General features: G+C 69.3%; 53 protein-coding genes (2 of these 53 only partly in view). 22 read left to right on the plus strand and 31 right to left on the minus strand.

The genetic code is table 11. The features are described from left to right. The 3 genes from dnaX to WC969_11030 form a co-directional block, all read right to left on the minus strand. Positions 1–275 carry the 5' end (the start) of a DNA polymerase III subunit gamma/tau gene (gene dnaX, locus WC969_11020; protein MFA6030376.1) on the minus strand. It extends 1,450 nt beyond the left edge of the window, so 275 of the gene's 1,725 nt are visible here — the first part of the coding sequence; its start codon is at positions 273–275; the stop codon falls past the left edge of the window. Between the two features lie 75 nt (positions 276–350). Continuing rightward, entirely contained in the window at positions 351–737 is a 387-nt protein-coding gene (locus WC969_11025) for a hypothetical protein (GenBank protein ID MFA6030377.1), read from the minus strand. 48 nt (positions 738–785) lie between these two features. Continuing rightward, complete coding sequence (locus WC969_11030) at positions 786–2,954, minus strand: hypothetical protein (GenBank protein MFA6030378.1); 2,169 nt, start codon at positions 2,952–2,954, stop codon at positions 786–788. Positions 2,955–3,127: 173 nt separating this feature from the next. Here WC969_11030 and WC969_11035 point away from each other — a divergent pair, with 173 nt between their 5' ends. The 17 genes from WC969_11035 (at position 3,128) to WC969_11115 (ending at position 18,701) form a co-directional block, all read left to right on the plus strand. Next, the gene (locus tag WC969_11035) at positions 3,128–3,775 is read left to right on the plus strand and encodes a hypothetical protein (protein MFA6030379.1); all 648 of its coding nucleotides are present in this window, start codon (positions 3,128–3,130) and stop codon (positions 3,773–3,775) included. 15 nt (positions 3,776–3,790) lie between these two features. Next, positions 3,791–5,275: a beta-N-acetylhexosaminidase gene (nagZ, locus tag WC969_11040; protein ID MFA6030380.1), complete on the plus strand. Its 1,485-nt coding sequence runs from the start codon at positions 3,791–3,793 to the stop codon at positions 5,273–5,275. Beyond that, on the plus strand, positions 5,272–6,447 hold the full coding sequence (locus tag WC969_11045; protein ID MFA6030381.1) for a HEAT repeat domain-containing protein: 1,176 nt from the start codon (positions 5,272–5,274) through the stop codon (positions 6,445–6,447). Before nagZ ends, WC969_11045 begins: the two co-directional genes overlap by 4 nt. Then, complete coding sequence (gene mtgA, locus WC969_11050) at positions 6,444–7,253, plus strand: monofunctional biosynthetic peptidoglycan transglycosylase (protein MFA6030382.1); 810 nt, start codon at positions 6,444–6,446, stop codon at positions 7,251–7,253. Before WC969_11045 ends, mtgA begins: the two co-directional genes overlap by 4 nt. 63 nt (positions 7,254–7,316) lie before the next feature. Continuing rightward, positions 7,317–8,570, plus strand: a complete 1,254-nt coding sequence (locus tag WC969_11055; GenBank protein ID MFA6030383.1) for an HD domain-containing phosphohydrolase — start codon at positions 7,317–7,319, stop codon at positions 8,568–8,570. Further along, on the plus strand, positions 8,570–9,274 hold the full coding sequence (gene rsmI / locus WC969_11060) for a 16S rRNA (cytidine(1402)-2'-O)-methyltransferase (GenBank protein MFA6030384.1): 705 nt from the start codon (positions 8,570–8,572) through the stop codon (positions 9,272–9,274). The genes WC969_11055 and rsmI overlap by 1 nt, the downstream gene beginning before the upstream one ends. Continuing rightward, positions 9,264–9,884, plus strand: a complete 621-nt coding sequence (locus WC969_11065; GenBank protein ID MFA6030385.1) for an L-threonylcarbamoyladenylate synthase — start codon at positions 9,264–9,266, stop codon at positions 9,882–9,884. The genes rsmI and WC969_11065 overlap by 11 nt, the downstream gene beginning before the upstream one ends. After that, positions 9,881–10,354 carry a low molecular weight protein arginine phosphatase gene (locus WC969_11070; GenBank protein ID MFA6030386.1) on the plus strand — a complete coding sequence of 158 codons (474 nt, stop codon included), beginning with the start codon at positions 9,881–9,883 and terminating at the stop codon, positions 10,352–10,354. Before WC969_11065 ends, WC969_11070 begins: the two co-directional genes overlap by 4 nt. Continuing rightward, complete coding sequence (gene glyA / locus WC969_11075; protein ID MFA6030387.1) at positions 10,326–11,591, plus strand: serine hydroxymethyltransferase; 1,266 nt, start codon at positions 10,326–10,328, stop codon at positions 11,589–11,591. Before WC969_11070 ends, glyA begins: the two co-directional genes overlap by 29 nt. After that, complete coding sequence (locus WC969_11080; protein MFA6030388.1) at positions 11,588–11,968, plus strand: response regulator; 381 nt, start codon at positions 11,588–11,590, stop codon at positions 11,966–11,968. The genes glyA and WC969_11080 overlap by 4 nt, the downstream gene beginning before the upstream one ends. 11 nt (positions 11,969–11,979) lie before the next feature. Then, complete coding sequence (mtnP, locus tag WC969_11085) at positions 11,980–12,855, plus strand: S-methyl-5'-thioadenosine phosphorylase (GenBank protein MFA6030389.1); 876 nt, start codon at positions 11,980–11,982, stop codon at positions 12,853–12,855. A 3-nt stretch (positions 12,856–12,858) separates the two neighbouring features. Beyond that, positions 12,859–13,365 carry a cytidine deaminase gene (gene cdd, locus WC969_11090; GenBank protein ID MFA6030390.1) on the plus strand — a complete coding sequence of 169 codons (507 nt, stop codon included), beginning with the start codon at positions 12,859–12,861 and terminating at the stop codon, positions 13,363–13,365. Between the two features lies 1 nt (position 13,366). Continuing rightward, positions 13,367–13,738 carry a biotin/lipoyl-containing protein gene (locus WC969_11095; GenBank protein MFA6030391.1) on the plus strand — a complete coding sequence of 124 codons (372 nt, stop codon included), beginning with the start codon at positions 13,367–13,369 and terminating at the stop codon, positions 13,736–13,738. Between the two features lie 23 nt (positions 13,739–13,761). Beyond that, complete coding sequence (locus tag WC969_11100) at positions 13,762–16,008, plus strand: hypothetical protein (protein MFA6030392.1); 2,247 nt, start codon at positions 13,762–13,764, stop codon at positions 16,006–16,008. Next, complete coding sequence (gene accC / locus WC969_11105; protein ID MFA6030393.1) at positions 15,998–17,338, plus strand: acetyl-CoA carboxylase biotin carboxylase subunit; 1,341 nt, start codon at positions 15,998–16,000, stop codon at positions 17,336–17,338. The genes WC969_11100 and accC overlap by 11 nt, the downstream gene beginning before the upstream one ends. Positions 17,339–17,614: 276 nt before the next feature. Beyond that, positions 17,615–18,223, plus strand: coding sequence for a D-sedoheptulose 7-phosphate isomerase (locus WC969_11110; protein ID MFA6030394.1), 609 nt, complete (start codon positions 17,615–17,617; stop codon positions 18,221–18,223). After that, complete coding sequence (locus WC969_11115; protein MFA6030395.1) at positions 18,204–18,701, plus strand: adenylyltransferase/cytidyltransferase family protein; 498 nt, start codon at positions 18,204–18,206, stop codon at positions 18,699–18,701. The genes WC969_11110 and WC969_11115 overlap by 20 nt, the downstream gene beginning before the upstream one ends. Before the next feature lie 510 nt (positions 18,702–19,211). Here the strand turns inward: WC969_11115 and WC969_11120 are convergent. From WC969_11120 to WC969_11175, 12 genes are all read right to left on the minus strand, one after another. Further along, complete coding sequence (locus WC969_11120) at positions 19,212–19,760, minus strand: hypothetical protein (GenBank protein ID MFA6030396.1); 549 nt, start codon at positions 19,758–19,760, stop codon at positions 19,212–19,214. A gap of 162 nt (positions 19,761–19,922) precedes the next feature. After that, positions 19,923–21,053: a hypothetical protein gene (locus tag WC969_11125; GenBank protein MFA6030397.1), complete on the minus strand. Its 1,131-nt coding sequence runs from the start codon at positions 21,051–21,053 to the stop codon at positions 19,923–19,925. 310 nt (positions 21,054–21,363) lie between these two features. Further along, positions 21,364–22,014 (minus strand): hypothetical protein, encoded by a 651-nt coding sequence (locus WC969_11130; protein MFA6030398.1) that lies wholly within the window; start codon positions 22,012–22,014, stop codon positions 21,364–21,366. Between the two features lie 51 nt (positions 22,015–22,065). Then, complete coding sequence (locus WC969_11135; protein ID MFA6030399.1) at positions 22,066–22,413, minus strand: trypco2 family protein; 348 nt, start codon at positions 22,411–22,413, stop codon at positions 22,066–22,068. A gap of 17 nt (positions 22,414–22,430) precedes the next feature. After that, complete coding sequence (locus WC969_11140; GenBank protein ID MFA6030400.1) at positions 22,431–23,546, minus strand: alpha/beta hydrolase; 1,116 nt, start codon at positions 23,544–23,546, stop codon at positions 22,431–22,433. 13 nt (positions 23,547–23,559) lie between these two features. Then, positions 23,560–24,549 carry a hypothetical protein gene (locus WC969_11145; GenBank protein ID MFA6030401.1) on the minus strand — a complete coding sequence of 330 codons (990 nt, stop codon included), beginning with the start codon at positions 24,547–24,549 and terminating at the stop codon, positions 23,560–23,562. Positions 24,550–24,577: 28 nt separating this feature from the next. Continuing rightward, complete coding sequence (locus WC969_11150) at positions 24,578–25,582, minus strand: hypothetical protein (protein ID MFA6030402.1); 1,005 nt, start codon at positions 25,580–25,582, stop codon at positions 24,578–24,580. 59 nt (positions 25,583–25,641) lie between these two features. Then, the gene (locus tag WC969_11155; protein ID MFA6030403.1) at positions 25,642–25,809 is read right to left on the minus strand and encodes a hypothetical protein; all 168 of its coding nucleotides are present in this window, start codon (positions 25,807–25,809) and stop codon (positions 25,642–25,644) included. A gap of 4 nt (positions 25,810–25,813) precedes the next feature. Continuing rightward, positions 25,814–27,805 carry a hypothetical protein gene (locus tag WC969_11160; GenBank protein MFA6030404.1) on the minus strand — a complete coding sequence of 664 codons (1,992 nt, stop codon included), beginning with the start codon at positions 27,803–27,805 and terminating at the stop codon, positions 25,814–25,816. Next, positions 27,786–30,734, minus strand: coding sequence for a DUF2339 domain-containing protein (locus WC969_11165; protein ID MFA6030405.1), 2,949 nt, complete (start codon positions 30,732–30,734; stop codon positions 27,786–27,788). Before WC969_11165 ends, WC969_11160 begins: the two co-directional genes overlap by 20 nt. Before the next feature lie 219 nt (positions 30,735–30,953). Beyond that, positions 30,954–31,727: a hypothetical protein gene (locus WC969_11170; protein ID MFA6030406.1), complete on the minus strand. Its 774-nt coding sequence runs from the start codon at positions 31,725–31,727 to the stop codon at positions 30,954–30,956. A 116-nt stretch (positions 31,728–31,843) separates the two neighbouring features. Beyond that, positions 31,844–32,455, minus strand: a complete 612-nt coding sequence (locus tag WC969_11175) for a hypothetical protein (protein MFA6030407.1) — start codon at positions 32,453–32,455, stop codon at positions 31,844–31,846. Between the two features lie 130 nt (positions 32,456–32,585). Between WC969_11175 and WC969_11180 the strand changes: the two genes are divergently transcribed. Beyond that, the gene (locus tag WC969_11180) at positions 32,586–33,986 is read left to right on the plus strand and encodes a hypothetical protein (GenBank protein MFA6030408.1); all 1,401 of its coding nucleotides are present in this window, start codon (positions 32,586–32,588) and stop codon (positions 33,984–33,986) included. Here WC969_11180 and WC969_11185 read toward each other — a convergent pair. From WC969_11185 to WC969_11195, 3 genes are read right to left on the minus strand one after another with little or no spacing between them, the layout of a single operon-like run. Further along, positions 33,976–34,626: a phenylalanine--tRNA ligase beta subunit-related protein gene (locus WC969_11185; GenBank protein ID MFA6030409.1), complete on the minus strand. Its 651-nt coding sequence runs from the start codon at positions 34,624–34,626 to the stop codon at positions 33,976–33,978. The two genes, WC969_11180 and WC969_11185, sit on opposite strands and share 11 nt — an antisense overlap. Positions 34,627–34,631: 5 nt before the next feature. Next, positions 34,632–35,663: a squalene/phytoene synthase family protein gene (locus tag WC969_11190; GenBank protein ID MFA6030410.1), complete on the minus strand. Its 1,032-nt coding sequence runs from the start codon at positions 35,661–35,663 to the stop codon at positions 34,632–34,634. Next, entirely contained in the window at positions 35,660–36,409 is a 750-nt protein-coding gene (locus WC969_11195) for a class I SAM-dependent methyltransferase (GenBank protein MFA6030411.1), read from the minus strand. Before WC969_11195 ends, WC969_11190 begins: the two co-directional genes overlap by 4 nt. Before the next feature lie 70 nt (positions 36,410–36,479). On the opposite strand from WC969_11195, the gene WC969_11200 reads away from it, so the two are divergent. Then, positions 36,480–37,697 (plus strand): MFS transporter, encoded by a 1,218-nt coding sequence (locus WC969_11200; GenBank protein ID MFA6030412.1) that lies wholly within the window; start codon positions 36,480–36,482, stop codon positions 37,695–37,697. Here the strand turns inward: WC969_11200 and WC969_11205 are convergent. The 6 genes from WC969_11205 to WC969_11230 are packed head-to-tail and all read right to left on the minus strand — an operon-like array spanning position 37,654 to position 43,237. Further along, positions 37,654–38,436, minus strand: coding sequence for a L,D-transpeptidase (locus tag WC969_11205; GenBank protein MFA6030413.1), 783 nt, complete (start codon positions 38,434–38,436; stop codon positions 37,654–37,656). The two genes, WC969_11200 and WC969_11205, sit on opposite strands and share 44 nt — an antisense overlap. Next, positions 38,436–39,203 carry a L,D-transpeptidase gene (locus WC969_11210; protein ID MFA6030414.1) on the minus strand — a complete coding sequence of 256 codons (768 nt, stop codon included), beginning with the start codon at positions 39,201–39,203 and terminating at the stop codon, positions 38,436–38,438. The genes WC969_11205 and WC969_11210 overlap by 1 nt, the downstream gene beginning before the upstream one ends. Before the next feature lie 20 nt (positions 39,204–39,223). After that, complete coding sequence (locus WC969_11215) at positions 39,224–39,928, minus strand: hypothetical protein (GenBank protein MFA6030415.1); 705 nt, start codon at positions 39,926–39,928, stop codon at positions 39,224–39,226. Next, on the minus strand, positions 39,925–41,334 hold the full coding sequence (locus WC969_11220; protein ID MFA6030416.1) for an MFS transporter: 1,410 nt from the start codon (positions 41,332–41,334) through the stop codon (positions 39,925–39,927). Before WC969_11220 ends, WC969_11215 begins: the two co-directional genes overlap by 4 nt. Then, positions 41,331–41,765 (minus strand): hypothetical protein, encoded by a 435-nt coding sequence (locus WC969_11225; GenBank protein ID MFA6030417.1) that lies wholly within the window; start codon positions 41,763–41,765, stop codon positions 41,331–41,333. Before WC969_11225 ends, WC969_11220 begins: the two co-directional genes overlap by 4 nt. Continuing rightward, the gene (locus WC969_11230) at positions 41,762–43,237 is read right to left on the minus strand and encodes a hypothetical protein (protein ID MFA6030418.1); all 1,476 of its coding nucleotides are present in this window, start codon (positions 43,235–43,237) and stop codon (positions 41,762–41,764) included. The genes WC969_11225 and WC969_11230 overlap by 4 nt, the downstream gene beginning before the upstream one ends. A 303-nt stretch (positions 43,238–43,540) precedes the next feature. Between WC969_11230 and WC969_11235 the strand changes: the two genes are divergently transcribed. Beyond that, complete coding sequence (locus WC969_11235; protein MFA6030419.1) at positions 43,541–44,215, plus strand: thiamine pyrophosphokinase; 675 nt, start codon at positions 43,541–43,543, stop codon at positions 44,213–44,215. 75 nt (positions 44,216–44,290) lie between these two features. Further along, the gene (locus tag WC969_11240) at positions 44,291–45,493 is read left to right on the plus strand and encodes a FecR family protein (protein ID MFA6030420.1); all 1,203 of its coding nucleotides are present in this window, start codon (positions 44,291–44,293) and stop codon (positions 45,491–45,493) included. A gap of 54 nt (positions 45,494–45,547) precedes the next feature. Here the strand turns inward: WC969_11240 and WC969_11245 are convergent, their stop codons facing one another. Then, on the minus strand, positions 45,548–46,867 hold the full coding sequence (locus WC969_11245) for an aminotransferase class III-fold pyridoxal phosphate-dependent enzyme (GenBank protein MFA6030421.1): 1,320 nt from the start codon (positions 46,865–46,867) through the stop codon (positions 45,548–45,550). Between the two features lie 44 nt (positions 46,868–46,911). On the opposite strand from WC969_11245, the gene WC969_11250 reads away from it, so the two are divergent. Beyond that, the gene (locus WC969_11250; GenBank protein MFA6030422.1) at positions 46,912–48,117 is read left to right on the plus strand and encodes a radical SAM protein; all 1,206 of its coding nucleotides are present in this window, start codon (positions 46,912–46,914) and stop codon (positions 48,115–48,117) included. 153 nt (positions 48,118–48,270) lie between these two features. Here WC969_11250 and WC969_11255 read toward each other — a convergent pair whose 3' ends face one another. The 6 genes in view from WC969_11255 to WC969_11280 are tightly spaced (at most 13 nt apart) and all read right to left on the minus strand, a layout consistent with a single transcriptional unit that may run on beyond the window. Continuing rightward, the gene (locus tag WC969_11255; GenBank protein MFA6030423.1) at positions 48,271–48,732 is read right to left on the minus strand and encodes a hypothetical protein; all 462 of its coding nucleotides are present in this window, start codon (positions 48,730–48,732) and stop codon (positions 48,271–48,273) included. A gap of 13 nt (positions 48,733–48,745) precedes the next feature. Continuing rightward, entirely contained in the window at positions 48,746–52,234 is a 3,489-nt protein-coding gene (locus WC969_11260) for a tetratricopeptide repeat protein (GenBank protein ID MFA6030424.1), read from the minus strand. Further along, a complete protein-coding gene (gatB, locus tag WC969_11265) occupies positions 52,231–53,670 on the minus strand; it encodes an Asp-tRNA(Asn)/Glu-tRNA(Gln) amidotransferase subunit GatB (protein ID MFA6030425.1) in 1,440 nt (479 codons plus the stop codon). The genes WC969_11260 and gatB overlap by 4 nt, the downstream gene beginning before the upstream one ends. Next, positions 53,667–54,092, minus strand: coding sequence for an NUDIX domain-containing protein (locus WC969_11270; protein MFA6030426.1), 426 nt, complete (start codon positions 54,090–54,092; stop codon positions 53,667–53,669). Before WC969_11270 ends, gatB begins: the two co-directional genes overlap by 4 nt. Then, positions 54,089–55,546, minus strand: a complete 1,458-nt coding sequence (gatA, locus tag WC969_11275; protein ID MFA6030427.1) for an Asp-tRNA(Asn)/Glu-tRNA(Gln) amidotransferase subunit GatA — start codon at positions 55,544–55,546, stop codon at positions 54,089–54,091. The genes WC969_11270 and gatA overlap by 4 nt, the downstream gene beginning before the upstream one ends. After that, positions 55,543–56,606, minus strand: the 3' portion of a protein-coding gene (locus tag WC969_11280; GenBank protein MFA6030428.1) for a tetratricopeptide repeat protein. 127 nt of this gene lie beyond the right edge of the window; 1,064 of the gene's 1,191 nt are visible here — the last part of the coding sequence; its start codon lies off the right edge, out of view; its stop codon occupies positions 55,543–55,545. Before WC969_11280 ends, gatA begins: the two co-directional genes overlap by 4 nt.

Consider the following 56,606-nt stretch of genomic DNA (forward strand, 5'->3'; position numbering starts at 1 on the left):
CCGGCGGCGATCTCCGTGCAGGCGGGGCACTCGCCGCAGGGCTTGGGCGTCGGGGCCGCGCCCGCGCGGCAGTTCAGCGCCTTGGCGAGGATGCGCGCGGTCGTCGTCTTGCCGCAGCCCTTGGGGCCGAAGAACAGGAAGGCGTGCGCGACCTGGCCGGAGCCGACGGCGTTCTTGAGCGTCGTCGAGACCGTCTCCTGGCCGACGAGGTCCTCGAAGTGCTGGGGCCGGTACTTGCGGGTGAGGGCGAGATGGGGGGCGTTGGTCTTCTTCACGGGGATAGAATATCAAACTTACCCGGACTCCGTGACCGAAGCCCCGGACGATCGGGGCGGCGAGCCGGGGCCCTCTTACCTCTGGGCGGCGAGGACCTCCTTGGTCTCGACGTCCTCGATCATGAACACCTTGCGGCTGCCGTAGCGGGCGTCCTCGACCTCGCCGGCCTTCAGACGGTAGCGGTGCCCGGCCGAGCAGACGAAGGAGATGCTCACGGCCTCGTGCGCGGTCCAGAGCGTCGTATGGCGGCCGGGCGCGAGCTCGGCGAGCCCTTCCTCGGCGAGGAGTCCTCCGCGCGCCTTGGGCGGCGCGCCGTCGACCGCCTGCAGGGGGTTGCGTCCGGCTCCCTCGAGGATGCAGACGTCGGCGGCCGGGGTCCCGGAGCCGGCGAGCTTGAGCTCGGCGCAGCCGGCGAGGAGAGCGAGGGAGACGATCAGAAGGGCGCGGGGCATGGGCTTCATCGGAAAACCTCCGTCATGGAGGAATGATAGACCCGCGCGCGGCGTCCGTCAAGGCAGGCGCCGCACCCCCTCGAGGATGCGCGCGCGGCTCTCCTCCTCCATGCGGATGGTCTCGAGCGCCCAGTCCACGGTGTAGTCCCGCATGAGCGCGTTCGTCCGCAGCGGCTTGTAGTCCGGGGAGAACGCGCAGATCCAATCGATCTTGAAGTCCTGGTCCACGACGATGAACTGGAAGCCCAGGAGGAAGCGCATGAGCGCGCGCTTGAGCGCCGCGAAGACCCCGCGCCCGGCGAGCTCCCACTCGATCTGCGCCGAGAGCCGGGCGACGTGGGCCAGCCGGACGGCAAGCACCGAGCGCAGCGAGGGGACCCCGGAGTAGGCCATGCGGACCTGGGAGACCAGCTCCCCGAACCCCGCCCTCAGCATCCGCACCAGGGGCTCGCTGAGCTCCATCGCTTCCTCCGGATAGCCCTTCCCCTCCGCTTTCTCGAGAGCGAAAAGGGACTCGGTCGCCATGGCCTCGATCTCCTCCTCCTGAGAGTACAGGCGGACGAGCGCGCGTGCGTCGGTCCGCCGCACCTGCTCGTGATGCGTCCCCTCATGAACGAAGCTCGAGGCCAGCCAGCGCGCCAGCGCCCGCTGGACGCCGGGGTTCTCGTCGAGCGCCCGCGCGTCGAAGCCGTGCACGCGCAGCCAGGATTCGACGGACTTCCGGTCGAAGCGGATGAGGCCGGTCGCCTCGCTGTAATCGGCGAGCGCGCCGTCGAGCTCGGCGAGCCGCACGCCCCCGAGCGGCGAGCGCACGCGCCCGTGACGCGTACCCTGCAGCTCCTTGTCGAGAGCTTTCAGGACCCCGAACGGCAGTTCCTCCCGTCCACCGAATCCTTCGCCCTCGCGGGAAGGCCGCTCCCGTTCGATGGCCTTGACGAGTCTGCGGCTGAAGGCGGGGCTCTTCCCCGCGTCGCTCAGGGCCTGAAGGTACTCGAGCTGCACCGCAGGGGTCTCCCAGCCGAGGCGGTCGAGCCCCTCCAGCGCTTCCCGGGCCCGCGCGTCCTCCCCGCGCGAGAGGAGGCGCCGGAGCTCCACGCGGGCGAGGACCACCGGCCGCGACCGATTCATATGCTCCCAGAGGATCCAGCGCTTCTGAGGGGCGAGCCCGCGGAAGGCCTCCTTGAACGCATGCATGAAGACTCTCCAGCCGTGCGCGTCCTCCGGGACCGGCGTCGACTGCAGGCGCTCGGACTCCCGCTCGGACCACCGGAAGAGGTCGCGGTCCTTGAGCTGCCGCAGCGCCCACGATTCCTCGCCGGGGCCCAGACTCTCCTGCTGCTCGGGGCTCAGGGTGTCCCAGGCGAGGACGGCGGCGCGGACCCGCCGCTCGCGCTGCGGCCGGTAGCGCCGGACCCAGGCGAGCAGGGAGGCTTCGTCGTCGAGTCCCAGCCCTTCGAGCGACCCTTCCCTCTGCAGACGCAGGCCGAGCGCCTCGTGCAGGCGCCCGGGCTTGCTCATCTCGTCGACGAGCTCCGCCAGGTCGCTGAGCGCGTAGGCCTTGGCGAGCGTCGCGGCCGCCGCGCCGGGATCCGAAGACAGCAGGCGCCGCATCCGCGGGTCCCGCACGCAGCGCTCGGCCGCGTCGGGGTCCAGGTTCGCCAGCTCCTGCTTGTAGCCCAGCGCCGCGGCGCGCGCGTCATCCTCGAATAGGGTCCCGCTCCGGAGCTTCTTCGCGAGCGAGCCGAGCAGGCGGCGGAGCTTCCCGCCCTTGCGCCCGTTTTCGCCTTCCGGCGAGGACGCCTCTTGGCCGGAAAGCGAGGAGGGGGGCGCGACAACGGAGGCCGGAGCGGCCTCCTGGACGACGCCCGCGGGGACATCGGGAACAGCCCCCGCCGCGACCTGCGCCGCGGAGACCTCGGCGGAAGGCGCGGCGTCCTTCACTGCGAAGGCGGGGATCAGCTTCGCCGACGGCGTCGGGGCCTGGACGACGGGCGCGGGGAGCAGCAGCGTGGGTCCGGGCGCGACGAGCATCGGGCCGGAGAGGAGACTCTCTCCGAGCCCCTGGACGCCGACGGGGAGGACGGCGACGGGGAGGTTCGTCCCCGCGGCGGGGACCTCGACGCGCACCGCGACGGGCCCGGCGAAGGCCCGCCCGGCGGCGAGCGCGAGCGCCAGCGCCGCCGCCGCGGAAGAAAGCCGCCTCTTCAGTCCTCGTATCCCGGTCATCAAGGATAGGGTAGCCGTCCCTCCGCCCGGCGCCCTGAGCCCGACGGGCCGTCCGCTGCGTCTTTGCGTCCTATCCAGGGGTGTTTACATACGGGCGCGAACGATAACCTGCGGCGCTCATCAGGGAATCCCTGCGGGCTTCCCTGCTGGCCATCTTTGCTAGACTATGGGCGATGAGAGCGGCTTGGCTCCTGGCGCTGCTGGCGTTCTGCGCGGCCCCCGCTTCGGCGAACTCCTTCGCCGAGGCCCGGCTCTGGCAGGAACGCTACTACTGGGACGGCCTGCTCCAGGCCCGCGACCGCGCCGCCCGCGTCTCCGCCGACCCCGCGACCCTCGACGTCGTGAAGGCCCTCGCCCACCAGGTCGCCCAGCAGGCGGTCAACATCGAGCAGATCCAGTCCTACACGAAGGCCCAGAGCGAGAACCTCAAGTTCGCCTTCGCTCAGCAGGACCCCGGCCCCAGCCTCGCCGTCATCCAGAACAACTTCGCCACCCTCTCGCGCGGCGCCGAGCAGATCCGCAACAACCTCTATTTCCTGACCGCGCGCACGCGCCTGGCCTCGACGCAGGCCCTGCCCGACCCCAAGCTCACCGAGATGGCGACGCTGCTCATCGCCCAGATCCAGAACGTCCAGCTCAAGCTCAACACCCTCTACCTCGACTCCGTCGACGTGGCCGGGACCGTCCGCAAGGAGACCTGGTTCGCCGACGACTTCTTCCGCTACGGGGCGGAGGACCTGCTCTCGTCGGTCGTCTCGGTGCAGGACTCCGTCCTCACCATCTACAACTCCTCCTACGAGCTCTACCTGCTCTCCAGGTAGCCGGGAGACGCACGAATGAACGAACGCACCCCGCTGATGATCGGACTCGAAGGCCCGCGCGCCGACCGCGCCGCCGTCTCCCAGCTGCGCGAGACCGGCGCCGTCTCCGTGCTCCTGCTCGCCCGCAACATCGAGAGCCCGGCCCAGGTCCGCCGCCTTTGCGCCGAGCTTCAGGACAAGCTCGGCCGCCCCCTCCTCTTCGCCATCGACCACGAGGGCGGCTGGGTCCTGCGCTTCCAGGACGGCCTCACCGCCTTCCCCGGCAACGCCGCGCTCGGCAAAGCCGGGGAGACCGCGCTCGCCCGCCGCGTGGGCTCGAGCATGGGCCGGGAGCTGGGGGCCCTCGGCATCGGTCTCAACCTCGCTCCGGTGCTCGATGTGCTGGGGGAGAAATACAACCCCGGCATCCACATCCGCTCCTTCGGGCGGGACCCGGAGGTCGTCGATACGATGGGTCGGGCCTTCGTCCGTGGACAACAAGTCCACAGAGTCGCCGCCTGCGCCAAGCACTTCCCCGGCAAGGGTGCGGCCCGCCAGGACGCGCACCTCACCCTTCCGACGGTCTCGCTGCCCCGCGCCGAGCTCCTGCGCCGCCATGTGGGCCGCTTCGCCGCCGCTTCCCGCGCCGGCGTCGCCTCCATCATGAGCTCCCACGCCGTCTTCCCCTCCCTCGACGCGAGCCGCACCCCGGCCACCTTCTCGAAGCCCATCATCACCGGCCTCCTGCGCCGGCGCATCGGCTTCAAGGGGGTCATCATCTCCGACGACCTCTGCATGGGGGCCGTGACCGAGAGCCGCGGCATCCCGGAGTCGGCGGTCGAAGCCTTCATCGCCGGTCACGACCTCCTCATCGTCGCGCACCTGCCCCCGGCCCAGCTCGAGGTCGCCGAGACCCTCCGCGCCGAGCTCGCGGAGGGCCGCATCCCGCGCTCGCAGTGGAACGCCTCGCTGCGCCGCGTCGAGGCCCTGCGGCGAAAGGCCTCCCCGCGCCCCGGCCCCCTCCCTGCGCCCGACGAGAAGACCGCGCTCGAAGTCTCCCGCAAGGCGCTCGAGCTCGCGCGCAAGGGCGAAGTCCCCCTGCCGCTGCTCCCCGGGACCCGCATGGCCGCCGTCTTCCCCGACCTGCGCGAGGTCCGCGACCGCTTCACCTTCGAGGGCGGGCCGGAAGCGGCCATCGCCCGCATGCGCCGGCGCCTGGGGGCCTGGCCGGAGAAGCCCTCTTTGACGCTGGCCCCGGTGACCTCGGAGAAGAGCGTCGAGCCCGCGCTCCGCGCCGCGCGGAAGGCCGAGGTCGTGCTCTTCTTCTGCTTCGAGGCCATGCGCTTCCCCGGCCAGATGAGGACTCTCAAAGCCCTGCGCAAGGCGGCCGGCCGCAAGCTCGTGGCGGTGCTCCTGCGCAACCCCTGGGACAAGGACCTCCTCGGACCGGAAACCACGGTGCTCCACGCTTACGGCTACCGGGACTGCCAGCTCCAGGCCCTGTTGGAGGCCCTGCGATGAACCCCGCTTCCCTGCTCGCCTTCGCCCTCGCGGCGGCCCCGGCCTGGGCCGTCACCGAGAACCTCCAGGCCGTCCAGAAGGGGACCGAGATCGTCATCACCGGACGGGAGGACGCCCCCCCGTCCGAGGCGGAGCAGGAGGAGCTCGACCTCTCCTCCAAGTCTGTGGCCGATTTGGCCACACTCTACTTCTCCGCCGGGGACGCCGACAGCAAGCTGCGGGTCCTGCACCGGCTCTCCCTCACGGAGCCCCGGACCGGGGAGGACATGCGCCGCCTCCTCGACCTCCACGCCCGGGACGCCGCCGCCCGCTCCGCCGCCGACGCCTGCCTCGAGCGGCTCTCCCCCGCGGCCCAGGGGTTCGGCCCCTACTTCGCCGCGCTGCTCGATGACGAGGACCCCCTCCTGAGGATCTTCGGCCTGGCCGGCTTGCGCCGCCTTCGCTACGCCCCGGCCCTGCCGGCCGTGCGCAAGCTCGCCGAGGGCCGCTTCCCCCAGCGCCGCCCCTCCATGCTGATGGACCCCGCGCAGAACGCGGAGTGGCGGACCCGCTTCGAGGCCCTGGGCGCCCTGGCCGTCTGGGAACGGAAGGACGCTCTGCCGCTCCTGCTCAAGAAGACCGCCGAGGCCCCCGCCGTGGCCTCCATCGTGGCGGCGCTGTTCTGGGAAGAGGCCTTCGACCGCATCGTCGCCTGGTCGAAGTCGAAGAAGGCCGAGGACCAGGAAGCCGCCCAGGCCGCCTGGGGCGCCGACGTCGCCCCGGAGCAGCTGCGCCCCACCTGGCCGAAGCTCCTCGCCCTGGCCTTGGACAAGCGCGCCGACCCGCAGACCCGCCACCGCGCGGCCGTGAAGCTCGGGCTCGCCGCCGGGGAAGCCGAGGCGAAGACCCTGCTCGAGAAGCGGGAGGCGGCGCTCAAGGACAAGGACGAGCGCACCCGCCTCCTGCTCGAATCCGCCCTCTTCGCCTCCGGCAGCCCGCTCGCGATCCCCCTCCTGGAGGAGCACGCGCGGAGCAACCCCGCCCCCGAGGGCCGGGCCGGCGCCCGCCTCCAGCTCAAAGGCATGCTCCCGCGCGGACGCTACCTCGAGCTCCTGCGCGAGGCGGCCGAGAAGGACCCCGACGGTGAGAACCGCGCCGCCGCCCGGCGCGAGCTGGACGCCGAGGGGAAGTGACCCGGCGCCGACGCGAGCCGCTCTCGAAGCCCTTCGTCCTCGCGTTCGCCGTCCTCGCCGTCGTCTCCGCCTTCTACCTCTCGTCTTTGCCCGAGGTCGAATACCTGCGCCGGGAGAACCCGAAGACCACCGCCTTCATGGAGCGCTACAAAGAGCGCGAGCGCTCCAAGGGCCGCCGCCCCGCCCTGCGCTGGAGCTGGACGCCGATCTCGGCGATGTCGCCGGACCTCGTGCACGCCGTCCTCATCTCGGAGGACGACATGTTCTACCAGCACAAGGGCGTGGACTGGGACTCCGTGCGCGAGGCCGCCCGCTACAACTGGGAGAAGGGCCGCTTCGCCCGGGGAGCCTCGACGATCACCCAGCAGCTGGCGCGCAACCTCTACCTCTCGCCCTCGAAGAACCCCCTGCGCAAGGTCAAGGAGTTCCTCATCGCCCGGCGCCTGGAGGACCACCTCTCCAAGCGGCGCATCCTCGAGCTCTACCTGAACGTGGCCGAGTGGGGCCCCGGGATCTACGGGGCGGCCGAGGCCAGCCGCGCCTACTACGGGAAGGAGCCCGGGGCGCTCGGCCCCGACGAAGCGGCGGCCCTCGCGGCCGCGCTCCCGAGCCCCCGGCGCCTGAACCCCGCCCGGCCGGCCGGCCCCAAGCTCCTCCAGCGCCGCCAGGTCATCCTCGAGCGCATGCGCGGCGCCGGCTACCTTCCCTCCCAGACCGACCCCCCCGCCTCCGAGCTCTCCCCCTCCCTGCCGGCGATCCCCAGCGGGGAGTCCAGGGGAAGCAAGCAGAGCGGGAATCCCCTCTAAGCCGCTTAATATACGCGCGCGTACGTAACCACGCGCGAATATTGCTAAACTCCCTACCTGCTCATGGCCACGGCCCTTCTCGGCTTCCTCTGCGCCGTCCTGCTGGCCGCGCTGTGGTGGGCGCTCTCGGAGGTCTACCGCCTGCGCGTGACCCGCGCCGGACCCGTCCCCTCGGCGGGAGCGCGCATCCCCATCGAGCGCTTCGACCAGCTCCTGACGATGCTGCTGGCCCTCCACGAGTACGGCGTCTCGCGCACCGGCGACGTCTCCCACGAGGAGTTCTGCGGGCTCTTCCTCGAGAAGGCCTGCGCGCTCGCCGGCTCGACGCGGGGCACGGTGATGCTCCTCGACGAGGAGAACGGCACCCTCTCCATCGCGGCGGCGAAGAACCTCCCCCGCTCCACCAACGCCCTGCGCCTGAAGCCCGGCGAGGGCCTCGCCGGCCGCGCCATCGCCTCCGGCCGCCCCATCTTCCTGCCTGAGCCGCGCAAGGACCCGCGCTTCCTCATCGGCCCCGAGGGCGCTCCGCCCGAGCCCATCCTCTCGGTGCCGCTCATGCTCAAGGGCAAGGCCATCGGCGTGCTCAACATCCACGACACCGCCGCCCGGCTCGGCGCCGACGACTCGACTCTGCGCGCGCTCGCGCTGCTCGCCGGCGAGGCGGCCGCGGTGCTCCACCACCAGCAGCGCTACGACAGCCTCCAGTCCTTCTACCTCGAGATGGTGCAGACCCTCGCCCGCGCCGTCGACGCCCGCGACCAGTACGCGCAGGACCGCGTCGAGCGTTCCCGGACCTGGGCCCGGGAGCTCGCCCGCGAGCTCGGCCTGCCCGAGCAGATGGAGCGCTACGTCGAGTTCGCCACGATGCTGCAGGGCGTCGGCAAGATCGGCATCGACCAGGCCATCCTCTCGAAGCCCGGCAAGCTCACCCCCGAGGAGTTCGAGCAGATCAAGAAGCACACGACCATCGGCTACCGCATGCTCGCGCCGGTCAAGTTCCTCGGCCCCGTCGCGCAGATGGTGCTCTACCACCAGGAGTGGTACAACGGCCGCGGCTACCCCGAGGGTCTCAAGGGCGAGGAGATCCCGCTCGGCTCGCGCATCGTGGCCGTCATCAACGCCTGGGAGGCGATGAACGCCGACCGCCCCTACCGCAAACGCCTGCCCCGCGAGACGGCGCTCGCCGAGCTCCAGAAGTGCGCGGGCACCCAGTTCGACCCTCAGGTCGTCGCCGCCTTCACCCGCCTCGAGGCCCGCACGCACGAGGAAGAGCAGGCCGCCGCCGCGGCGAAGGCCGCCGAAGCCCCGAAGGATTGATGCTCTACATCGTGCCCACCCCCATCGGCAACCTCGAGGACGTCACCCTGAGGACGCTCACGACCCTCGGCGCCGTGAAGGCCGTCTACTGCGAGGACACGCGCCGCACGCGCATCCTCCTCGAGCGCCACGGCATCGCGAAGCCCCTGGTGCGCTACAACGAGCACGACGAGCGCAGCGTCTCGGCGCTCCTCGAGCGCCTCGCGGCCGGCGACGACCTCGCCCTGGTCTCCGACTCCGGCACCCCCGTGCTCTCCGACCCGGGCTCGCGCGCCGTCGCCCGCGCCCGCGCGGCCGGGATCCCCGTCACCGCGCTGCCCGGCCCCAGCGCCGTGGCCTGCGCGGTGAGCGGCTCGGGCCTGCCCGGAGACTCCTTCGTCTTCCTGGGCTTTCTGCCCCGCTCGGCGGGCCGGCGCCGCCGCGCGCTGGCCGAGGCGGCGAAGCTCGGGCGCACCCTCGTCGTCTACGAATCCCCATTCCGCGTGCTCGACCTCCTGCGCCAGGCCGAGGAGGCGCTCGGCCCCGACGCCCAGGCGGTCTGCGCGCGCGAGCTCAGCAAGGTCCACGAGGAGTACCTGCGCGGGACCGTCCGGGAGGTGCGCGCGGCGCTCGAGGCCCGCGGCGGAGCGCCCGGCGAGTACGTCGTGCTCTTCCATCCCGGCGCCTCGCCCGACGCGCCGGCGAAGGAGTCCGATGAAGACTAGGATCGTCCCCCTGGCGACGGCCCCCGAGCCGGAGCTCCTGCGCGAGCTCGCGGGCGCCCTCCAGCAGGGACGCCTGTTCGTCTTCCCGACGGACACGGTCTACGGGCTCGGCACCACCGGACTCATCCGCGCCGCCGTGCGGCGCATCTACGACGCCAAGGGGCGCGACGCTATGAAGCCCCTGCCGGTTTTGATACATTCCACCGACGAGGCCCGCCGCTGGGCCGAGTGGACGCCGGCGGCGGAGGCCCTGGCCCGGCGGTTCTGGCCCGGGGCCCTGACGCTGGTCCTGCGCCCCACCCTCGAGGGGCGCCGGCTCACCACCTCGGAGCAGCCGACGGTCGCGTTCCGGGTGCCGGGCCACCCCCTGCTGCGCGAGCTCATCGAGGCCTCGGGCGTGCCCTGGGCGAGCACGAGCGCGAACCGCTCGGGACGGCCGGCCATCGCGGACGGGGCGCAGGCCGCCGCGGAGTTCGACGGTCGGGCCGATTTCATCCTGGACGGAGGCCGCACCGGGGGCCTGGAGTCCACGGTGGTGGACGCGACCGGCTCGCCGCGCGTGCTGCGCGAGGGCGCGATCCCGTCCGCCGACATCTTGAGGAGCGCATGAAAGTCCTTTTCGTCTGCACCGGCAACAGCTGCCGCAGCCCGATGGCGGAATACCTCTTCAACCACCATGCCCGTCTGCGCGACCTGCAGGGCTGGACCGCCCGCTCGGCCGGCACGGCCGCGGAGCGGCACTTCGGCCTCTCGAGCGGGGCCCGGGTGGCCCTCACCGAGAAGGGCATCCTGAAGATCGACCACGTGCCCCAGCTCGTGACGCGGGACCTCATGGCCTGGGCCGACCTCGTGCTCGTCATGGCGCAGGCGCACCGCGAGGTCCTCGCGGACCGCTTCCCCGAGCACCAGACGAAGACCCACCTCTTTCTGGACCGCGCCGGTCTCGGCGCGCGCGACGTCGCCGACCCCATCGGCGGGAGCGACGACCAGTACCGCCGCACCCGCGACGAGATCGAGGCCGGCATATTGGCCGTATTGGAGAAGGAATCCCATGGAAAACCTGAGCAAGCAAGACCCTGACCTCTACAAGGCGATCTCCGCCGAGGAGCGCCGCCAGGCGGAGAACCTCGAGCTCATCGCCTCCGAGAACTACGTCTCGCCCTCCGTCCTCGAGGCGCAGGGCTCGGTCCTCACCAACAAGTACGCCGAGGGCTATCCGGGCAAGCGCTACTACGGCGGCTGCGAGCACGTGGACGTCGTCGAGTCCATCGCCATCGAGCGCGCCAAGAAGCTCTTCGCCGCCGAGCACGCCAACGTCCAGCCCCACTCGGGCACGACGGCGAACATCGGCGTCTACCTCTCGGTGCTCAAGCCCGGCGACACCGTCATGGGCCTCAACCTCGCCCACGGCGGGCACCTCTCGCACGGCCACCCGCTGAACTTCTCCGGCCTCTACTTCAAGATCGTCTCGATGAACGTGCGCAAGGACGACGAGCTCCTCGACTACGAGGAAGCCGAGAACCTCGTCGCCCAGCACAAGCCGAAGATGATCCTCGCCGGCGCCTCCAACTACTCGCGCGTCTTCGACTGGGAGCGCCTCAAGAACATGGCCGACTCCGTCGGGGCCTACTTCGTCACCGACATCGCCCACTACGCGGGGCTCATCGCCGCCGGCGTCTACCCCTCGCCGGTGCCGCACGCCGACTTCGTCACCACGACGACCCACAAGACCCTGCGCGGTCCGCGCGGCGGCATGGTCCTCTGCCGCGAGCCGCACGCCAAGGCGCTCGACCGCACGATGTTCCCCGGCATCCAGGGCGGCCCGCTCATGCACGTCATCGCCGCCAAGGCCGCCTGCTTCGGCGAGGCGCTCAAGCCCGAGTTCAAGGCGTACCAGCGCCAGGTCGTCGCCAACGCCCGGCGCCTGGCCAAGGGCCTGCAGGACCGCGGCCTGCGCATCGTCTCGGGCGGCACGGACTGCCACCTCTTCTCGGTGGACCTGCGCCCGAAGAACTGCACGGGCAAGGACGCGGAGATCGCGCTCGACAAGGCCGGCATCACGGTCAACAAGAACGCCATCCCCTACGACCCCCAGAAGCCCTTCATCGCCAGCGGCGTGCGCATCGGCACCCCCGCGGTGACGACGCGCGGGATGGGCGAGGGCGAGATGGATGCGATCGCCGACCTCATCGACGAGGCGCTCAGCCGGCGCGCCGAGGATTCCGGGCTCGCCGAGGTGCGCCGCAAGGTGCGCGCCCTGACCGCCCGCTTCCCGGTCCCGACCGACAAGCAGGGAGTCGCCGGAGCCGCGCGTTGATCGCGCAGATCCTCCTCGTCGACGACGACGAGGGCGTCCGCTCGTCGCTCAAGGCCCTGCTGGAATCCTGGCACCACCGGGTCCTCGAGGCCGAGGACGGGGCGCAGGCGTTCGCGGTCGCCGACAAGGAGGTCCCGCACCTCATCCTCATGGACGTGGTGATGGGCAACCTCTACGGCACCTCGGCGCTCGAGCGCCTGCGCGAGAACCCGCGCACCGCGAAGATCCCCATCATCCTCATGAGCGGGACCGCGGACAAGCGCGCGCTGGGCGTGAAGGAAGGGAAGAACATGCGCTTCATGAAGAAGCCGCTCGACCCCAAGGAGCTCGAGAAGGTCCTCCGCGAGCTCCTGCCGGAAGGCGGCTACACGCCGTAAAAGGGGAAATGATGGCAAAGACAAAGGTTCGCATCGGCATTATCGGCGGCTCCGGCCTCTACCACATGAAGGGCATCTCCGAGACCGAGGAGCTCCGCGTCGACACCCCCTTCGGGCCGCCCTCGGACGCCCTCATGCTGGGGACCGTCGCGGGCGTGCGCTGCGCCTTCCTCCCCCGCCACGGCCGCGGCCACACGATCCTTCCCTCCGAGATCAACGGCCGGGCGAACATCTGGGCGCTCAAGTCGCTCGGCGTCGAGACCGTCGTCGCCTTCGGCGCGGTGGGCTCCCTGCGCGAGGAGCTCGCGCCCGGACACTTCGTCGTCCCCGACCAGATCGTCGACAAGACGACCCTGCGCCGCTCGACCTTCTTCGGGCACGGCGTCGTCGGCCACGTGGCCTTCGCCGACCCCTTCTGCGGCGGGGTCGCGAAGGTCCTGAGCGCCGCCGCGAAGGCCCTGGACATCCCCGTCCACCCGAAGGGGACGCTCGCCTGCATGGAGGGCCCGGCCTTCTCCACGCGCGCCGAGTCCGAGGTCAACCGCAAGCTCGGCTGCGACCTCATCGGGATGACGGTCGTCCCCGAGGCGAAGCTCGCCCGCGAGGCCGAGCTCTGCTATGCCCTCGTCGCCATGGTCACCGACTACGACTGCTGGAAGGCCGGCGAAGAGGTCGGCGTCGAGAAGGTCATGGCGGTCATGAAGGCCAACTCGGAGAACGCCCAGCGCCTGCTCTCGCGCGCCCTGCCGGAGCTCGCGAAGCTCCCCTCGGGCGCCTGCGCCTGCAGCCGCGCGCTGGAGCACGCGATCATGACGGACCCCGCGGCGATGCCGAAGGAGACCGCGGAACAGCTCGCCCTCATCATCGGGAAGCGCATCCGGAGGTAGACCATGGCCAAACCCCTCACGAAGGTGTACCGGCGGCTCGTCGAGGCCGCCAAGCTCGCGCGCAAGCGGGCCTACGCCCCGTACTCGCACTACCCGGTCGGGGCCGCGGTGCTCACCGAGTCGGGCCGCATCTTCTGCGGCGCGAACGTCGAGAACGCGTCCTACGGCCTGAGCATCTGCGCCGAGCGCGTCGCCATCTTCAACGCCGTCGTGCGCGGCGAGAAGGTGCTCAAGGCCGTCTGCGTGGCCGGCCGCTCGGCCCGCCCCTGCGGCGCCTGCCGCCAGGTCATGGTCGAGTTCAGCGGCAAGGAGACCGACCTCCTGCTCGTGGACCTCGACCCCAACCAGGGCCGGGACTCCGTGAAGAAGACCCGCGTCTTCGCGATGCTGCCCGGGGCCTTCGACCCGCTCGACTCCGGCCTGCTGCCCCAGCACCCCCAGAACCTGCTGCGCCACCGCAAGACCGCCGCGAAGAAGCGCCGCCGCCCGACGCAACGCAAGGAGGCTTGAGATGAAACTGCTCGAAGACGTACTGCGCTGGGCGCGGGGCACCGACCTCGCCGAGGTGGAGTTCCGCCGCGACGGCGACGGTCTCGGCTTCCGCCTCGAAGGCGCGGCCCTCAACCCGCCGCCGCTGCCCTCCTGCTCGCTCGTCCCCGTGCGCTCGCCGGGCGTCGGTCTCTATCGCGCCGGCGCGCTCGGGAAGGCCGGCGCCGTGCTGGAAGGCCGCGCGGTCGCCGAAGGCGAGAGTCTCGGCCAGGTCGAGGCGCTCGGCAAGGCCGAACCCGTGAAGGCCCCCTGCGCCGGAAAGCTCGTCTCCCCGCAGGTCGAGGACGGAAAGCCCGTCCAGTACGGCCAGGCGCTCTTCTTCATCGAGCCCTAGGGAGACAGCGCCGAGAACCGTCCATGCCCTCCGAACTGAAGTGTTCGAAGTGCTCCAAGCCCGCCGAGCCGGGCGCGCCCAAGTGCGCGTCCTGCGGCGCGCGCGTCGTGCGCGTCTGCGGCGGCTGCGGAGGGCAGAACTCCCCGGCCAAGATCTTCTGCGACAGCTGCGGCAAGCCGCTCGGCGCCGACGCCGGGCCGGCCCGCCCCTCCGCCGCGCACGGCCCGGTGCAGGAGCTCTCCGTCGAGCGCTTCGAGAAGGTGCAGTCCCCGGCGCCGGAACACCGGGGCGTTCCCGAGGCCGAGCCGCCGAAGCCGGCCCCCGAGGTGAAGGCCCCGGCGCCGGTGGAGCTCCCGAAGATCGAGCTCCCCGCCGAGGCGCCGAAGGAAGCCCCCAAGGCCGAACCCCCTGCGCCGGCCGAGAAGAATGCGGAACCCCGGACCCCGGGCGGCGTCAGCGGCGCGCTCCCGCGCGTCGACGGCATGTCGCTGCGGGGCTCCGCCGAGGACGCGGAGGCGGAGCGCAAGGCGCGCGACGAGGAGCGCCGGCGCCGCATCGCCGAGTTCGAGATGCCCAAGACCGGCATCATGCGCATCTCCGACCTGCACAAGGCCGAGCCTCCCAAGGAGCCGCCGAAGGCCGAGCCCCCGAAGGAGGAGCCGCCCAGGCCCAAGTCCCTGCGCGAGGCGCTCACCAAGCCCCCCGCTCCCGAGAAGCCCCGAGAGGAGCCGAAGGCTCCCGAGCGCCCGAAAGAGAACGCGAAGCCCCCTGAGAAGCCGAAGACCGAGCCCCCTCACGCCCGGCACACCCCCTCTCCCAAAGGCCGTACGCCCTCCCCTTTCGGCAAGAACCGCACTCCGGCGCCACGGCCCATCGACAAGAAGCACACCCCCGCGCCGGAGAAGCCCAAGGAGACGCCGAAGGCCCCGCCGCCCGAGCCCAAGGTCTACAAGGACCCCGCCGACCGCTTCCGCCGGCCCGAGGAGCGCGAGCGGGAGCACGCCGCGCCCAAATCCCCGCCGCCGGCGCCCGCGAAAGCGGCTGCGAAGCCGGCGCCGAAACCCGCGCCCCAGCCCGCGTCCCGGCCCGCGCCGGCGCACTCGAAGACCTCGGTCACCGCGAAGCCCTCGCCGTTCTCGACGGTGGCCGGCCTCGTCCTCCTCGTCGCCGGCCTGCTCGTCTACGGCGGCTACTGGTGGCGCTTCAAGCACAACCCGGCCAACCGGCTCTCGCGGGTCGCGACGCGCTTCGTGACGACGCTCGTCGCCGGCAACCCCGACGCCGCCTACGAGCTGCTCAGCCCGAAGAGCCGCGCCGAGATCACGCTCGACGAGTTCAAGCGCAGCGTCCCGCCCGCGGGCGGCGCGCTGGGCCCGGCGCAGATCGAGGTCATGGAAGAGGACTGGGCGCTCGTGCGCTACGACTCCGCCATGCCCGGCGCCGTCGCCTCGACCGAGCGCATCTCCTTCGTCCGCGAGGACGGCAACTGGGTCCGCGCCTTCGAGTGGCCGCTGCTCCTGCGCGCCGACGCGATGCTCGCCGCCGGCGACGCGATCGGGGCCGGGACGCTCGCGTCCAAGGCGGCCGCCATCGACCCCCGCGACCCGCTCCCCAAGGCCTACCTCTGCGAGAGCGCCTACGCGCGCAGCGCGATGCCCGAGGCCTACGAGGCCTGCCGCGCGGCCGTCGACCTCGCGAAGCGCTATCCCTCCGCCCTCGATGAGCGCGACCTCTTCCGCCTCCACGAGCTCACCGCCGACCTCCTGCGCAACTTCCTCGGCAAGCCCGCGGAGGCCGTGCGCGAGTACGGCATCCTCCTCGCCCTGCCCAGGCTCGAGCCGGCCGAGCGCTGCGGCATCCTCCTCGCGCGCGCCGACGTGCGCGCCGAGCAGAACGAGGCGAAGGCCGCGCTCGCCGACTACCAGGAGGCCGCCGGCGCCTGCCCGGCCGGCGACGAGGCCGCCTACGCGAAGGGCGCCGTCGCCCTCTTCTCCGGCGCCGCGGGCGACGACGCCGTCGCCATGGTCCAGCGCAGCCGGACCTCCGACGACGAATCCACGATCCTCGAGTGGCGCGCGAAGACCGCCGCCGACATCAAGCGGCATTTCGGCTCGAAGAGCACGCTCAAGGCCGTCGCCGACGCCTGGACCTCGGAATGGCTGGGCGGCTCGCTCTACCGCGTCTCGCTGCGCAGCGCGCAGATGCAGATCCTCGACGCCAAAGTCGACCTTTGGAACCAGACCCTCAAGGTGGAACTCCATGTTCAGTAAAGTCCTCGTAGCCAACCGCGGCGAGATCGCCGTGCGCGTCTTCCGCGCCTGCAAGGAGCTCGGCCTGCGCACCGTGGCCGTCTACTCCGAAGCCGACCGCGAATCGCGCCACATCGCGCTCGCCGACGAGGCCGTCTGCATCGGCCCCGGCCCCTCGCGCGAGAGCTACCTGCGCGTCGACCGCATCCTCGCCGCCGCCGAGCAGACCGGAGCGCAGGCCGTGCACCCGGGCTACGGCTTCCTCTCCGAGAACGCCGCCTTCGCCAAGGCCTGCCGCGACCGGGGCCTGACCTTCATCGGTCCGCCGCCGGAGTCCATCCACGCTCTGGGCAACAAGATCGAGGCCAAGCGCCTCGCCGAGAAGGCCGGCGTGCCCGTCGTCCCCGGCGCCTTCGGAGGCCTCAAGGAGCTCTCCGCGGCGGCCGCGCGCGTCGGCTTCCCCGTCATGGTGAAGGCCGCGGCGGGCGGCGGCGGCAAGGGGCTGCGCTTCGTGCGCGAGCCCGGCGCCCTCGAGACCGAGATCGAGAAGGCCGGCAGCGAGGCCAAGGCCAACTTCGGCGACGGCACCCTCTACCTCGAGAAGTTCGTCGAGAAGCCGCGCCACGTCGAGATCCAGCTCTGCGCCGACGTGCACGGCGGCGCCGTCGCCTGCGTCGAGCGCGACTGCACGGTCCAGCGCCGGCACCAGAAGCTCATCGAGGAGTCTCCCTCCCCGGCGGTCTCCCCGGAGACCCGCCGCAAGATGCAGGAGGCCGCCATCCGCCTGGCCAAGGCCTGCGGCTACTCGAACGTGGGCACCGTCGAGTTCCTCCTCGGCGCCGACGGACACTTCTACTTCATGGAGGTGAACACGCGCCTCCAGGTCGAGCACCCGGTCACCGAGACCGTGGTCGGCATCGACCTCGTCGTCGAGCAGATCCGCCTCGCCGCCGGCGAGAAGCTCTCCTTCGACCAGGCGCGCGCCTCCGAGATCCGCTGCCACGCGATCGAGCACCGCATCAACGCCGAGGACTCCACCCGCGGCTTCGCGCCCTGCCCGGGCCTCATCTCGAACTGGACCGTCCCCGGAGGGCCGGGCGTGCGCGTCGAGTCGCACATCTACGCGGGCTACACGGTGCCGAGCTACTACGATTCGCTCATCGCCAAGCTCATCACCTCGGCGCCCGACCGGAAGTCCGCCCTCGCGCGCTCCGTGCGGGCGCTCTCCGAGTTCGAGGTCGGGGGCATCCACACGACGATCCCCTTCCACCTGCGCGTGCTCGCGGACAAGCGCTTCCAGAGCGGCGTCTTCGACACGAGCTTCGCGGACATCCTGCTTGGGAGCAAGTAACGGAATCTATGGGGGCCTTGGCGGGGCGTAATCTGGGTCGAATGCAAGGCGCGAGGAGCGAGGATAGTTCGAACTATCTGAGCGACGAGCAACGCCGCAGACGACCCGGAGAAGGCCCCGCCCTGAAAGGGAAGCCCCGATACCGGCCGATTCCTTCGTCGCTCCTCGGTTACAGTGCACAGAGGCACTGCGCCCTCGTCGCTTCTCGGACTCAGCTCGGTCTCGGGGCTTCCAAGGCCCCCATAGATTCCGTTACTTGCTCCAGGGAGGGCCACCATGTCGGAACGAACGGTAAGACTCGCTGAGCGCGCCGCCCGCCTCTACCTCGCCGAGAGCGCGAAGGCCGTCGAGGGCACCGCGAAGCAGGCGCACCTCATCGGGGGGATGGCCGAAGCCCTCATCGACTCCTTCCGCCGAGGCCACAAGCTCCTGAGCTTCGGCAACGGCGGCTCGGCCTGCGACGCCCAGAACTTCGCCGACGAGCTCGTCGGGCGCTTCGAGCGCAACCGCCCGCCGCTCCCCGCGCTCGCGCTGACGACCAACACCTCGGACCTCACCGCCATCTCCAACGACTTCGGCTTCGAGCACGTCTTCGAACGCCAGGTCGAAGCCCACGGCCGGCGCGGCGACGTGGCCGTCGCCATCTCCACGAGCGGCAACTCCATGAACGTCCTGCTCGGGGCGAAGAAGGCCCGCGAGCTCGGCATGACCGTGCTCGGCTTCAGCGGCCGCAGCGGCGGGCGTCTGAAGCCCCTCTGCGACTACTGCCTCTGCGTGCCCTCGGAGAAGACCGCGCACATCCAGGACGCGCACATCGCCGTCATCCAGGCCCTCTGCGGCGTCATCGAGGACGCCCTCTTCGCCCATGCCCCGAAAGCCCATTGAGACCGCCGGGAAGGTCTGCTCGCTCAAGGACCTCCTCGCCCAGCGCGAGGCGTGGAAGAAGGAGCGCGCGAAGGTCGTCTTCACCAACGGCGTCTACGACCTCCTCCACGCGGGCCACGTCGAGTACCTCGAGAAGGCCGCGGCGCTCGGGGACCGGCTCGTCGTCGGCGTGAACACCGACGCCTCGGCGCGGCGCCTGGACAAGGGCCCGGAGCGGCCGCTCAACGCGCTGGAAGACCGCGCGCGGCTCATCGCGGCACTGGCCTGCGTCAGTTGCGTCGTCGCTTTCGACGAGGATACGCCGGAACAGCTCGTGGCCGCACTTAAACCCGAAGTCCTGGTGAAAGGCGGCGACTACAAGCCCTCGCAAGTCGCGGGCCGCAAGCACGCCGGCCGCGTCGTCATCATCCCCCTCAAGCGCGGCTACTCCACGACGAATCTCGTCTCAAAGATTCGCCGCGCGAATCGGAAAGCCTAGATAGCGCGTCGGGTCCTGCCGCCGATGGGGCCCATCGCCCTCTGCGCGCGCTGCCTCTACCCGTCCCGGCGCGCACACCCGGGCGATCCGACCCATCGTCGTCACCCGACGCGCATTCCTCCGCGGCCGTCTTCCTCCTCGCCAGTCCTCGATCTCTTATCCCTCTCCCGCTTGCGGGAGAGGGATAGGGTGAGGGGCCGGGGCGCCAGCGAAGGCCGGGGGAGAGGGCACTCCTTACCGCGTTATCCTCTCGCAGCGGCCCTCTCCCCCGCTATCCCGCTACGTCGCCGCTGGGGGGTGTCGACGCCTGAAGATGGGAGAGGGAAGTCGGGCCCACTAGTGGTGTCCGCACCCCTGGATCAAGGTTGCGCCGCACCGTGGGCTCGAGGCCGAGGCGACGCCTCGGGGACCTAATGAAATGGTCGCAGAATGCGACCACCTCGGGCTATCCGAACCCTACCCCAACTTGAAGTCACAAACTGTGACTTCAACGAGTTGAGGAAAGGTTCCCTACTTTTTCAGCTTGAAGGACTTCAGGAAGGCTTCCCAGCTGGGGCGGCTGGGGGCGGAGGGGTCGGGGACGCCTTCCTCGGCGTAGCTCAGCACGAAGAAGGCCTTCCCGGCGGGGACGATGCAGAACTCCTCCATGACCATCCGCGGCGCCTTCTCGGAGCGCTGGTGCGGGTCGCCCGAGGGTTCGGGGTAGGCGTGCCGGTAGACGTAGGCGCGCGCGCCGGCGACCTTCACGACGGCGTCCTTCTGGGCCGGCCGCCCCATCGTCGTCGCCGCGGGGCTCCGGAGGAACGCCTGGGAGGTCTTAAAGCGCGTCCCCGGCCCGCCGAAGAGAGTCACGCGGATGCGGTCGCCGCCCTTCGTGAAGGTCACCGACGGGTCCTTCTCCCCTTCGGGGCCGACCTCCGCATCCCAGCCCTCCGGCGCCGTCAGCTGAGCGGCGGCGGCGATGGCGGGCGGGATCGGGTCGGCGGGCTTGGGCGGGGGCGCGTCCTGCGCGAGGACCGCGCAGGCGAGGAGGAGCGAAGGCAGCGAGAACGCGTTCATTCCAAGCCCAGTCTACATCATCCGAAACCGCTTTCAGCGGCTCCGAATGACCCTAAGTAGCCGCCGTGTACCTGCACGGTGGGTGGGTGGGTCGAGACGCCACTCGGAGGTATGCGCTCCGCGCATACCTCCGAGTTCCAGACCCCACGCCTTAAACCAAGACTACTTGGCCCGAATGTTTTTCTCGAACAGTGCCTGGAAGTACGCCCGCCACCCCTCCGACCGGTAGGACGCCACCGGCTTGGGCCGGTTGCCGTAGGGGTTGCTGCCGGCGGGCGCGAGCGAGAGTTGATAGACGTCGTAGCCGTCGGGGAGGAAGACGAAGACGATCTCCTCGCCGGTCTTGGCGGTGGCCTCGTAGTCGTCCTCGCTCGGCGGATAGTCGCCGACGAAGCCCTCCGCGGCCGCGTCGGGCGGATGGCAGTGCCACGTCCCCGCGTAGCGGCCGGACCAGTCCGAGGTGAGCATGTCCTTGAGTTGAGTGGACGCGTCGCCGGAGTAGTGCCCGGCGGCGAGCTCGGCCACGGTGTCCACGACCATGCGCAGGATCTGGTCGCGCTTCTCCTGCGAGAGCTTCCCCTCGGCGTCCCATTGCCGGCGCTTCACAAGATGCTTCTTGAGGATCTCCTGCGGGTCGAGCAGGGCCATCTTCGCGGGCTCTTCGTCGAAGAGGCGCTGAAGCGCCGCGGGGTCGTCGCCGCGGGCGACGAGCTCGCGCAAGAGCGGCCGCACGAGGTCGTCGTGGAAGTGGAAGGCGACGCGGCCCGCGTCCAGGGTCAGCTCCCCGCCCAGCTCGGGCATGTAGGGCTTGCCCTTCACCACGATGCGCTCCGACAAGGTCCGCTCGAAGACCCCGCGCACCGAGACGACCGCCTCGGGCGTCAGCAGGGCCGCGCGGAACTCCTCGGTGGTGATGGGATGGGCCAAAGTCGGCCCGGTGAGCCCGAAATACGCGTTCATGCGCCGCAGGGCCACCCCGAGCTCAGGACTCAACGGGAAGGCCGCGCCCTTGTCATCGATGAGGCGCGGGCTTCCCGCCTCCCCGGCGATGCGGAGCCCGCTCCTGCCGGCGCGCCAGGCCTCGACACGCTCGGCTTCGGCGCCCAGCCCGAGGACATCGTGCTTCGCCAAGAGCTCGATCCCCGGCTCCAAAACCTTCTCATCCAGCGCCTCGCCGACCGGCTGGACCGCGACCCCCTTGAAGTCTAGTTTGGGAAGAGGAGGAGGCCAGACCTGCTGCCCCCACGCCGGAAGCGCAGCCAGGAAGGCCGCCAGAACAAGCACAGAGCGCATCACACCTTAAGTGTACCGGGGACCGGGGCGAGTCGAGAGGGCCTTCAGGGACCTATAAATGCGGCGTTAAGCCTAGGCCATTTTAGGCCTCTAGCCGTCGGCCTGGATAGCCACCGGGAACCTGCACGGTGTCGAGTGGCAGGAGCCGTAACAGCTGTTCCTCAAGCAACCGCCGCGTACCGCTGTGGTGGGTGGGAGGGGTGGTGACGCCGCAGGGAGGTTTGCGCTCTGCGCAAACCTCCCTGCTCCAGACCCCACGCCATGAATTAGTTCGATTAGTTAAGTGCCTGGCTCCGTAAGGCGCAGCGACTCAATCCACACGCGGCTGATACGAAGTAAATTCCTTGCAGAACCAGGCGACGAACTCGCGCTCATCCGCAGGGAGGTCCCTGTTCACAGCAAAGGACCAGCTATTATTCGAGGCCTGGCCCTTTGCCTTGATGACGTATTCCTTCAGCCTTTCCTTCTCGAAGGGAGGCAGCCTTTTAAAGTAAATGATGGCGTTATCCTTATCGAGCGCCCGCATCGTCTTATAATCAAACTCCTTTAAATCTTTTTCTTGCTCGATTACCTTCACAGATGATGTTTGGCCGATTGCTTCAAAGTAACTATTGGCCTTCAAATTCGTGTATCGGATCGCGGTACCTGTGACGCGCACTTCGCATCCTCCCCAAATTGCGGCCCAAGGTGCCGGGAAACCCCAACACGACTGATCGACGAATACATTCACCAATGTATGCGCCTTCGTGTTTGTAATCGCATCTTCGATAGCAGCTTTCAAGGATAGGTCCGATTGCCCGATAAGAATCCCGAATAGAACAAAGTTGCTGGATTTCCCTGTCGCGATTCCGACCACCTCCTCTTGGCCGGGCCCCAGGGAAGCACCAGAGTATAGAAGCGGGCGGCTGACTACGCAGCCCGATAGGCTCAACGCAATCAAAATCAGGACAAGGTGTCTCATGGTTACTCCATCCTTACGGTGCCATGCCTCAACTAATTGAACCAACTCCTACTATGGCTTCTTCATAATCACCGGCTTCAGAAAGACGGGCGAAAGTCCCTTGAACTTCAGCTTCGGTCCCTTCCGCTTCCCCTCTTTAGGCACGCCCAGCGCCTTAAAAGTCAGCTTGATGCTCTGCACCGCCTCCTTCTGATAGCTCAGTTCGCCGTCCGCCGAAACAGGACAGGCCAGGAACTTGAGCCCCGCCTTCCCGCTGCCGCCTTTCGTCACGACGAACTTGATCTCGAGCTCGAGCTGGTCGAGCGCCATGATCTTGCGCTCGCCTTCGGACTTCTTCTCGGCGTCGAGGATCTCTTTCTTGATCTGCGCGATGAGGCCGGATATATCTAGAGAATCCATCCACACACTCCGTTGCTTCAGCGCCAGAACTTTTTCAAATCGTCCGACATCGTCTGCAATGCCGTGCGTTCTGGATGCCCAAAGGTGAGATCGTGCTCATCGGACCGGACGTCCAGCGCATGCCCGAGCTTCGGGAAATACCGGAACATGATGTTCGTCTTCTTCCATTGCGTACGGTTCGCGATGTCGGCAGCTTTCGCCTGATAGGAGGGAACCTGATTGTCCCATTCCCCCTGGAAGATCGCGACCTTCGTCTTGCAATTTCGCAGGAGCGTCGCAGTTTTTGGTAATTCCGCTTCTTTGCGTCGGAATGCATCTACGCCCGGAGGATCATCGGCCAGCAGATTGGAAAAGTTACCCGCCATGAACTCGGAGCTCTCCATTACACCGTCCCCATCGATATCCAACAGCGCCAATTGCCGGCTGAGGCTCTTCGAGATGATGTCCTCACCGGACAACTCTCCCGGACTCAGAGCGCCATCACGATCCCGATCAAGCCCGTCGAATATTGACAACGGACGATACGTGGTCTGTTCGAAAAGGAGCGCATCCTGCGACACCGCATAGAATGAAATCAACCCCACGCCGGAGACGTCCTTCTCGCGATCTGCAATCTGGAGCGCGATATAACCGCCCTCACTGTGTCCTAGCAAGTAAATCTTCGCGTTGGGATACTTCTTCTTCGCCCACTTCGCAAAATGTATCGCATCTTTGATGTAGCACCCTAAGGGGTCGCTCAACAACTCATGGATAACAGGACTTTTCTTAAACGCCGGATCTTTTCGCAGAGTGTCGACTACCTGGAAAGAGCGCTTGTTATAGCGAAGGACGGCAAAGCCGGATTTCGTAAGCGCATCCGAAACATCTACGAAAAAACGATTCTTAGCCGTCCCTGTCGACACCGGCCCCAGGTCCTCATCCATACTCTGAGGCCCGGATCCGTGCAGAAGGACCACGACTTTCTCGACCTGCGCGGGTGCAACGCCCGTCGGAAGATCGACGACCATGTCCAGGCCATAGCCGTCGTAGCTCGGCACCATTTGCCGCAGAGGGTGCGACATCGCACCAATGGATGAGCCTGCCGTAAGGCAGAGCCCTGCGAAGATAATTATTCCCTTGATCGGTCTGTTCATAACCCTTCTCATATCACATTCGATAAGTGTCTTTCAGTACGCGTTGGACCAATGTGGACAAGTCTTCTTTCTTCAGTACCGTCTGCCCTTTGAATTGCGACAGCCCCTCGATCCCAGAAACGATTCGAGCGGAATATTCGCGCACGAACTCCTCCGAAACTCCTTTGGCGAATTCCGCTCCGCCCATGTAGGAAGCCATCTGGAAGGCATCCACATTACGCATCTTGTAGGACATGCCGATAGGACTGCTGCTGCTTGAGGATATCGAGCTGTTGTCCGGGTATGGCCCGCTTGGATTCGCGTTCAAGCTGCTGCTTGAACCCGCCTCAGAATCCGTTGCCACGTTCGAATGCACTGCGACGTTCGTCTCCACTGCCACATTCAGCACCGCAACGACGTTGTAAGCGACGGCGGCCTGCGATGCCACTGCAGCGATGACATATGCGGCTGCCACTGCCGCCGTAACCTGCTCATCGGAATCCGAGACCTTCATGAGTTCGTCTTTGAAGGCTATCAGGAAATGGGACTTCTCTGGATAGGTGAATAACCCACGGCTCTCAAGAGCAGTCAAAAAGGCCTTCGGATCGCGCGTCTCAAGAGCGCTGCGCACCGAGGCGTCTCCCAGCGCCATGACGATTCGCACTTCCATGGCATCCAAGCGCAATTTAACGTCTTCGCACCCGATCTTCTTCAGATACTTCATCGGATCCTCTGAGAACTCTCGCGCAACCTGGGGGTCCTTGTATATCTCATCGGCGAGGATCGATAGTGCCAGGGCGTCATTCCACATCTTCGAAGGGACGTTCGTCCTCGCCATCTTCAAGCGGAACAACTCCCGACCCTGGGCCGATTTCAAATCAATCACCTTCGATACGTCTGGAACCTCCGATCTGACGCTCCCATCCGACGGGTACGACATCCCCGCGCCGACCGCGCCGGATGATTCAGCGCCCAAAAAGAAAGCGAGCGCTGTGGAAAGGAATTTCTTAAGTCTGCTGGTCATATGCATCCCCCTCTGCCGTATGGTCCGCTTAATTCCGACGACGCTGCGCTTCGCCTGAACGCATGCGCTCCATCAACTGTAGACGGAATAGCACCTCGGGAATCTTCTCTCGATAAGTCTCCTCAAGAACTGTCCTCAAACTCTTCTCATTAAAGATGGCCCGGCAGGCCTCGCAGGGATGCACCAGCGGCGCAGCCTTTGCGAAATCAGCTCCTTTTTGCACGGCGTATTCCAGAATCGCCATCGGGCCTTCGACTCTCAGCCATAAGCGCAGGAAATCCGAACACTGCTCCCGGTACTTCTCGACGACATCAGAAGCATCCTCGATCCTGCCCATATCGAACTCGGGGATGTGAGAGACCGTCAGGCCACAACAGGAAAGAAGATGCTCATCGGGCGTGAACACTAATGTCTCCATCACATGCTCACAGCCATGACATTTGGGCTCTTTTCGAGCCGCTGACCGCCCATCCCTAGTGGAAATCCAGGGAGCCGTCAACAAATCGAGGTTTTTGCCTTTCTCCGTGCGCAAGAATTCCGTCAAAAGCGGATGTGCACGCGCCTGCTTCTCCGTGAATTCCACCGGACCCGGATGCCCTTCGATAACCAGGAGTGTGTTTATCCCCTCTTCGGCACAGTGTCTTGCGCCAATAGCGACTCGTTCGAAGGGGATATATTTCTGGTGCTCATTCCCTGTACTGAAATTTATGTCTCCAAGACCTGCTGCCTTCAGTTCCCTGGCCCACTCGGAAGCCGTATTATCGTCCGTCGCCCAATACCCATTCGTTACGCATCGAGTCAACAATCCCTTCTCAGTCGCCGCCCGAATGACAGTCAGCAAATCCTTGCCCCGCAGGAAGCACTCCCCTCCGGTAAAGACAACGAGCTTAATGGTTGGGAAACTCTCAGGGACCCGTTCGATGATCCGGAGAAGTTTGGGAAGCGGGAATTCACCTTCTGATTGAGGACTGCATTTGAAGCAGCAATCTCCACATGAAATCGAGCACTTGAAGGTTGTAAGGAAGACCATCACTGAAGGTGAATATCCATATGCTTCATCTCGACGAAGAGATCTTAATTTAGACGAATCACTCACGCCGCCCTCCTGCTGAAGAACCCACACATGATCTCGCGCTCGACAATCTCCGCGGGCATCTTGTGACCGTAGCACTTGCCCTCCGAGTCGAGGTGGGCGCAGTCGGTGCAGCGGACCTTCCATTTGCCGGTGAGGAGACCGAGGAGCATGCAGAGGTAGCGCATAGCTCTATTTCCACGCACCGCCAGCCGGCTCCTCGGGCAACAGCCTGGCGATGACGAAGAGCAGCGCGACGACCACGAGGGCGAGGGCGCCCCAGAACAGCCACTTGCCGACGCCGCTGGGGGCGGCGACCTCCCACCAGGGAGAGACCGCGAGGCCTTCCTCCTTGCCGAGCGACGCCTCGCCGGGCATCTTGGAGAGCAGTTCCCGCGAAGCGAGCCGGAGGTCGTAGACCGGGGCGGAGACGTTCTTCTGACCGTAATAGAGGAAAAGCTCCTTGCCCGGGGCGGCCTTGAAGAGGAGGCGCGGCGCGGTGTAATACGCCCTGCACTCCGAGAGCGCGAGCGGCGGGTTGTCCCCGTTCTCCACGACCAGGGAGAGCCGCTTGCCGTCCGGCGGCCGGTTGAGCCCCAGACTCACTCCGGCGGAGCCCTGCCCGAGCCGGCGGGTCCAGGTCGCGGCGCCGAGCTGGACGCGGGCCGTGTCGCCGCGCTCGTCGCGCTGCTCGCTGAAGACGCTCGCCTGCCGCTCGAAGAGCGCCGGCTGGGTGGCCGTGCAGGACACGCTCGTGACCGGCGCATGGACATAGGGCAGGTCCAGGCTCCAACGGCTCGAACGATCCTTCTCCCCGTCGCGGGTCAGGGACAGCGGCACGCTGCGCGTGACGCCGCTCTCGTCGAAGAGATAGGGAATCTGCCGGCCCTCCCGCATGAGGCGCAGGTCGGCGAGCTCGCCCTCCTCCCGGGAAAGTGTTTCGAGGTCGAGCTCGAGCCGCTGGACGCCGGCATCCTTCAGTTCAATGCGCTTCTTGAAGGGCCACTTGGAGACGTCGAGTTCGGTCCCCGCCTCCTCGACGCCGGGCAGGGCTTCGGGCGCGCGATAGGCCGGATTGGCCGCCAGAGGCCCGAAGCTCGCCGTCGCGCCCGGGGCGGTCGTCAGCCGCTGACGCAGGCCGGCGACGTCGTACTCTTTCGCCTCGGCTCCCTCGTTGCCGGCCGAGAGCGTGTAGCTCCCGGTCTCATCCGCATGGAAGACCATGAACGCCGGTGCGGCCTTCAGATGCACCCATACGATGTCCAGAGGCTGACTGTCGCCGTTATGGATGCGCAGGTAGACATCCTTGCCCGTGACCTGCGCTGAAAGCGGGAAGCTCAGGCTCTGGGCGGAGGCCCCCCCGTTGAGGGTCACGCGGTAGATGCTGCCCGAGCCGAGCAGTTCGTCCTGGATGCGGTAGTCGCGATATACGCGCTGATACAGCTCGACGCGGCGAGTGAAGACGGGTTCATTGGTCCCGATCTCCAGCGAAGTCAACATGAGGTTCGACGCTCCCAGCGAGAGCCGCAGGACGGTCGTATGGCCGCTCCCTCCGCGCTCGAGGATGGAAGTATCGATCTTGTCGAGGTCGGCCAACTCCTCGGAACGGGCGCGGGCGTCGACGCCCATGACGGGGACGGCGTCCTTGCGGGAGTCATCGAGGTTCACGCGGACCTCGCTCCAGGCGCCAGCGGGCAGCGGCAGCTCCAGCGATTCGACGCCGTCGTTCTGGCGAAAGATCGGGCGGCCGCGCACGAGGGTCTGGAAGGCCTCGCTCTTGTTCCTGCGCGCGTCCACGGTGACGGCCTTGATGAACTCCCGCGCGGGCGTGATGATCCTCAGGCCGTCCCACTGGCGCCCGGCGTAGGCGCTCCCCGGCTGGACGACGAGCTGGGTGAAGCCGTTGCCGATTATGGAGGAGCGGGTCTCGAGCCGGAACCAGTCTCCGGACTTGGGCATGGGCCGGTCGATGAGATACGGCACCTCGCGGCCGGAGGGCGCGTCGAGGCGGAGGTCGCGCAGGTCGGGCCGGGCGACGGAGAGCGTCGGATTCCCCAGACGGACGCGCACGAGCCCCGCGGAGGGCACGTTCAGCGCCTGGGTGTGGCTCCACTGCTCGCCGACCGCGGCGAGGAGCGGGAGGGCGAGCGCGAGCGGCAGGAGGCTAAGCAGGCGTTTTCTCATTGAGGAACCTCTGATAGACGAAGGAGACTAGGATGAGCACGACGGCCAGCCCGATGATGGAGGCGACGCGGTAGAGCTGGCCCAAACGCCAAAGGTCGTGCAGGAAGACTTTCGCGATGGTCGCGACGAGGAGGCCCAGCCCGCCGTAGCGCGCGCCCTGGCTCTTGCGGGCGATGCCGAGCCCGACGAGCACGATGGAGAAGGCCGCCCAGACGAGCGAGTAGGTCATGTCCTGCGAGAAGGCGCCGGAGAAGTTGAACGTGATCGTCGCCCCCTTGCTGAAGAAATCGGCGATCTCGATGTTCACCAGCAGGAAGGCGAGCACGACGCCGAAGACGTTGAGGTAGGAGCGCACGGGCAGCCCCAGGACAACGTCCTCCTCGGCGTCGAAGCGCGGCGCGGCGAACCACATGCAGGCGGCCGAGACCCCGTAGACGAGCAGATACCAGTTCAAGAGCGGCGTCTGGGTGCGCGGATGATATGAGAGCACCGCGGGATTGAGCGCGAGGCGCACGAAGGCCACTCCCAGCAGCGCCGCTCCCCACGCCTTGAGCCCCGGATGCGGGATGCGGCGATAGAGCCAGACCAGCGCCGCGCCTTCAAGCGCCCAGCCGAAGGTGACCCATTCCTTCTGGAACTGGACCGGGATGACGAGGGTGATGAAGAAGAGCGCGACGCCGCCCAGGTAGGCGAGCACCGACATCCGCCCCTTCTCCTCGCGAGGGACGAATACATGCGCGAGCGTGAGCGCGCCCAGCGACGAGAGCGCGAAGAGCGCGGGGACCGCGCCGATGTAGGCCTTGCCGACGGCGAGCGAGATCGCGCGATAGATGAGCAGGTAGTGCAGAGGCCCCGACGCCGCGGCCGCCCGCCAGGCGCCCAATCTCTCCGTCCCGGAACAGAAGAACAGCGGGAAGAGGAGGAAGCCCGCGTAGAACGCGGAATACCAGCACAGCGCTCCCGCGGGGGCCGTCTCCGAGAAGTTATGCCCGTGCCAGAAGGCCTGCACCATGACGGTGCCGCAGAGCGCGACCAGCGCGGCGGCGTCCATCTTCCGGAAGCGGACGATGCCCAGGAGCAGGACGTTGAGGAGCAGCACGAGTCCGAAGACCGGGGAGGGGTCGGGCAGAGGGATCTTGGCGCAGACCGCCGCGAGCAGGAAGAACGGCAGGATCGCGGCGCAGGCGGCGAGCTCCGCCGGAGAACGCATGGAGAGCGCGCCGGCCTTCTCCCGGACCTTCTCCTCCGCGGGCCTCGCCCAATTACGGGCGAGGTAGAGCGGCCAGGCGAAGAAGGCGAGGATGAACACCCCGAGCAGCGGGAGGATCTGGACGACCCCCGCCGCGTCGGGCAGACGGAGCATCCAGGTCGCGAAGGCGGCGAGGACGAGGACGAGCGAGGCGACCGCGGCCCACATCACCGCGGCGAACCAGGCGAGCGCGAGCGCCAGCATGCCCAGGATCATGATCGTCGGCCAGATGAGGAAGCCGGCCGCCTTCCCGGCGTGCATGGCGAAGACGAGCAGCGCGAGGACCATGCCGGGGAAGGCGTAGCCCCAGTTCCAGGCGCTGCGGTCGGGCCGCAGGCGCTGGATGGCGGCCGGTGCGGCCGCATGGATGACCGCGAAGGCCAGGTAGCAGGCGAGCGCCGCGTTGAGGAGGTCCCCCGTCAGAAAGCGCGAGGTCCAGATCGAAAGGATGGCGAAGCTCACCCCCCCTCCGATGATGTAGAGGGGCCGCGGCTCCTCGCGCCGCAGAGCGGCGTACGCGAGCTGCAGGTTGAGCAGGTTGAGCAGGACGAACTGGAAGACCGGCCGGCTGCCCAGGACCTGATAGTCGAGCATGAAGGCCGAGAAGCCGAGACAGAAGAGCGGCAGGGCTGCGGCAGGGACGTGGAAGCCTAGCCCATCGCGGCCGCGCCGCCGTGCGAGTCCAGCGGCCGCGAGGAAGAGGGCGCAGAACCAGACGACGATGCCGGAAAGCAGCAGTTCCTTATGCGGGGCGAAGAACTCCTTCGTCCAGCCCATCTCCATGAATAGCGTGGCTCCGGCGGCGAGCGGTAGGAGGAATCCCCAGTCCATGCGGAGCGCCACGGATATGAGCCCGATGTTCAAGATCGTGATATAGGCGAAGAGGGCGATGGGCCGATCGACGCCCGTCGATAGCAGCGGCGGGGTCAGAAACCCGCCCACGAGCCCCAGCAGGGAGACGTAGCGCGACTCCAGGCGCACGGAGAGCACGAACGCCGCGACCGTGACCAGCGACATCAGGCCGAAGGCGATCTCGGGTGAGACGAGCCGGTAGAAGGCTCGGGACGCGAAGACATCGGCATAGAGGATGGCGATGCCCGAGGCGCAGAGCGTCTCCACCGTGACCCGGTAGCCGCGCGGCCGCAGCAGGAGGCCGCCGATAATGGCACCGATGCCCATGAGCATCCCCAGTGCCACGCGGGTCGAGGGGCTGATGAGATTGTTGTCGAAGGAATATTTCACGAAGAAGGCGATGCCGAGGAAGAGGGCGAAACCGCCGACCCAGGCGAAGAGCTTCACGCCCATGAAGCGCTCCCAGTCGATCTTCGTCTCCGGCTCCAGGGGCTCCGTCCGGGCGGGAGGCAGAGGTACGGATGCGACGGGCTTCTTGGCGAGCGCGGGAGTCCCGCAATTCCCGCAGATCGCATCGGCGATCTCCATCCGGGCGTGGCACTGCTGACAGAACACGGAAGCCGGTCCGCTTGCGGCCGGCGCGCGAAGCGGCTCTGCGGCCTTGCGCTCCGGCTGGGGCTTCTCGATCCGAGCTTCGGCCGGCTTCCCCGGCGCCAGCTCGGGGAGGCGTCCGCCGAGCCGCCGCACCTCGCCGCGCACGCTGGCGAGCTCCTGACGGAGAGCTTCGAGTTCGTTCTTCAGCGAAAGGATCTCATCCTTATCGGCCATGGGAACCCCACATAATCGGATTGCAGCGGACGGATAGAGCTGGCCGCCCCGAAGGAGCGCGCGCGACCGCTCGCAGGGGGAGTATATGCGTCCCCCCCTCTTGCTGTCAATGACCGTTCTGATGGATTTGAGGAGAAATGAAGAGCGCCCGCTTTTCGGCGGGCGCTCTGTTCGGTTCTACCTTCCCCTTGCCCTCCCTCGAGGAGGGAGGGTGAACGACTAATTCCAGGACGTATTCACATTCATGTGGTTCGTCAGGTCGCGGTAGGCGCGGCCGGCTTTGAACTCGAAGCGGCTCTCGCCGTCGGGGACCCAGTGCGAGGAGGCCTCGGACTCGGCCTGCGCGGTGGCCTCGGCCTTGAGGCGGTCGATCTCGCGGTTGTGGCGCTCCATCTCGAGGCGCTTGGCTTCCTTCGCCTCGGGCGACTCCCACTCCATGGGAGCGATGCGGACGATGTCGGCGCGGATCTTGGTCTCCATCTCCAGGATGCTGCGCGTCTCGAAGCGCACGAGCGCCTGGAGGACCTGCTGGGTCGAGAGGACCGGGAAGGGGACGGTCACGAAGAGGCGGCGCTCCTCCTCGAGGGCCTTCGCCCAGTCGGCGAGGCGCACGCTCGTGGAGACGTCCTCCCAGTTCTCGTAGCCCTCGAAGGCCAGCTCGCAGGTCTCGGAGTTCAACACGGCGCAGGCCAGCGCGAAGTAGACCGGGCCGACGGCGAGGCGCGGGGGCTCCCCGCCGCCTTCCTGCTGGTTCCCTTCCTGGACCTTGGGGACCGGCGTGGTCCCCCCGATGGTGGGCGTCAGCGTGACGCCCGAGAGGTTGGGCGTGATGCTCACGCCGGGATTTCCCACGCCCGGGCTCTGCAGGCTGGGACCGACGGTCGGGCCGGGGCTGCCGATGGGGCCGACGCCGATCTTGATGGGCTCGGCGGAGGCGGGAGCGGAAAGGAAGGCGGCGGCGAGGAGGATGGCGAGATGGGAGTTTTTCATCATGGATGCCTCAAAGATGGGGGGGTCTACATTCCCGTTGCCCTCGGCGGCTGCCCTCTCCCTCCCCCTCTCCCGCAAGCGGGAGAGGGAAAATGAGTGCCGCGCCGCCGAGCGCCTGATTAGCCCCCTCTCTTCTCAATGCACGTAAAGTACTCTTCCAGGAAGCGCTCGCGCATGCGCTTGTGCTCCTCGATGGTCTGGAAGCGGCGGCGAGCGGGGTCGCCGGTGAGGAAGTAGACGGTGACGATCTTGCGGTCGCGCTCCTGGAACATGGAGTACATGCTCAGGACGTTGGCGTCGGTGATGGTGGCGCGGTGGACGGCGTAGAGGTCGTAGCCGTGGAACTCGCGCTGCTCGAGAGGCAGGCGGTCGCCCTCCTGGGCGAGCAGCTCCATCTGCCGCAAGATGAGCTTGCGGTCGGAGGAGTACTCGGCGGGCACGGAGAGCTCGACCTTGAGGTTCGCGAAGTAGTCGTCGGGCGGATAGGAGAACATGACCCGGTAGCCGTCGACGAGCGAGACGTTGCGCGAGCCGTCGGGGAAGCTGATGCGCCGCGAGTGCACGGACGCGGGGAGGCGGTCGACGGCGGCGACCTGCAGGCCGTCGGCGAAGGTGCAGGAGGTGTGGGCGGCGAGAGGGTCGGGCTGGCCCTCGCGGCCGGAGCCGGAGTCCTTCGAGGTGCAGCCCGAGAGTCCGACGAGGCACAACGCCACGGCCAGGAGCTTTCTCATCTCACTTCCTCTTATGGGACCCGCACATATAGGGAGTATAGGCCCCCGCCGTCGGCGATGTCAACGCCCGTCTTGAGCGCCCATCGCGCCGGAACGGCCCGGCGCGATGCTCTATGGTATCATCGGCGGGATGAACGCCCGGCTCCGCGCGCTCCTCCTCTTCCTGCCGACGCTCGCGCTCTACCTCTACCACGGCTCCGTGCTCGCGCGCACGGCGGTGGACGTGCCCGTGATGGACGAATGGACCTACCTGGACCCGGGCGCCCTGCCGGCGGGGCTCACCCTGCGCTGGCTGCTCACCCCGCTCAACGAGCACATGAACGTCCCCGCCCGCCTGCTCGTCTGGGGCCTGCACGCCCTCGGGGGCGGGCTCGACATCGCGCGCCTGCAGGCGCTGAACTTCATCCTCTTCGGCCTGGTGGTCGCGCTCGCCTGCCTGCTCGTGCGCCGCGCGCTCGGCGAGGACGGCGTCCCGGTGGCCGCGGCCTTCGCGCCCTTCATGCTCACCCCCCTGCTCCACGGCGGGCACGCGCACGGCCTGCAGGCGAGCATCCACTTCTCGCTGGCTTTCGCGCTCGGCTCGGCCCTCCTCCTCTTCGCCCGCGCGCCGAGCCGCCCCAAGCTCCTCGCCGGCGCGTTCGCGGCGTTCTGCTCCATCGGCTCCTTCGCGAGCGGGCACTTCTTCGCGCTGACCGGGGCGGCGCTCTTCGTCCCTCGGCGCCTGCGCGAGGGACGCCCCGGCGCCCGCCTCGACGCGGTCCTCGTCGCGGCAGGGCCCCTCTGCGCGCTGACGATCGCCTTCGTCGCGGGCGCGTTCATCCTCGAGCGCATCGTCCACGCCCCCCCGCCGATGCTGCAGGCGGCGCATCTCTACGCGGCGAGCGGCCGCGCGCTCGCCTTCGGCCCGGGAGTCTCGGGCCTCGACTTCCTTTCCTCCATGTGGACCTCCCCCCTGCGCGGCGACTTCTGGGTCTTCTTCCTCTCGCTCTGCGCGCAGGGCTTCGGCGCACCGGCCCCGGCCCCGCTCCTCGGAGCCCTCGGCCTGGCGCTCGTGCTCGCGCCCCTTGTCGTCGAGCGCCGAAGAGCGCTCGACGACGAGAGCGTGCTCCTGTGGGCCGCGGCGCTCGGCGCCCTGGGGACGCTGGCCGCCGTGGCGCTGGGGCGGACCTGGATGGGAGTCGAGCGCCTGGCGCACTCGCACTACATGGAGTTCGCCCTGCTCCTCCCGCTTTTGGGCGCTGCGGCCTGGGCTCGGGCGTTGAGAGAGCGGCCGCAGGCGCGGCTCGCGGTCCTGGCCGCCTTCTGGCTCTTCTGCGCGGGGGCGTCGTTTAAGGGCTGGGACTTCTCCCCTTACGCGAGCATCCGGGCCTCGCGGGAAGAAGGCCTGCGCTGCATCGAGGAGTACTACGCGAAAGGAGGTTCGGCGCTCTGCCCGACCCTGCAGCCGCTGCCGCTCGCCGAGCGCCTGGAGCGGGCGAAGGCCCTGCGCCTGCCGTTCTACCGTCGGATCGAAGCGAAGCTCAAACCTTAAGGACGGCCGTCTCGGTCTCGGAAGCCCCGCCGAACTCCTTGAGGAGCCGCGCGAAGCGCTCTACGTGGGCCGCCATCGCCCGCCCGGCCTCCTCGTCGACCGCCGCGTAGATCACGCCGAGCACGGCGCTCGTTCCGTCCTTGAGCTTCCCCGTCATGGAGTCCTTCACCGCATTGCCGAGCGGCAGGTCGGCCCCCGAGCAGACGCAGAGCAGGCCCTCGAGGTCGATCTCCTGCCCCGCGGAGTTGAACACGTACTTCTCCTCCGCCTTGCCGTAGCGCAGGGCCGCCCCATCGCCGAATGCCGCGAGGTCGAGGAGGCTGATGGGCAGGCCGGTCTCGAGCGAGAGGAGGTTGTTCACGTCGACGAGGTTGTTGATGCGCGGGAACCGGTTCTCGCGCGCGGCCTGGGCGAGGTATTCGCTCGCGGGCTTGTTGCGCCCGGAGGGCTTGAAGCCGCCGCGCTTGAGGAGGCGGCGCACCGAGTCCTTGAGCATGGGCGCCGGAAACTCCTCGGCGGCGCGGCGCAGGACGAGTTCGTCGATGAGCCGGGCGAGCTCCGCGGGAGCGGGGCCGGGCTTCACCCCGCGGGCGACGACGACGCCGGCGACGAAGAGGGCATCGGGGACCCTGTTCTCCAAGGGAATCATCTCGCGGGGTCCCCCCTCACCCCCTTCCCCTCTCCCGGCGTGGCGGGAGAGGGGAGCCCTGGGTGGGCGGGGGCGAGGGCGCGGCGGCGCAGGGTCTGATAGGCGCCGTTGAGGAGGCGGTCGCTGCCGGCCGAGAGCGCGGAGCGCGCGAGCATGAGGTAGACCCGTCCCTGCGGCACCATGACGCGCTGGGCGGGGTCGAGCGGGTTGGCGCGGCGCAGGAGCGCGATCGTCTCGAGTCCGAGCCAGATGGGCCAGACGCAGGCCAGGCGCAGGCGCTTGAGCGAGCGGGGGATGTTCAGCGTGTAGCGCCAGCCGGCGTCGAGGTGATCGAGGGCCGCGTCGAGCCAGCGGCGGTACTCGGCCGCGAAGGCCGCGTTGCGCGCGGGGTCGAGGAGCAGCTCGGGCTTCGCGACGGGGAGGTAGCAGCGGCCGATGCGCAGGTCCGCGGCCGTGTCGCGCAGGACGTTGACGAGCTGGAGCCCCTTGCCGAAGCGCACGCCGAGCCGGTACATCTCGGCCTGGTCGAGCGCGGCGAAAGCGGGCAGGTGCTCGGCGCAGATGCGGGTCCAGAACTCGCCGACGCAGCCGGCGACGAGGTAGGTGTAGCGGTCGAGCTCGGCGTCGTCGCGCAGGGCCGTCACCGTCCCCTCGGGGAAGCGCTCGAGGTCGAAGAGCTGGCCGGTGACGATGACGTCGAGGAGCTGGGCGATGAACTCGCGGTCTCGCGCGCCGAAGGCGTCGCGGCGGGCGGCGCATTCCCCGAGCCGCTCGAGGAGCATGCGTTCGGCCGGCAGGGCCTGGTCCTTGGCCAGCGCGCCCACCGAGGAGTAATCCCCCTTGCGCATGCGCTCGAGGAGCTCCCGGCGCCGCTCGCGCGGCACCGCCTGCGTATCGGCGACCGTGTCGCTCGCGCGGGCGAGCAGGTAGGCGAGGCCGACCTGCGCGCGCACCGGCTTGGGCAGCACGCGCAGCGAGAGATGGAAGGAGCGCGAGACGTCGCGCAGGAGCCGCTCGGTGTCCGTCATCGCAGGGCCTCGCAGACGAAGATCTGCTTCATGGACGCGGAGGTGAAGGGCGTCCCGTCGAAGTTCCCGTACTTCTTCAGCACGCGGAAGCCGTTGTACTTGAGCAGGGCCTCGAGCTCGAGCGGGTAGAAGCAGCGCATGTCGAGCCGCCGCGGCTTCGCCCGCCCCCCGTCGACGCGATGGAACCAGGTCACCTGGTTCACCTGGCCGGCAGCGTCGTAGCGGCAGAGCTCGTCGATGGCGACCCGGCGGCCGTCCTCGAGGCGGAAGCGGTACTTGTTCTTCTTGAGCTTCTCCCCGTTCACCATGTAGCGGATGCTCGGGTTGAAGACGTCGAAGATGAAGCGTCCGCCCCTGCGCAGGTGCGCGCGCACGGTCGCGAAGACCTTCTCGACGTCGGCGAGCCCGTAGGTGTTCTGCAGCGAGTTGAAGGGGATGAAGACGAGCGCGAACTTCCGGCGCAGACGCAGGGTCCGCATGTCGCCTTTGACGAAGGGGACGCGCAGGCCGGCCCTGAGCGCCTTCTCGTGCGCGCGCACGAGCATCGAGTCCTTGAAGTCCACGCCGGTGACCTCGACGCCGGCCTTCGCCAGCGGCAGGGTGATGCGCCCGGTCCCGCAGCAGAGCTCGAGGACCGGCCCCTTCGCCCGCCGCGCCTGGCGCCGGTAGAAGGGGATGTCCCACTCGAAGCAGTTGAGCCCGTCGTAGAGGACCCCGTTGTAGATGTCTTCGCTGACGCCGTACATGGGAGTACGATAGTCAACTTTCAAGCGGTTTTACAGAGGGGCCGGGCGGTTTGTATCGTATCGGGACCCCATGCGGCTCCCCCACGGCCTGCGCGCGCTGCGTCACCGGGACTACCGGCTCTTCTTCGGCGGCCAGCTCGTCTCCCAGGTCGGGACCTGGATGCAGAGTCTGGCCCAGTCCTGGCTCGTGCTCGAGCTCACCGGCTCGCCCTTCAAGCTCGGGCTCATCGGCGCCCTGCAGTTCGGGCCGATGCTGCTCTTCTCCTTCCACGCCGGGGCCATCGCCGACCGCGTGCACAAGAAGCGCATGATCCTGTTCACGCAGACGGCGCTCATGCTCCAGGCCTTCGCGATGGCCCTGCTCTGCTGGTCGGGCCGCGTGCAGTACTGGCACGTCGCCGTGCTGGCCTTCTGCTACGGCCTGGCCAGCACGCTCGACCTGCCCGTCCGTCAGTCCTTCGTCGTCGAGATGACCGGCAAGGAGGACCTCGCGAGCGCGGTCGCGCTCAACTCCGCCGGCTTCAACGGCGCGCGCATGATCGGCCCGGCGGTCGCCGGCGTCCTCGTCGCCCATGTCGGGGTCGCGCCGGCCTTCGCGCTCAACGGACTGAGCTTCCTCGGCGTCCTGCTCGCCTTGAACGCGCTGCGCGCCGAGGGCCTCCCCCGGCCGCACGGCGAGGCGAGCATCTCCGAGGACATCGCCGCGGGCCTGCGCTACGCCCTGCACGCCCCGCTCATCCGCCTCCTGCTCTGCCTGCTCCTCTTCATCGGGGTCTTCGTCGTCAACCACAGCGTCATGGTCCCGCTCCTCGCCCGCCATGCCCTCGGCGTCGGCGCGCGCGGCTTCGGACTGCTCATGGCCTCGCTCGGGATCGGCGCCGTGGCCGGAGCCCTCAGCGTCTCCTTCGTGGGACGCCGGCCGCGGCTGCGCTGGATCGTCGGCTCCGCCTGCCTCTCCGCCGTCGTCACGGTCCTGCTCGCCGCGGCGCGGGACTTCCGGACGGCCGCGCTCCTGCTCTCCCTGCTCGGCTTCTTCCAGGTCGCCTTCATGGCGCTCTGCAACACGACGCTGCAGGCGGAGTCGCCCGACGCCCTTCGCGGACGCATCCTGAGTCTCTACGCTTTCGTCTTCGCGGGGATCACGCCCATCGGCTCCCTGCTGATGGGCTCGCTGGCGCAGTGGTTCGGGACCTCGACGGCCTACGCCGTCGGCGGCGGCTGCGGTCTGGCCGGGGTCCTCGGCCTCAGCGTCTGGGAGTGGTCGCGGCGGCCGGCGCGGGGTTCTTGAAGACGAGCTTCGTGCCGATGACGCTGCCGAGGTAGAGCCGCCGGGCGGCGGCTTTCGAAAGCCCGAGGCAGTAGTGCGGGAAGGCCTCGTGGTCGGCGGGCTTCGCGGGCGGCCCGTGCAGGAAGAAGGTCCCTCCCGCGTACATCACGAACTCGCCCAGCGCGTTGGCGCGCGGGGACTCGCCCACCTGCGGGGGCTCCCATTCGAGCTTCCCCCCCGTCTCGATGAAGCGGCCGCGCTCGGGACTCGCGAAGCGTTCCTTGCTGACGACCTGCACGCGCTCGGGCGGCGTCTTCACCTCCGCGCCGGTCGCGCGCACGGCCCCGAGCGGGAAGCTCTCCAGCGACTCCTCGCCGCGCATGCGGTGGATCTTCCCGGTCCCCAGGTCCACGACGAGGTAGGTCGTCAGCATCTCGAGCTGCTTCTCGAGCAGGCGCTTCTCCTCCTGCAAGTTGAGCCCCGCCTCGTAGATCTCGCGCTTGGACTTCGCCAGTTGGGCGAGGCCCTTCTTGAGCGCCGCGACGTCCTGCCCCTTGAGCTCGCTGAGGGCCTGGAAGTCGGAGGCGGCCTCGGCCGACTCGTCGCGCTGCAGCGCGAGGGTCTCGACGCGCTCCTGGCAGGCGAGGGTCGAGCGCCGCAGGCCCAGGCGGGCGGCGTGCGCGCCGACGAAGAGGACGAGCGCGAGCGCCAGGAGCAGTCCCGGCGAGGCGCGGCGGGTGAGCCGGTCGAGGAGGTCCATCAATAGATGATGAAGACCCGGGTGCCGACCGGGACGCTCTCGTAGAGCTTCTTCAGGTCCTCGGCGCCCAGGCGCACGCAGCCGTGCGAGACCGCGGTGCCGAGCTTCGTCTCGTCCTTGGTGCCGTGGATGAGGTAGCCGTCGCCCAGGTCGAGCACGAAGGCGCCGAGCTCCCCGGCCACGAGCCGGGAGGGGTCCTCCGGCGGCGGAACGGGCTCCTTCGACTCGACGAAGGCCCAGTCGGGCTTGCGCCAGAGCGGGTCGGCCTTCTTGCCGCGCACGCGGAACTCGCCGCGCGGGGTGACGAACTCCCAGCGCCGTCCGGTGCGCTTGTCCTTGAGGACGCCGCCCCGCCCGACCGAGCAGTCCGCCTTCCAGAGCAGGCGCAGGCCCTTCTTGAGGTAGAGGACGTTGGCCTTGGCGTCGACGACCACGTGCAGCGCCCCGCGCAGCCGCGCTCCGACCTTCCCGCGCAGGAGCTGGACCTCTCCGGCCACGGCCTTCTGCGTGCGCAGCGTGCTCTTCTCCTGGGGGAGGATGTTCGGCAGGTCCTGCAGGAAGACGAGTTCTTCGCTGCGCTCGCGGATCTCGCGGGCGCGCGCCTCGGTCTCGCGGGCGCTCGCGGCGATCTGCGCGCCGTAGTCGTCCATGCGGCGCTGGGCGGAGCCGAGCGCGAAGGACCAGCGCACGATGCCCGCGAGCTCGGCGCCCATGAGCGCGAGCCAGAGGATGGCGAGCCAGGTCCGCAGGCGGGAGGCGGTGTCCACGGAAGAGGAAGGTACCTGTTTCAAGCGCGCTTGGCCATCGTCCCGGCCACGGAGAGGAGTACGCCGAGCGCCACGCCGAGCAGCGCCGCGAAGAGGGCGCGCTGGTCCGGCGGGAGCAGGAAGGTCACGGTATGCGCGGGGATCCAGAAGAACGGGATGGTCTTCGCGAACACGAAGCCCCCCATGACGCCCCAGTCGAGCTCGCGCAGGATGCGGCCCGCCGGGATGGGGCGCAGCAGGCAGGCGGCGGAGCCGCCGTTCTGCGTGATGTGCGTGTCGGTGACCTTGTGCGCGACCATGAGGACGGGCGCGAATATGAGGTTCATGCAGAGCGAGACGAAGAACGCCGTGAAGACGCGCAGCCCTCCCAGGCCCGGTCCCGCGAAGGCGGCGGGAGCGCCCGAGAGGCCGAGCTTCGCGAGGACGAGCGGGGCGCCGGCGGAGAAGGTGATGAAGGCGGCCTGGATGGCGAGGCCGAAGAGTCCCCAATAGACGGCCCGCGCCGTGAGGCCGAAGCCGGGCTGAAGATAGGCGCCGATGCGCAGGCGAAGGCCCAGCGCCTCGCCCGAGGTCGCGAGCAGGGCGAACTTGAGGAAGCTCATGAGGAAAGGATGGGCGGCGTTGAAGGCCTTGTAGGCCTCATAGGCCGGCGGACAGAGGACGAAGGGGATGAAGACGAGGGCCGCGCAGAGGAGGAAGAGGGCGTCCGCCGTCCGGCGGGTCACGCGGCCTCGGACGCCGCCGCCGGAGAGGTCCCGACGAGCCGGCCTCTCTCCATCCAATTCTTGGCCAGCACGAGGCCGATGGGGCTGAGCATGGCGATGAAGGCGTGGATGAGCCACATCCTCCCCGTGTCCATGGGGAGGCCGCTGGCCGGGGGCGGACAGTAGCGCGCGATGAACCAGCCCGAGTAGGTGGCCGTGAGCATCTTCGTCATGAACCAGGGGAGCTGGCCGATGCCCTGATACATGCCGACCTTTCCGGGCGGCGCGATCTCGGCGATCCACTGCAGGAAGCGCGGGCTCCAGACCGCCTCGCCCAGCGACATGAAGAGGATGAAGGCGAGGAAGAGGTAGACGTTGGGGCCGGCGGCGAGGAGGAAGGTGGGCAGGGCCATGATGAAGGTCCCGGCGATCATGACGCGGTAGACGTCCATGCGGGCCGTCAACGCGGCCACGATGGGCGAGAGGATGAAGATGATGAGGGGGTTGAGGTTCGAGAAGAACTCGTAGTAGTTGCCGACCGTCGTGCCCGCGAAGGCCCGGTCGAGGTAGTAGGGGATGGTGAGCCAGTTGTGCGCGAAGAGCGTCTGCACGGGGATGAGGATGAAGATGAAGAAGACGAAGCGCGCATCCGAGAAGGCCGTGACGTAGGAGCGCACCGTGCCCATGAAGCCGAGCGACGGGCCGGACGCCTCCTCGGGCGCGCCCGCGGCGGCGCCGGCCTCGGCGGCCGCGGCGTGGGCCCGCCGGCTCACGAGGACGAGCACCGTGACGAGACTGACCAGCGTGAGGGCCGCGTAGACCCAGAAGACGGCCGCCAGCCCGTTGGGCGGGAAGGCGCGGTCGAAGCGCTGGCGGGTGAGCGGCGAGACGAAGCCCGAGAGGAAGGAGCCGAGGTTCATGCCGCCGTAGAGAACGGCGTAGGAGACGGCGGCGGTCTCGGGGGTGGAGTAGTACTTGATGGCGGCGTAGGTGGCCGGCTGGAACACGCCGTAGGCCAGCACCATGAGGAGGAGGCCGGCGCCCATGAGCAGGAACATGGGCGAGGCCGCGCCGCGGCCCAGCGGCAGGGAGCCGGAGAACGCGACGAGCGCGCGGCCGGCGAGCATGACCGCGAAGGAGAGGACGAGCGAGCGGCGCACGCCGATGCGGTCGGAGAGCCCTCCCAGAAAGAGCATCGAGAAGGTGATGCCGCCGGTCACCGCCCCGTAGACCCAGCCCGCGTGCAGGTCGCTCAAGCCGATGTTCTCGGAGCAGTACTTGCCGAGGATCGTGAGGATGCCGAAGTAGACGAGCCCCTCGATGACGTTGGCTGCGTTGACGCCCCAGACGGCGCGGGGAGCGCGCGTGAACCCGACGAGGGTGTCCTTGAACTCCTTGAGACTGTCGCGGACGACGGCGGGGATCACCGCTTCTTCCGGGCGAGGAGGGCGCGCAGCTTCCCTTCGGCGAGGTACGCCTCGAAGGCGGCGACGTCGGGCAGAAGGGCGTCGCTGTAGGCGCGCAGCACCCAGTTCGCGGAGAGCGGGCTGATGGTCACGATGGCCGCGCCGCCGCGCGCGGCCTCATAGAGCTCGAGCGCGGTGCCCATGGAGGCGCTGGGGACGAAGGCGACGACGAGGTCGCTCTCGGCCGCCTTGCGGATGCCGTCCTCGAGCGTCGTCTTGATGCCGGCGAGGTCGTAGGAGATGCTGTTGGGGTGCTCGGTGTAGTGGCAGTAGACCTCGGCCTCGGGGGCGTGGCGCGCGAGCGCCGCCTTGATGGGGACGCGCCAGTCCTGGCTGTGGATCTTCGCCTCGACGATGGAGCCCTGGATGATGCCGGCGAGGAAGACCTTCACGCGCCCCCTCCCGCCGAGTCGCGCTCATAGTCGGGGCGCGCGTCGGTGGGCGCCGTGCGCGCGGCTTCGCGCGCCTCGGAGAGCCCGGCCTCGAGCGGCAGGCGGAAAGTCCGGCCCTTCCCGTCGGCCTCGTAGTAGTGGCGCGCCTCGACCTCGAGGACGAGCTCGGCGCCGAGGGAGCCGGAGACGAGGAAGGCGCCGTCGGCGGCGCGCTCGAGCGCGGCGGGGACGCCGCCGCGGGTCCGCGCAGCGACCGAGAGGACCTTCACCGGACGCCCTCCGAGGTTCGCGACGGCCAGGCGCCAGACGCCGGGGCGGCCCTCCTCGGGCCGCGCCAGGACCTTGAAGGTGTGCGGGAAGACGATGGCCTTGTCCACGGAGGTGATGCGCACCGCGCGATAGGCGGAGCCGCCTTCCGCGTCGCGGACCTTGTCGGCCGGGAAGTCGCCGAAGGAATCGTGGAGGATGAAGTACGCGCGTCGGCCCCAATCGGCGTCGGTCCGGTTCTCCGAGCAGGGCAGGAGCTTCTGGCCCTCCTCCATGCAGAAGGTGCCGACGGCCGCGACGGTGTGCGCGCCGAAGAGCCGGGGATGGTCGGGGTCCTCGGTCTGGAGGTAGGCGACCCCCCACTTCTCGATGCCCTCGGCCAGGACGCGCGCGTTGCGCTCGGGGGTCTGGGGCTGGAGCACGTTGCCGGAGAAAAGGACCTTCGCGCGGCCTTCCATCGCCGACATCGACGGCTCCCAGCGCTTCGTCTCGCCGGTGAGGGGGTCGACGACCTCGTAGGGCTTTTCCTCGAGGAGGAGGTTCGCGTAGCCGCGCGGCTGGGTCGGCGAGGCCGTGTGGCGCACGGGATCGTCTTCGATGAAGGTGGGTGCGAGGAAGTAATCGGCGCCGCCGCCCGCGTAGGCGCGGCGGATGTACTCGAGCTCGAGGAGGCGCGGATCGAGGCCGGTCTCGACGCGTCCGCTGTTCTGGTTCACGTAGCTCGGGAGCTCGCGGCCGAGCTGGAGCGCCCACCAGTCGTTGACCGTCCCGGCCGCGTAGGAGAGACAGACGAAGGGCGGCTTGTTGGGATGAGCGTCGTAGGTCCACTCGGGGAGCTTCCGCAGGGGGTGCGCGGCGTTGTGCTTCCGGATGAGCGCGTTCATGCGCTCGACCTGCTCGGGGGTCTCCTCCTGGTTCTTATGGGACAGGAGCTCGAAGCCGTCGACGGTGCTGCGCAGCTCGGGCGGCACCGCGTCGAGGTTCAGCGCGAAGCGCGGGGCCTTGGGGAGCGGGTCGTTCTCGGCGCGGATGATGAAGGACGGTCCCGCGGGAACGGCGTCGAGCGCGGGGAGGGCCCGCCTCCCGTCGAAGACCCGGTCCAGCGTCCCCGCGTCGAGCGGCCTCGGGGGGATCACGGCGACCTGAGCCCTCACGCAGATGGACAAAAACAGGAGAGCGGCCAGCACGGCCGGGAAGGACCTCATCAGGTATATATTATAACTCGCGCGCGTACGATTGGGGCCCCCTCTCCGGTGCCAGGCACTTAACTAATGGAACTAATTCCCACGTAGGAAACACGATATATTCGAGATGGGCGCCCGGTCTCGACGACACGCTAAATCATCCGTTACTTCCATTAGTTAAGTGCCTGGCACCCAGTAAAGTGGCACCCAGTAAAGAGATTAAGGGTTCCCCCTACCCCTCTCCCCTTCCCGCGGGAAGGGGAGTTGAGGAAAAGGAACACCTCAAGGTTGACATCGAGCACACCCGTAGCGATAATCCGAAGGATGAAGTCCCCTCGCGTCCTCATCCTGCTCAACGGAGAGCTCGGCGACCCGGCGGCCGCACGCCGGGCGGCCAAGGGAGCGCTCGTGCTCTGCGCCGACGGCGGCCTTCGCCACGCGCTGCGCCTGCGCCTGCGTCCGGACTTCGTCGTGGGCGACATGGACTCCCTGCCCCGGCGCGTTCCGCCGCTGCCGGGCACGACCTTCCTCTGCGACTTCGACCTCGACCGCTCCGACTTCCAGAAGGCGCTCGACCTCGCGCGGCGCCTGGGCGCGCGCTCGGCGAGCATCGCCGGCAACGCGGGCGGCCGCCTCGACCACCGCCTGGCCGCCTTCGCCGCCGCCGAGAGATTCATCACCTCCCCTCGCCCGCCACGCGGGAGAGGGGCTGGGGGTGAGGGGAGCCGAAGGCCCCGCCTCGAGTTCATCGACGAGGGCCGCGCCTTCCCGGCCGGCCCCGGCCTGCACCGGCTCGACTGCATCAAAGGGGAGACGGTCTCCCTGCTCCCATCGACGCCCGCCGCGCTCGTCACGACCCGCGCTCTCGCCTTCGCCCTGCGCCGCACCCGGTTGCCCCGAGGGACCCGGGGGCTGAGCAACACCGCGCTGACGCGCCGCGTGAGCGTTCGCGTGCACCGCGGCCTGCTCTGGATCGTCCGTCCGGACAAGAGCATCTAAAGTCCCCTTGTCCGTTCTTCGTCGAAGCGATAAACTAAGGACACGGCGCCCGAGTCTGCGCGCCGGAGGCAAACCATGAATCGGATCAAAGCCGCTCTCTTCCTGCTCCTGCTCGCCGTCCCCGCCCGCGCCGCGCAGGCGCCGCTCGTCTCGGCGACCGTCGCCGAGGTCCGAGGCTTCTCCACGATCAAGATGCACGAGTCGACGGTCTGGGCGGCCGTGAAGCCCGGGACCGTCCTCACCGCGGGCGACGAACTGCGCACCTCCAAGGACGGCGGCATCGTCGTCGCGTTCTCCGACGGCACGAAGCTCAGCATCGGCCCCGGCTCGACCTACGCCATGCAGACCCTCAAGCCCGGGAAGGTGGACGTGAAGCTCGTCGTCGGCGTGCTCGAGGCCTGGGTCAAGAGACTCGCCGGCCGCCGCTTCACCGTGCGCACGCCCGGCGCCGTGGCCAGCGTGCGCGGCACCGACTTCCGCGCCGAGGTCGATCCCGCCGGCCAGACGACCTTCGACCTCTTCAGCGGCAATCTCGACTTCACCGACCCTTCCGGCCGCAGCGCGGCCCTCGAATCGGGCCAGCGCCTCGTCGCCGACGCCCAGGCGGGTCTCTCGGAGTCCAAGCCCCAGCCCATCCCGCCCGAGGTCAAGCAGGCGCCCGAGCCGAAGGTCGAGCTCCCGCCGGCGCCCAAGCCCGCGGACGCGCCCAAGACCGAAGCGCCGAAGACGCCGCCCGGCGTCCAGACGGCGAAGGTCGTCAGCTTCACGGGCACGCTCGTCGTGATCCTGCCCGACGGCAAGAAGCTCGTCATCCAGCCGGGAGAGAAGGTCCCGGACATCCCCCCGGGCTCGAAGGTCGAGGTGCAGGGCGGCGTCGCCGTGCTCACCGTGGGCGGCACCGCCGTCGAGGTCAAACCCGGCGCCGGGATGCTCATGACCGCCGACGGCAAGCTCGCCGCCGCCCCGGGAGGAGCCCCCCTGAGCGTCTCTCAGGCCGGCGCGCCTCCGAAGCCGCTGGCTCCGGGACAACCCCCCATGGCGCCTGCGGGGGCGCTGCCGCCCAAGCCGGGTGCCCCCGTCCCGCCGGGCACGGTCCCGCCGGGCGCCGTTCCGCCGCCCCCAGGCGTTCTTCCCCCGGGCGACCCGCTCCTGCCTCCGCCGACGGACCCGGCGCTGCTGCCGCCGCCCCCCCCGCCGCCGCCGAACCCGATCCAGGACAATGCAGTGACGACGCCGACCTGCGTCCCGACGGTGTCGCCCTCCGCCCCCTGCCCGTAAGCAGGGAAAAGCGAAAAGCCGCCCGGCGCTCGCGCGCCGGGCGGCTTTTTCGTCTCAGAGGGACGGGAAGACGCGGCCGAGCTTCTCGAGGAGCAGATCGATCTCGGCGTCGGAGACGGTGATGGGCGGGCGCAGGCGTACGGTGTCGGGGCCGGCGCCGAGCAGGAGCGTCGATTCCTTCTCGAGCATGGCGTCGAGCAGGCCGTCGCGCAGCGCCTTCGACTCGAGCGAGAAGCCCTGATAAAGTCCCATCCCGCGCACGTTGCCCATGCGCTCCGGGTGCCGGGCTTGGAGCGCGCGCAGGCCGCCGGCGAGGCGCCCGGCCTTGGCGGCGACGGCCTCGATGAGCCGCTCCTCCCGCACGACGGAGAACTCCGCCACGACCCGCACCATGTCGGCGACGTGGCCGCCCCAGGTCGAGTCGAGCACGCCGCGGTCCTGCATGGGACGGAGCATGTAGACGGCGCCGCAGCCGAACTTCTTGGCCACCGCGACCGCCTGCGGCGGGTGCGGCAGGCCGAACTGGTCGCAGGCGAACATCGTCCCCGTCTGTCCTCCGGCGGTCTGCACCTCGTCGAAGCCGAGGTAGGCGTCGTGGCTCGCGGCAAGAGCGCTCAGGCCGCGGAAGAACTCCGGGACGGCCATGCGGTGACCGCCTGCGCCCTGCAGGGGTTCGACGATGATGCCGACGACCTCGCCCTTATAGCGTTTGAGGAGGTCCGACACGGTCTCGAGGCTGCGGCGCGCGAGCGCCTCGTTCTCCGCGGCGGGACGGTCGGCGTCGAGCGCCGGGAACGGGACCTGGAGGTTCCCGGGGATGAAGCCGTGGAAGTCCTTCGTGATGACCGGCGACCCGCTGAGCTTCGTCACGTTGAGCGCGTACACGGTGCGCCCGTGGAAGGCCTCGTCGAAATAGATGAAGCGCCGCGCGCCGGGCATGCGGCCGGCCGCGAGCGCCTTCTGGTCGTGGAGGTTGATGAAGTACTTCATCATGTTCTCGACGGCCTCGGCGCCCGAGTTCAGGGTGTAGACCTCGAGCTCCGGATTGCGCATGCAGACGGGCGCGACCTCGTGGAGCATGCGGTAGTAGTCGAGGCACTCGGGCGTCAGGAAGTCGGGGTTGGCCGTCTTGTTCGAGGCCGCCGTGACGAGCCGGCGCAGGTAGGCCGGGTCCCGAAGGAGCGGGTGCGCGTGGTTGTGCCCGAGGAGCTTCGAGCCGTAGAAGCCCGCCCAGTCGAAGACCTCCTGTCCGTCGACCGTGGCGAGGAGCATCCCCCGGCTCTTCTCGAGGTCGAGCACGAAAGGCCAGAGGTCGGCGATGACGTAGCGCCCGAACTCCTCCAGCAGAACGCGGCTGCGCGGCCCCGGGAACATAGCGGATACGATATCATTTCGATATCATAGCTTTGAGAACCCCGATGCCCGAGCCCTCCCCCGCGCAGGCCGACTGCTACGAGCTCGTCCTCAACTACAACTGCGACGCGCGCTGCAGCTTCTGCTCTCAGGGCTGCTTCGACAAGCGGCTCAACGCCCGCTTCGAGGACATCGCCCGCGCGGTCTACCTCGGGAAGAAGCGGGGCTACAAGCGCCTGGGGCTCTCGGGCGGAGAGGCGCTGCTGCGCCCCGACCTCGCCAAGATCGTCGCCCTCGGCCGCTCCGTGGGCTTCACCTACATCCGCCTCCAGACCAACGGCATCCGCCTCGCCGACCCGCGGCTCTGCCGCCTCCTGGTCCGAGCCGGGCTGACCTTCGCGAAGCTCACCTTCGCGAGCCATCGTCCCGAGGTCCACGACGCGCTGGTCGGGGTGAAGGGGGCCTGGCGGCGCACGATGGCGGGGCTGCGCCACATGAAGGCGCTCAAGGCGCTCGTCGGCGTCAACATCCTGCTCAACCGGCGCAACCTCGCCGAGCTGCCCGCGACGGTGCGCTTCTTCCTCGACGAGGGGGTCAGCGAGTTCGTCGTCATCTACCCCCTCTACCTCGGGAGCATGGCGAAGAACGCGAAGACCCTGGGGATCACCCTGAAGCAGGCCTCCGGCCCGGTGGTCGAGACGCTGGGTTTCATGGAGCGGGAAGGCCTCTCGGACGGCATCAAGGTGCTGAACATGCCCCCCTGCTTCCTCCCCGGCTTCGAGGACCGCGCGATGGGCCTCTACCGCTTCAACACGCTCGTGACCTCGCCCGATGGAAGGCCGACCGACCTCGACGAGGACGCCTCCCGCGCGCGGACGCAGGGCCCGCCGTGCCGGGCCTGCTCGCTGCGGCGGCGCTGCGGAGGAGTGGACCGCCACTACCCGGAGCTCTACGGCTGGAAGGACTTCCGCCCGCTGAAGAAGGAGCCCCGGGCGGCGAAGCCCGTGAAGCCGACCTCTCCTGCGCGCCGAGGGACCGGCGTCTCGCCGGTCCCAAGATGGCGGACCAGCAACGAGCAGTGCCTGCTCGAGATCCTCTCCCGCGAATCCGACATCCCCACCCCGCGCGTGCTCGCGCTCGCGCGCGGCATCCCCATGTGCCGCGACTGCCGCGACGGCAGCGCGGTGCTCGTCGCCGGCGAGCGTCTCATCGAGCACGGCCTCGTCGCCCGCCGCTTCGAGAAAGGCAAGTATTATTGGCGCAAAGCATAGCCGGGAATCTCCCTGAGGAGATTCCCGGCTATCTCCCCGTCCCCCTCTCCCGCCACGCCGGGCGTCCGGACTATCGGACTCCTTGCCGCGTCCGGTCCCGGCACTTTCAGCGCCGGGGTGCCGGCGAGGGGGTACGGGGGTGAGGGGCGGCCGCTACTTCTTCGCTTCGGCCGCCCGCAGCTCGGCGATCTTCGCCTTCGCTTCCTTCACGTCCGGCAGGAACTTGCTCTTCGGATGGTCCTTCACGAACGCATCGAGCTTCGCGTCGGCCTCGTCGAGCTTCCCCTCGAGGACCAGGGCCACGGCCGCCTCGAACTCCTTGCGCTCCTTGAGGACCTGGGCCTTCGCCTTGTCGGAGACGCCGCTCTTCCAGTAGATCTCGTCCTTCTTCGTCTCCTGGCCCGCGCCGCGGACGGCGGCCACGGCGGTGGTGCGCACCCGACGGTAGCGCCCTTCGACGGCGGACTTCTCGAGCGCGGTCTTCAGGTTCTTGAACCACTGCGACAGCGAGGACTTCGCCGGCGCGGGGGCGGCCTCGGCGCTCGGCGCCGGGGCGTTCGTCTGCGCCGAGACCGGAGCCGCGGCGAACATCAGGGAGAACAGCAGCGTCGTCATGGGGTTCCTCCTCCTATTTCATCATCGACTGGACCGCGCCCTCGAGTTCGGGGTCGAGAGCGACGGCCTTCTTCGCGGCGGACTCGGCCTCGGCGCGCTGGCCGGCCTTATGCGCGGCGCGCGCCTTGTTGAACCAGACGCCCGGGTCCTCCGGGTCGGCCTCGGCGGACTTCGCGTAGTGCTCGAGGGCCTCGGCGTAGCGCCCTTGGGAGAACGCGGCGTTGCCGAGGCTGTTGTGCGCCGGAGCGGAGCCCGGAACGGCCTCGACCGCCTTGTTGAACCAGCTCAGGGCCTCGTCCTCGCGGCCGTGCTGCCAGCAGACGATGCCGAGTTCGTTGAGGGCGTCGGAATCTTTCGGGTCGACCTCGACCCTCCGCCGGAGTCCCTCGGTGAGCGTTCGGAAGCGCAGGTCGAGCCAGTAGTTCGCCTCGGCGGTGAAGCGCCTGTCCGTATCCTCGGCCGGCGGCACCTCGGCGGCCGCTTCCGAGGTCGGCTGCGTGGCCGGCTCATAGGTCTGCCAGGCCTCGCGCGGGTCCGTCACCTGGCCCTTGCCGGCCTTGCGCATCTCGCGCCAGGCCCCGGCCGCCTTGCGCACGGCCTCCTGGAAGGGCGCGCCGACCATCGTCGCCTCGAGCGGCACCCAGAGGGTGCCCGCGTACTCGATGAGGAGGTCGGCGGGTAGTCCGGCCTCGGCCGGGTCCGAGACGCCCGTGTCGAACATCAGCGCCAGATGGCCGGGGTAGTCGAGCACGGCCGCCTTGACCGTCGCGCCTTCGAGCATGGAGACCAGGAGCGTCACGAGGTCGTCGCACTCGCCGCTCTTGCGCTTGAGGGTCTCGCGCGGGAACTGCGTGTAGTCGACCGGGAAGGCCGGGTCCTCCGAGACCTTCTCGAAGGGGTTGTTGGGGCTGGGGAGGAAGCGCACGCCGATGGCGCCGAGCGCGTCCCAGACGTGCATCGCGATGCGCAGGTTCTCGTCGAGGTTCTCGGCTCCCGCCGGCCCCTTCGGCGCGGTCCGCAGGATGCTGCGCCCGAGGTCGAGCACGGGGGGGTCCTTCGGCGTGATGAAGTTCGCGATGCGCCGGGGGTCCTCCCAGGTGATGGCGTTGCGCGAGTAGACCTTGAGGGCCTGCGTGCGCGAGAAGGTCTGCTTCTGGCCGTCCGTGAAGTAGGTGACCGTGAACTCCGCCTGGATCGGCGTGTCCTCGGTGACCTCGAGGATGCGGTTGTTGAGCGTCGCCATCAGCGGGAGCTCGACCTTCTGCTGGGGGGCGAGGTTCTCGACGACCTGCTCGGTGGCGAAGTCCATGAAGTCCTTGAGCTGGAAGGAGAGCTTCACGCTCTGGAAGGGCATGTTGGTGGTGTTCACGAGCGTCGCCCGGCCGAGCGGGTTCTTGAGGTACCACTTATAGTTGGCCGAGAAGATGTTCCCGAGCGTGAGCGTCGAGATCTCGACCGCCGCGCGGTTCGCCGAGGGCGGGACGTAGACGGGGATGGGCTGGGACAGCGGCCCGAGGTCGCCCGTCGTCGCCTGCACGGCCACGCGGTAGAAATAGGTCTGCGGGCCGGCGGCGTCGGAGTCCTTGAACGCCCCGTTGCGCAGGTCGCCGAGTTCCTCGCCGGGCGCGTGCATCGAGGTCGAGCGGTAGACCCGGTAGGAGTCGATCCACGGGTCGACCTGCTCCGGCCACTCGAGCGTCACGATCCCGCCGACCGCGCTCGTCGTCACGGCGACGGGCGGGGCGATGCGCGGGCGCAGCGCGAAGGCGAGGATGCGGTTCTGCGCGGGGTCGGAGACCGCCAGGCGGGCGCCGGTGACCGCGAGCGCGTCGGGGCCCTTGAGGCTGCGCTCGTCGGAGCCCTGGGCGAAGAAGTTCGTCACCCAGTTGCCCTCCTTGTCGAAGACCGAGACCCGGGGGTTGCCCTGATCGAGCACGTAGAGGTAGCTCTTGCCGTCATAGGCGAGCGCGACGGGGTCGTCGAACTGCCCGATGCCGCGTCCCTCCTCGCCCCAGGCCTGGACGAAGCCGCCGGAGGGCTCGCACTTGAAGAGCTTCTTGAGCTTGCGGTCGAGCACGTAGACGAAGCCGGTGTCGTCGTAGGCGACCGCGACCGGCTGCTTGAGCACGTGCGGCCCGACGGCCGGTCCGAAGGCGAAGAGGAAGGCGCCGTCGGGACTGAAGGCGGAGACCCGGGCGTTCCCGGTGTCCGCGACGTAGACGGTGCCCTTCTCGTTGATGGCGACGCCGCCGGGGGAGGAGAGGCGCCCTTCCTTGCTGCGGCTCTCCCAGCCCTGCGCCTGCGCGAACTCGGACTTGAAGACGCCTTTGGCGTCGAAGACCTGCATGCGGTGCTGGGGCTCGTCGGCCACGAAGATGCCGAACTGCGGGCTCACCGCGAAGCCCTTGGTGCCGTGCGTGACGGAGGGGTCCTTGCCCATCTTCTTGCCGAAGCGCAGCCGCTCCTTGCCCGCCTCGTCGAGCGCGACGAACTGCCCGACCGTGGGCAGGTAGGCGTAGACGAGGCCGTTCCAGGCCGCGAGCGCCGAGGCCGGATAGGGGAAGACCTGGGTCGGGCCGCTGACGAAGAGCTTCATCGCGAGGTTCTTCGAGAGTTTCGTCGTCTTGGACTTCGTGCTCAGCGCCGCGCGCACGATGCGTCCGTTGCCCGCGTCGGCGACGAGGATCGTCCCGTCGGGGGCGACCGTCACGTCGGAGGGCTTCTTGAACTGCCCGGCCCCGGAGCCGAGGCTGCCGAACTCCCCGAGCAGCGCGCCCTGGGTGTTGAGCTCCTTGACCTTCCCGCGCCGCGGCTCGAGCACATAGAGGAAGCCGTAGGCGTCGATCGTGAAGTGCTCGCCGATGAGCGGGAAGTCCTTGACCAGGCGCGTGCGGGGGTCGAACTTGATGATGCGCGCGTTGCCGGCGTCGAGCACGTAGATGTGGTCGGAGGCGTCGACGACGACGCCCGTGGGCTCCTTGAACTTGCCCGGCTCGCTCCCCTTCTCGCCGAAGCCGAAGAGGAAGACGCCCTCGCGCGTGAAGACCTGGATGCGCGCGTTGCCCGTGTCGGCGACGTAGACGCGGCCGTCGGCGCCCACCGCGACCGACTGAGGGGAGCGCAGCTGCCCGGGGTCGGAGCCCGGCACGCCGAAGTGGCCGAGGAACTTCCCGTCGGCGTCGAGCATCTGCACGCGCGAGTTCCCGGTGTCCGCGACGAAGACGGTGCCGTCGGGGCCGACGGCGACGCGGCGGGGGCGGGAGAGTTCCTCGCGCCCGGTCCCGCTCTTTCCGGCCGTCCCGAGCAGCTTCCCGTCGTTCGCGTAGATCCCGAGCACGCCCTTCTTCTCGTCGAGCACGTAGAGGCGGTCGGCAGCCGCGGCGATGGAGACGGGCGTGAGGGCCGGCTCGGTCGGCAGCGGCGTCGGGAACTGGATGAGGTCGTACGCGCACGCGGCCCGCGCGACCAGCAGGAGCGCGGCGCCGAGGAGTCCATTTCTCATGACAGCTTCTCCTTGAGTATGCGTTGCACGATGCCGGGGTTGGCCTTTCCCCCCGACTTCTTCATGACGGCCCCGACGAGGGCGCCGAGGGCGCGCTCCTTGCCGGAGCGCACGTCGGCCGCGGCCCGCGGGTTCTCCGCGACGGCCTCCGCGGCCCAGACGGCGAGCGCGGCTTCGTCGCTGACCTGGGCCAGCCCGAGGCGCTCGACGAGCGCGGCCGGGGCCTCCCGGGTCTCCCACATCTTAGCGAAAATCTCCTTGCCCAGCGTGCCCGAGAGCGTGCCCTTCGAGACGAGGACGACGAGCTCCCCCAGCCGCTCCGGCGGGACCGGGCAGTCCTCGAGGCCGAGTCCGGCGGCGTGCAGGCGCGCGAAGAGCTCGGTCTGCAGCCAGTTGGCCGCCCCCTTGGCGAGCGCCGGCCCGCAGGCCTTCACCGCGGCCTCGTAGTAGTCGGCGAGCGCGCGCTCGGCGGTGAGCACCCCGGCGTCGTAGTCGGAGAGGCCGTACTGCGCGCAGAAGCGGGCGCGTCGGAGCTCCGGGGCCTCCGGGAGGTCGGCGCGCAGGCGCGCGGCGGCCTCGGCGCGGACGACGACCGGGACGAGGTCGGGGTCGGGGAAGTAGCGGTAGTCGTCGGAGCCCTCTTTCGAGCGCATCGCCTCCGTGGCGCCGCGCTCGGGGTCCCAGAGCCGGGTCTCGGCGGCGACCCGTCCGCCCTCGTCGAGGAGCCGGCCCTGGCGGGCGATCTCGAAGACGAGCGCGTCGCGGACCATGCGGAAGGAGTTGAGGTTCTTGAGCTCCACCTTGACGCCGAGCGCCGAGCTCCCGGCCGCGCGCACCGAGACGTTCGCGTCGCAGCGCATCTCCCCCTTCTCCATGTCGCAGCGCGAGATCCCCGCGTACTGGAGCAGGGCCTTCAGCCGGGTCAGGCAGTCGAAGGCCTCCTCGGGGGAGCGGAGGTCGGGCTCGGTGACGATCTCGACGAGGGGAGCCCCGCCGCGGTTGAAGTCGACGCGCGAGTACGGCAGGGCGCGGGAACCCTCGTCATGGAGGAGCTTGCCGGCGTCCTCCTCGATGTGGACGCGCGCGACGCGCACGCGGCGGCCGCGCGCGAGCTCGAGGGCGCCCTCCTCCGCCAGCGGCTGCTCGAACTGGGAGATCTGATAGCCCTTGGGGAGGTCGGGGTAGAAGTAGTTCTTGCGCGCGAAGACCGAGCGCTCGCGAAGCCGGCAGCCCAGCGCGAGGGCCCCGAGGGCCGCGAGCTCGACGGCCCGACCGTTGAGCGCGGGCAGGGCGCCGGGCTGGCCGGTGCAGACGGGGCAGATCGCGCTGTTGGGCGGCGCCCCGAACGAGGAGGCCGCGCACGCGCAGAAGAGCTTGGTGCGCGTCGCGAGCTGGACGTGGACCTCGAGCCCGATGACGGCTTCCCGGACGCTCACGCGCGGGCCTCCCGCATCAGGGCCTCGAGCTTCGCGAGCAGGCGATGGTCCTTGGGATAGTCGAGGACCCGGGGCGCGCCGGCGAGGGAAAGCCACTTGCAGCCGGAGATCTCCCCCTTGCGCGGGCGCCCGTCGCGGCGCAGGGGCCGCATCCAGTACCAGCGCACGCGCTTATGGACCCGGCGCTCGCCGCGCCGAAAAGAGTAGCGCACCTCGCCGACCGTGCGCAGGACCTCGCAGCGCCAGCCGCTCTCCTCATGCACTTCCCGCAGGGCCGCCGCGCGCGGGGTCTCGTCGCCCTCGAGGTGCCCCTTGGGGAAGGTCCACACGACCTGGCCTCGCAGGTTGCGCATGCGGATGAGGAGCACGCGTCCCCCCCGGGTCACGAGCCCGCCGGCGGAATGCTCGCGGGAGGCCTTCACAGGGCGCACTCCGGGAACGGCGCCTGTTCCTGGTAGCGGGCGGCCGCGCGCAGCAGCAGGCCCTCCGAGCCGGCCGGGCCGAGGAGTTGGACGCCCACGGGCAGTCCCTCCGGGGTCCGGCCGCAGGGCATGGAGAGCCCGGCGATGCCGGCCATGTTGCAGGGGACGTTGTAGACGTCCATGAGGTACATCGAGAGAGGATCGGCCTTCTCGCCGAAGCGGAAGGGCGGCGTCGGAGCGGTCGGGGTGAGGAGCAGGTCGACGCTCCGGAAGGCCTCGGCGAAGTCCCGGCGCACGAGCGTGCGGACCTTCTGGGCCGTCCGGTAATAGGCGTCGAAATAGCCCGCGCTCAGCGCGTAGGTCCCGATGAGGATGCGGCGGCGGACCTCCTCTCCGAAGCCCCGGGCCCGCGAGGCGCCGTAGAGTCCGGCGAGTGAGCCGTCGCCGCGCTCGCGCCGCCCGAAGCGCACCCCGTCGAAGCGTGCGAGGTTCGCGCTCGCCTCGCAGGGGGCGAGCACGTAGTAGGCGTCGAGCGCGCTCTCCGTGTGCGGCAGGGAGACCTCGCGGAGCTCTGCGCCCAGCGAGCGCAGGAGCTCGGCGGCGGCGCGGACCGGCGTCTCCACCTCGACCGCGAGGCCCGCGCCGAAGTACTCGCGGGGCAGGCCGACCCGCAGCCCGCGCAGGTCCCCGCGCGCCTCGGCGAGGTAGTCGGGCCGGGGCCCGGGCGCGGAGGTCGAATCGCGCGGGTCGTGGCCGGCGATCGCGCCGAGGAGCAGCGCCGCGTCCTCCGCCGTGCGCGCGAAAGGGCCGATCTGGTCGAGGGAGGAGGCGTAGGCGACGAGCCCGTAGCGGGAGACCGCCCCGTAGGAGGGCTTGAGCCCGAACACGCCGCAGAAGGAGGCCGGCTGGCGGATGGAGCCGCCGGTGTCGGAGCCGAGCGCGAGCGGCGCCAGGCGCGCGGCGACCGCCGCCGCCGAGCCGCCGCTCGAGCCGCCGGGCACGCGCGTCGGGTCGTGGGGGTTGCGCGTGGGGCGATAGGCCGAGTGCTCGGTCGAGGAGCCCATGGCGAACTCGTCCATGTTGGTCTTGCCGATGAGGAGAGCGTCCTCGGCGCGCAGGCGCTCGACGACCGCCGCGTCGTAGGACGGCCGCCAGCCCTCGAGGAAGCGCGAGCCGCAGGTGGTCTCCACGCCGCGGGTGCAGAGGTTGTCCTTCAGAGCCACCGGCACCCCGGCCAGGCGCCCGACGGGGCGGCCCGCGGCGACGCGCGCGTCGACGTCGGCGGCCGCGGCGCGCGCCTCCGGCTCGCAGAGGCGCAGGAAGGCGCCGAGCCCCTCGTCGAGCCGGCGGACCCGCTCGAGGTGCGCCTCGAGGACGCGCACGGCCTTGAGTTCTCCGCGCTTGACGCGCCGGGCGGTCTCCGCCGCGCTGAGCCGGGTGAGGTCGTCGCTCACTGGATGGTGATCGCCTCGTCTGCGGGCTGCGCGGGAGAGGAGTCCTCGGGGAGCTCCGCGGGCCGGCGGGGCGGCGGCTCCGAAGCGGGCTCGGAGGCCTCGCGCGAGGCGTCGGCCGCGCGGGAGGCGGCCGTCCCGCGCTTGCCGCCGGGGGGCGCAAGCCCCTGGTCGGGCTCCTGGACGCGCTCGCCGGGGAGCAGGGCGTCGGCGGCGACGCCGCTGGGGCCCTCGGACCCGGCGTCCTCCTGAGGGGCCGCGCGCAGACGGCGGATCTGGGCGTCGATCTGATCCGCCTTCGAGGGCGTCAGCGCCTTGGCGCGTTCGAGGTCGCCGACCGCCGCGCCGCGCTCGCCGATCTGGCCGCGCGCGACGCCGCGGTTCGCGTAGGCGAGTCCGTGGCGCGGATTGAGGACGACGACGCGGTCGAGGTCCTTGATGGCGCCGCGGAAGTCGCCCATCTGAAAGAGCACGTTGCCGCGCAGGTAGAGCGCATCCTCGTGGTCGGGGTTGCGCTGAAGGAAGGCCGTGAGGTCCTCGGCGGCCTTGGCGAACTGCTTGAGCTCGCGGCGGTCGCGGCCCCGGTAGTAGTAGGCCCAGTCGAAGGCCGGCGCGGACTTGAGCACGGCGTCGTAGTCGTAGACGGCGCCGCGGAAGTCCTTGAGCTTGTCGCGGACGGTTCCGCGTACGACGCGGAAGACCGCCGCGCTCGGCGCCAGACTCACCGCCTCGTCGAGGTGCGGCAGGGCGTCCTTGGGACGCCCGCGCTGGCTGAGCACGCTGCCGAGCCCGAAGTGCCCGAGGGGATACTTGGGACCGAGCTCGACGGCGCCGCGGAAGTCCTCCTCCGCCGCGGCGAGGCGCTTGAGGACGAAGTCCGCGAAGCCGCGGGCGGCGAAGGACTCGGGGCTGTTGGGCTTGAGCGTGCTCGCGACCCTCGCGTCCTCCTGCGCGGCCCGGGCCTCTCCGGCGGTCCAGCGGCACATCGCCCGGAAGCCGCTGGCCGTCTTCCAGCCGGGGTGGAGCTCGATGGCCTGGCCGAGGAGCTCGACGCAATCGTCGA

This window comes from Elusimicrobiota bacterium, assembly GCA_041660925.1.
Classification (GTDB): Bacteria; Elusimicrobiota; Elusimicrobia; order UBA1565; family UBA1565; genus JBAZUV01.

Coding starts and splice junctions, on each gene's coding strand:
- WC969_11025 (MFA6030377.1), bottom strand. CDS start 737: ATGAAGCCCATGCCCCGCGCCCTTCTGATCGTCTCCCTCGCTCTCCTC.
- WC969_11030 (MFA6030378.1), bottom strand. CDS start 2,954: ATGACCGGGATACGAGGACTGAAGAGGCGGCTTTCTTCCGCGGCGGCG.
- WC969_11035 (MFA6030379.1), top strand. CDS start 3,128: ATGAGAGCGGCTTGGCTCCTGGCGCTGCTGGCGTTCTGCGCGGCCCCC.
- nagZ (MFA6030380.1), top strand. CDS start 3,791: ATGAACGAACGCACCCCGCTGATGATCGGACTCGAAGGCCCGCGCGCC.
- WC969_11045 (MFA6030381.1), top strand. CDS start 5,272: ATGAACCCCGCTTCCCTGCTCGCCTTCGCCCTCGCGGCGGCCCCGGCC.
- WC969_11055 (MFA6030383.1), top strand. CDS start 7,317: ATGGCCACGGCCCTTCTCGGCTTCCTCTGCGCCGTCCTGCTGGCCGCG.
- rsmI (MFA6030384.1), top strand. CDS start 8,570: ATGCTCTACATCGTGCCCACCCCCATCGGCAACCTCGAGGACGTCACC.
- WC969_11065 (MFA6030385.1), top strand. CDS start 9,264: ATGAAGACTAGGATCGTCCCCCTGGCGACGGCCCCCGAGCCGGAGCTC.
- WC969_11070 (MFA6030386.1), top strand. CDS start 9,881: ATGAAAGTCCTTTTCGTCTGCACCGGCAACAGCTGCCGCAGCCCGATG.
- glyA (MFA6030387.1), top strand. CDS start 10,326: ATGGAAAACCTGAGCAAGCAAGACCCTGACCTCTACAAGGCGATCTCC.
- mtnP (MFA6030389.1), top strand. CDS start 11,980: ATGGCAAAGACAAAGGTTCGCATCGGCATTATCGGCGGCTCCGGCCTC.
- cdd (MFA6030390.1), top strand. CDS start 12,859: ATGGCCAAACCCCTCACGAAGGTGTACCGGCGGCTCGTCGAGGCCGCC.
- WC969_11095 (MFA6030391.1), top strand. CDS start 13,367: ATGAAACTGCTCGAAGACGTACTGCGCTGGGCGCGGGGCACCGACCTC.
- WC969_11100 (MFA6030392.1), top strand. CDS start 13,762: ATGCCCTCCGAACTGAAGTGTTCGAAGTGCTCCAAGCCCGCCGAGCCG.
- accC (MFA6030393.1), top strand. CDS start 15,998: ATGTTCAGTAAAGTCCTCGTAGCCAACCGCGGCGAGATCGCCGTGCGC.
- WC969_11110 (MFA6030394.1), top strand. CDS start 17,615: ATGTCGGAACGAACGGTAAGACTCGCTGAGCGCGCCGCCCGCCTCTAC.
- WC969_11115 (MFA6030395.1), top strand. CDS start 18,204: ATGCCCCGAAAGCCCATTGAGACCGCCGGGAAGGTCTGCTCGCTCAAG.
- WC969_11120 (MFA6030396.1), bottom strand. CDS start 19,760: ATGAACGCGTTCTCGCTGCCTTCGCTCCTCCTCGCCTGCGCGGTCCTC.
- WC969_11125 (MFA6030397.1), bottom strand. CDS start 21,053: ATGCGCTCTGTGCTTGTTCTGGCGGCCTTCCTGGCTGCGCTTCCGGCG.
- WC969_11130 (MFA6030398.1), bottom strand. CDS start 22,014: ATGAGACACCTTGTCCTGATTTTGATTGCGTTGAGCCTATCGGGCTGC.
- WC969_11135 (MFA6030399.1), bottom strand. CDS start 22,413: ATGGATTCTCTAGATATATCCGGCCTCATCGCGCAGATCAAGAAAGAG.
- WC969_11140 (MFA6030400.1), bottom strand. CDS start 23,546: ATGAACAGACCGATCAAGGGAATAATTATCTTCGCAGGGCTCTGCCTT.
- WC969_11145 (MFA6030401.1), bottom strand. CDS start 24,549: ATGACCAGCAGACTTAAGAAATTCCTTTCCACAGCGCTCGCTTTCTTT.
- WC969_11155 (MFA6030403.1), bottom strand. CDS start 25,809: ATGCGCTACCTCTGCATGCTCCTCGGTCTCCTCACCGGCAAATGGAAG.
- WC969_11160 (MFA6030404.1), bottom strand. CDS start 27,805: ATGAGAAAACGCCTGCTTAGCCTCCTGCCGCTCGCGCTCGCCCTCCCG.
- WC969_11165 (MFA6030405.1), bottom strand. CDS start 30,734: ATGGCCGATAAGGATGAGATCCTTTCGCTGAAGAACGAACTCGAAGCT.
- WC969_11170 (MFA6030406.1), bottom strand. CDS start 31,727: ATGATGAAAAACTCCCATCTCGCCATCCTCCTCGCCGCCGCCTTCCTT.
- WC969_11175 (MFA6030407.1), bottom strand. CDS start 32,455: ATGAGAAAGCTCCTGGCCGTGGCGTTGTGCCTCGTCGGACTCTCGGGC.
- WC969_11180 (MFA6030408.1), top strand. CDS start 32,586: ATGAACGCCCGGCTCCGCGCGCTCCTCCTCTTCCTGCCGACGCTCGCG.
- WC969_11190 (MFA6030410.1), bottom strand. CDS start 35,663: ATGACGGACACCGAGCGGCTCCTGCGCGACGTCTCGCGCTCCTTCCAT.
- WC969_11195 (MFA6030411.1), bottom strand. CDS start 36,409: ATGTACGGCGTCAGCGAAGACATCTACAACGGGGTCCTCTACGACGGG.
- WC969_11200 (MFA6030412.1), top strand. CDS start 36,480: ATGCGGCTCCCCCACGGCCTGCGCGCGCTGCGTCACCGGGACTACCGG.
- WC969_11205 (MFA6030413.1), bottom strand. CDS start 38,436: ATGGACCTCCTCGACCGGCTCACCCGCCGCGCCTCGCCGGGACTGCTC.
- WC969_11230 (MFA6030418.1), bottom strand. CDS start 43,237: ATGAGGTCCTTCCCGGCCGTGCTGGCCGCTCTCCTGTTTTTGTCCATC.
- WC969_11235 (MFA6030419.1), top strand. CDS start 43,541: ATGAAGTCCCCTCGCGTCCTCATCCTGCTCAACGGAGAGCTCGGCGAC.
- WC969_11240 (MFA6030420.1), top strand. CDS start 44,291: ATGAATCGGATCAAAGCCGCTCTCTTCCTGCTCCTGCTCGCCGTCCCC.
- WC969_11245 (MFA6030421.1), bottom strand. CDS start 46,867: ATGTTCCCGGGGCCGCGCAGCCGCGTTCTGCTGGAGGAGTTCGGGCGC.
- WC969_11250 (MFA6030422.1), top strand. CDS start 46,912: ATGCCCGAGCCCTCCCCCGCGCAGGCCGACTGCTACGAGCTCGTCCTC.
- WC969_11255 (MFA6030423.1), bottom strand. CDS start 48,732: ATGACGACGCTGCTGTTCTCCCTGATGTTCGCCGCGGCTCCGGTCTCG.
- WC969_11260 (MFA6030424.1), bottom strand. CDS start 52,234: ATGAGAAATGGACTCCTCGGCGCCGCGCTCCTGCTGGTCGCGCGGGCC.